Below are 54850 nucleotides of genomic sequence, written 5' to 3' on the forward strand. Positions count from 1 at the left end.
GAGTAGGGAGTAGGGAGTAGGGAGTAGGGAGTAGGGAGTAGGGAGTAGGGAGTAGGGAGTAGGGAGTAGGGAGTAGGGAGTAGGGGATGTCGTTCCCCGCTACCGCCCAATCCCTACTGCCTAAGCCCTGGCCGCTACGCGGCCAGATCGCGCAGCACGTATTGCAAAATGCCGCCATTCTTGAAGTAGTCGAGTTCGTCCAGCGTATCGATGCGGCAGATGATCGGCACGTTCTTCACGGTGCCGTCGCCATAGGTCACCTTGGCGATCATCGTCTGGCGTGGCTTGATGGTGCTTATGCCGTCGATCTCGACCAGCTCGTCACCCTTGAGGTTGAGCGAGGCCCATGAGGTGCCTTCCTCGAAGACGAAGGGGATGACGCCCATGCCGACTAGGTTGGAGCGATGGATGCGCTCGAAGGACTGGGCGATGACGGCACGGACACCGAGGAGATTCGTTCCTTTAGCTGCCCAGTCGCGCGAGGAGCCGTTGCCGTATTCGACGCCGGCGAAGATGACCAGCGGCACGCCTTCCTTTTTGTATCTCATCGCCGCGTCGTAGATCGATTCCTCTTCCTTCGACGGGTAGTGGATGGTGTAGCCGCCCTCGCGGCCGTTCTCGCCCAGCATGTGGTTGCGGATGCGGATGTTGGCGAAGGTGCCGCGCATCATCACCTCATGGTTGCCGCGCCTTGTGCCGTACTGGTTGAAGTCGGCAACGCCGACGCCATGGTCGGTGAGGTATTTGCCGGCCGGGGAAGCGGCCTTGATCGAACCCGCCGGTGAGATGTGATCGGTGGTGATCTTGTCGCCGAACAGGCCGAGCACGCGCGCGCCCTTGATGTCGCCGATCTTGCCGAAACCGGAGGTCATGCCGGCGAAATAGGGCGGGTTCTGCACATAGGTCGAGTTGTCGTCCCAGGCATAGGTCTGGCCTTCCGGCGCCTTGACGTTCTGCCAGTATTCGTCGCCCTTGAAGACGTCGGCATATTTGCGGGCGAATAGCTCACGTGTGACGTTCTTCTCGATGAACTCCTGGATCTCGGCCGAACTCGGCCAGATATCCCTGAGATAGACCGGCTTGCCGTCACGGCCTTCGCCGAGTGGCTCGGTGGTCAGGTCCTTGGTGACGGTGCCGGCCAAAGCATGGGCTACCACCAGCGGCGGCGACGCCAGATAGTTCGCCTGCACGTCAGGTGAAACACGGCCTTCGAAGTTGCGGTTGCCGGAGAGCACTGCGGCGGCGATCAGGCCCTTATCGTTGATGGTCTTGGAGATCGGCGCCGGCAGCGGGCCGGAATTGCCGATGCAGGTGGTGCAGCCGAAACCAACCAGGTTGAAGCCGATCTGGTCGAGCTCCTTCTGCAGGCCGGACTTTTCCAGATATTCGGCGACCACCTGGCTGCCCGGCGCCAGCGAGGTCTTCACCCACGGCTTCTGCTTGAGGCCGAGCCGGTTGGCGTTGCGCGCCAAGAGGCCGGCGCCGATCAGCACGCTCGGGTTGGAGGTGTTGGTGCAGGACGTGATGGCGGCAATCACGACATCGCCATGGCCGAGATCATGGTCGGTGCCTTCGACGGCATAGCGCTTGTGGATTTCGGCAGCCTTCTTGTACTCGGTCTCCATCGCCTTGGCGAAGCCGGCCGGAATGCCTTCGAGCGGAACGCGGCCTTCGGGACGCTTGGGACCTGCCATCGACGGCACGACGCTGTCGAGCTCGAGTTCGAGCAGGTCGGTGAAGACAGGGTCGGCCGAGCCGGCGTCACGCCACATGCCTTGCGCCTTGGAATAGGCTTCGACCAGGGCGATGCGGCTTTCCTCGCGGCCCGACATTGTGAGGTAGCGGATGGTCTCGCCATCGACCGGGAAGAAGCCGCAGGTGGCGCCATATTCGGGCGCCATGTTGCCGATGGTGGCGCGGTCGGCCAGCGTCATGTTGGACAGGCCCGGGCCGAAGAACTCGACGAACTTGCCGACGACGCCCTTCTTGCGCAGCATCTGGGTGACGGTCAGCACCAGGTCAGTGGCGGTGATGCCTTCCCTGAGTTTGCCGGTGAGGCGGAAGCCGATGACTTCGGGCAACAGCATGGAAACCGGCTGGCCGAGCATCGCCGCCTCGGCCTCGATGCCGCCGACGCCCCAGCCGAGCACGCCAAGGCCGTTGATCATGGTGGTGTGCGAATCGGTGCCGACGCAGGTGTCGGGATAAGCGGTGGTTTCGCCGTCTTCCGTGTTGGTCCAGACGACCTGACCGAGATATTCGAGGTTGACCTGATGGCAGATGCCGGTGCCGGGCGGCACGACGCGAAAATTGCGGAACGCCTGCTGGCCCCATTTCAGGAATTTATAGCGCTCTTCGTTGCGCTCATATTCGAGCTCGACATTCCTGGCAAAGGCCAGTGGCGTGCCGAATTCGTCGACTATGACGGAGTGGTCGATGACGAGGTCGACCGGCACCAGCGGATTGATCTTCTGCGGATCCCCGCCGAGCGCCTTGAGGCCGTCGCGCATGGCGGCAAGGTCGACCACCGCCGGGACGCCGGTGAAATCCTGCATCAGGACACGCGCCGGGCGATAGGCGATCTCGACGCCAGCGGTGCCCTTGTCGGTCAGCCAGCCGGCCACAGCCTGGATAGAGTCCTTGGTGACGGAGCGGCCGTCTTCATTGCGCAAAAGGTTTTCCAGCAGCACCTTCATCGAATAAGGCAGCTGGGCAATGCCGGTGAGGCCGTTCTTCTCGGCCTCGACCAGATTGTAATAGACATAGTCCGCGCCACCCACGGTGAGGGTGCGGCGGCAATTGAAACTGTCGAGGGATTTTGACACGTGCGGTCCGTCCTTGTCTGTTCAGCCTGAAAGGGAACGGACGCCGATGGGCATGCAATCACGCGCAAAGGTGCGGGTACGGCCATTTCCGCTGTCCGTTCCCAGCCAACCCGAGCCGTTCAAGGCGGCGCGTGCGCTGGTTCGGCGCAAATTCTGTTCCCGTGCCGACCGCTGGCACGGATGTCCCGCATATAGAGAATTTTCTGGAATAGTTCTAGACAGTTGCGGAGCAAATTTGTGCGATGCGGCAGCTATCGCGCGGTAAAGTTTTCGGGACGGGCAGGCATGCGGCTGATTGCCGAAAATCTGGGCGGCGAACGCGGCGGCGAGACGGTCTTTTCCGGCATCGGTTTTGCGCTCGACAAGGGCCAGGTGCTGGTCGTCACCGGGCCGAACGGCTCGGGCAAATCGACGCTGCTCAGGGTCATCGCCGGGCTGCTACCGAAGGCGCAAGGCGATGTGCGCATCGAGGGCGGCGAAAGGTTTCCGACGATCGCTTCGGCGGTCCACTATCTCGGCCACCTCAATGCACTGAAGACGGCGCTCAGCGTGGCGGAGAATCTGCGCTTCTGGCGCGATTTCAACGGCGATGGGCAGTTGGGTGTCGGAGAGGCGCTGGAGACGGTTGGTCTCGGCGGCATCGGCCATCTGCCTTTCGGATATTTGTCGACCGGGCAAAGGCGGCGGGCGGCGATTGCGAAATTGCTGGTCAGTCATAAGCCGCTGTGGCTGCTGGATGAGCCGACGGCTGGGCTGGATAAGGCCTCGGAGGCGCGGTTTGCGGGGCTGATGACGAGGCATTGCGCAGAAGGCGGAATCATTGTCGCGGCGACGCATTTGCCACTGGGATTGGATGGAGCACAGGCATTGAGGATGGGAGCAACAGGGTGATGTCGGCATTCCCGCCCACCCCCCTCTGCCCTGCCGGGCATCTCCCCCGCAGGGGGGGAGATCAGATGTCATGCCGGCTTTCGCCAATCACCGGCATTGAAAAAGAGGCGTCAGCAACGGAACTGCCAATCTCCCCCCTTGCGGGGGAGATGTCCGGGAGGACAGAGGGGGGTGTGAAGGAACGCCACCTTCGGCAAGATGGCGATCAAACCGCAGGCGCGGCTTGGCAATGCTAGCCCTCTTCCTGCGCGACGTCCGTCTCTCAATCCGTGCCGGGGGCGGGGCGCTCACCGGCGTCATCTTCTTCCTCGCCGTCATCGCCACCATCCCCTTCGGTGTCGGACCGGACCTGAAGCTGCTCGCCCGCATCGGTCCGGCGATCCTTTGGATCGGCGCTCTGCTCGCCTGCCTGCTCGGCCTCGACCGGCTGTTTCAGGCCGATCGCGAAGACGGTTCGCTCGATCTTCTGGTGCTGGGCAATGACCGCCACATGCTGGCGCTGACGGTGCTGGTGAAGTGCCTGGCGCATTGGGCGGGCAGCGTTCTGCCGCTGGTGGTTGCGGCACCTCTGCTGAGCCTGTTCATGAACATGGAGCCGCTCAGCATCGGCGCCACCGCGCTGACGCTGCTGGTCGGCACGCCGGCGATCACTTTCATCGGCGCGGTCGGGGCGGCGGTGGCGGTGGCGCTGCCACGTGGCGGGCTGCTGATCTCGGTGCTGGTGCTGCCGCTGACCATCCCGGTGCTGATCTTCGGGGTGTCGGCGAGCTACGGCGCGGTGGCCGATCCTGATCCGTTCCTGCAGCCCTTCCTCATTCTTGCCGCGCTGACGCTGTTTCTTGCCGTGCTGGGTCCGGTGGCGGCAGCACTGGCGCTGCGGCATGGAACGGATTGATATGACCGCTGCGGCGCGACGATCAATTGCGAAGCCCCAGCCGCAAAGCTAAGAAAGCCGCAAAGCTATGGGAAGGCCATGATCGAGCACGACGAAGTGACGGTGGAAGGGGAGCGAAGCGCATGAGTGCACACGCACTCTATGTCGCGGCCGCCTATGGCATCACGGTGATCGTGCTGGCCGGGCTGATCGGCTGGATCCTGCTCGACCAGCGGACCCGCAAGCGCGAACTGGCAGACCTCGAAGCGGCCGGCGTGCGGCGTCGCTCGGACAAAGCCGGTACTGGGGCCAGCACTGGGGCCAGCAAGCCATGAGCACGGAAAGCGAAACGCCGGCGTCGCCGCGCCGCCGCCTGGTCGTGCTGTTGCCGCTGCTGGTTTTTCTCGGCCTCGCCGGATTGTTCCTGTCGCAGCTTTTGTCGGGACGCGATGAGGCGGCAGTGCCGTCGGCGCTGATCGGCCTGCCGGCGCCGCAGACCAACCTGCCGGCGCTGGAAGGGTCAAACCTGCCCGGGCTGGATTCGAAAGCCTTCGCCGGCAAGGTAACGCTGGTCAACGTCTTTGCATCGTGGTGCGCGCCGTGCCGGGAAGAGCATCCGGTGCTCTTGCAGCTGTCGCAGGACAAGCGCTTCGTCATGGCCGCGCTAAACTACAAGGACCAAGCGCAAAACGCGCGCCGGTTCCTTGGTGATCTCGGCAATCCGTTCCAGGCGATAGGTGTCGACGAGGCCGGCCGCACGGCCATCGACTGGGGCGTCTACGGCGTGCCGGAAACCTTCGTCATCGGCAAGGACGGCAAGATTGCCTACAAGCATGTCGGGCCGCTGACAGGGGAGTCGGCGAGGGATGTTCTGTTGCCGCAGATTGAAAAGGCGCTCGCGGCACCGGGCTGACGTTGGCGCCATGCCCCCTCATCGAGCCGCTACGCGGCCACCTTCTCCCCGTGGGGAGAAGAGGGAAGCATCGGCACAGGCTAGCTCCTCTCCCGGGGGGAGAGGTCGAATTGCCCGAATTGCTCATGCAATTCGGTTTGGCAATCCGGGTGAGGGGGCGGTGCCCCGCTGACGTCTGAAAGCTCAGCCGTAGATCTGCTTGTGGACCTGGTAGAGCATTTCCGAGCGGTCGGCGCGCAGGTCGGCCAGATCGCGGCTCGTCAGGTTTTCGATTTCCGCGACGAGGCGGTTGTAGTGGCGGCGCTTGGCCATCGAGGTGCGCGCGCGGGAGAAGAGGTTGTCAAAAGCCATAGCAAGGGTCCTTTCGTACCGCATATCAGCGGTGAATTGTTCCTCCCTTGGTCGTTCGCACCATGACATAGGAATGGTGCGATGCAAAAAGAAGATGTTGCAATGCACCATTGCACAGGGCGCATAGCGGGTTAATACAGCGCTAACAGCACCATAAACGGCCGGACAGGCTGGCGGGCCATGCCGGCCGGGCACCTTTTGTCTTACAATTGCGCCTGCGCCACCTTGCCATCGCGCCCGCAGGCTGGCTTGATCCGCGCGTCACGTGATGCCCGGAGGAAATGCATGGCGACCGCAGACTATTACGAAATTCTCGATCCGCGTTTCGCGCGGCTGTTCAACGGCAACGCCCAGGTGGAAAAGCTGTTTACCGGATGTCAGTGGGCGGAAGGGCCGGCCTGGTTCGCCGCCGGCCGCTATGTCGTCTGGTCCGACATCCCCAACAACCGGATGCTGCGCTATGACGAGACCGACGGCAATGTGAGCGTCTTCCGTCAGCCCTCCGGCAATTCCAACGGCAACACCGTCGACCGCCAGGGCCGACTGGTGACGTGCGAGCATTCCGGCCGCCGCGTCAGCCGCACCGAGCATGACGGTTCCGTCACCACCATCGCGGCCGAATGGAAAGGCAAGCGGCTGAATTCGCCCAATGACGCGGTCGTGAAATCCGACGGCTCGATCTGGTTCACCGATCCGAGCTACGGCATCGACACCGACTATGAGGGCGACAAGGCCGAAAGCGAGATCGGCGCTTGCAATGTCTACCGGGTCGATCCGGATACGGGCGAGGTCGAGGCCGTGATCACCGACATGGTCCGGCCGAACGGGCTTGCCTTTTCGCTGGATGAAAGCCAGCTCTATGTCGTCGACACCGGCCGCACGCATGGCGCGCAGAACCCCGCGCATATGCGGGTCTTCAACGTCGGCAAGCACGGCAAGAAGGTGTCGGGCGGCAAGGTGTTCGCCGACTGCACGGCCGGCCTGTTCGACGGCTTCCGGCTCGACGAGGCCGGCCGCATCTGGACCAGTGCCGCCGACGGCATCCATTGCTACGATCCCGACGGCACGCTGATCGGCAAGGTCAAGGTGCCGGAAGTGACCGCCAATTGCGTGTTCGGCGGCAACAAGCTGAACTGCCTCTACATCGCCGGCACCACGTCGCTCTACATGGTGCGGCTGATGGTGAACGGGGCGAAGACGTATTGAGGCTGCTGGAAACGCTTCTCTGGCGGCCCTTGATGGCGTTTCTGCGCATGTCCGCGGCGCCTGTTGCGCGGCGGCCGCCGGAACCGCCGCCAAGCGGTTCGCCGGAGCGGATTTCGAAGCCGCCCAGCGGCGGCGGTATCAGACACAATTCAAGGGGAGGACGTCATGCCATTCGTCAACATCCGCATCGTCAAGGAAGTGATCGCCGCTGATCCCGCTGGCAAGAAGGCCGACATCGCCAAAAAGGTCACGGCGGCCATCATGGACGCCACCGGGCTTAGCAATGACGACGTCTGGGTGGTGTTCGAAGAGGTCAACGCGCGCGACTGGTATGTCGGTGTGACCGATGTCGAGACGTTGCGGAAGGGGTAGCACAGCGGCACGTTGGGGTGCGGCCGCACCCTTTCGTTCGTCATCCTAGGGTCTGCGCCGCGTCGCTTCGCTCCTTGCTCCGCCCTAGGATGACGAGGCAACGTCTGCGCGTATAAAACTCGCGAAAACCTGCACCGCTTCGCGCATGGCCCGCAGGTTCTCGTTCTCTCCCAGGATCGCTTCCATCTCCGGCGGTTTCTTGCCGAGCAAGGCAATCTCCAGAACCGCGTCCTCACAAAGCGCAAACGACATCGTCCGCATGATCTCCGCAAGCGCTGCGCGGGCGTAGAGCGAGCGCGCGGAGGCGTGGGCCAGCATGGCGGGCTTGCCGACTGCGGCGTCGCGCGAGACCAGCCAGTCGAGCGCGTTTTTCATGCCGCCGGGCACGCCATGGGCATATTCGGGGCAGGAGACGATGATGCCGTCGGCGCTGGTGACGGCCTCGATCAGCCGCATGGCCTCGGCCGGTGTGCGCTCGCCTTCGTCATCCGGGTTGAAGATCGGCAGCAGGCCGAGCCCGTCATAGACAGTTACGCGGCAATCCGAAGGCGCGTTCGCGGACAGCGCCGCCAGCAGCGCCGAATTGGTCGAGGCGGCGCGCAGGCTGCCGGAGATGGCGAGGAGTTCGATCACGGGGAAACAGGGCTAGGGAAACCGGCAAAGGACCGCAATGGCGAATCGTACCCGAAATCTACCACAGGGTCTTGCTGGAGGCTTCGTCCAGCGAGCGGTCGAAATCGTCGGCAGTTTCGGCATGCGCCATCTGATCGGACAGGATCTGACCGAGCGTCGGCAATGTCGCGCGGTCGTGCCAGCTGTCCGGCTTCCACAATTCGGAGCGCATGAAGGCCTTGGCGCAGTGCATGTAAGCGGCCTTGACGCTCACCACGACGACGCTTTGCGGTTGCTTGCCGTCGACGGTGAGGCGCTCGCGCAAACCGGCATCGACGGTTATGCGGGCGTCGCCATTGATGCGCAGCGTCTCGTTCATGCCGGGGATGAGAAAAAGCAGCCCGACCGAAGGGTTGAGCAGGATGTTTTCCAGCGTGTCCAGCCGGTTGTTGCCGGGCCGGTCGGGAATGGCGATGGTCGTGTCGTCTAGGACAAGGGCGAAGCCCGGCCTGTCGCCTTTCGGCGTCACGTCGGAATTTCCGGCGCCGTCGGAAGAACCAATCAGCACGAAGGGGCTCTTGCCGATGAAGGAGCGGCAGTGGCCGTCGAGCGCCCGGAGTTCCTTGCGCATTGAGGCGTCGGTCGGCCGCGGGGTCTTGTAGATCGTCCTCAGTTCGTCGCGCGTGGTGACGAATTCCATGGCCGTCTCCGTTTATTCGGACGCAATTCCGGACGGAAAACCGCTTCACACTTTTCCTGGAATTGCTCTACTTGCCGGCTTCTTCCACCTTCTCGGCCTTATCCTCGATCGAATGGTGCAGGATCAGCGGCATCTGGCTGAAGGTGAACAACAGGGTGATCGGCATGATGCCCCAGACCTTGAAGGTAACCCAGAAGTCGGTGGAAAAATTCCGCCACACCACTTCATTGGCAAGAGCCAGGAACAGGAAGAACAGGCCCCAGCGGAAAGTCAGCTTGCGCCAGCCTTCGGCATCGAGGCGAAAGGCCGAATCGAAGACATAGCCGAGCAGCGATCGGCCGAAATACAGACCGCCGAGCAGCACGCCGCCGAACAGGGTGTTGACGATGGTCGGCTTCATTTTGATGAACACGTCGTCCTGCAGATAGAGCGTCAGCGCGCCGAAGATGAAGACGACGACGCCCGAGACCATCGGCATGATCGGCAAGGTGCGCAGCAGCAGCCAGGAGGCGATCAGCGCGATCGCGGTCGCCGCCATGAACAGGCCGGTGGCGACGAAGATCGGCCCGCCGAATTCGGCCAGGACAGGAAATTTCTGCACCAGCCAGGCGCCGCGTGCATTGGCGAAGAAGAACACCATCAGCGGCCCGAGTTCCAGCACCAGCTTGAGCAGCGGATTGACGCTTTCTTTCTTCTTTCGCGGGTCGGACGGGTCGCGTTCGAGGATGGGTGGGTTCATGACTTCCTTCTGACGCATGATCTTGTCCAAAAAGCCGTCAGCTCTTCGGGATCATTGCCTGTTACGCTACGCCGGCGATCGCCCTGGCGAATTCGCCGGCCGAGAATGGTTCGAGGTCGTCGACCTGTTCGCCGACGCCGATGAAATAGACCGGCAGTTTGTGCTTTGCCGCGATCGCGACCAGAATACCGCCGCGCGCCGTGCCGTCCAGCTTGGTCATCACCAGGCCGTTGACGCCGGCGACATTGCGGAAGATCTCGACCTGATTGAGCGCATTCTGGCCGGTGGTGGCGTCGACCGTCTGCAGCACGGTATGCGGCGCTTCCGGATCGAGCTTGCCCAGCACGCGCACGATCTTTTCCAGCTCCGCCATCAGTTCGGTCTTGTTTTGCAGCCGGCCGGCGGTGTCGATGATCAGTACGTCGGAGCCGGCCTCCTTGGCGCGTTCGAAAGCGTCGTAGGCAAGGCCGGCGGCATCCGCGCCGATCTTCGAGGCGATGACCGGAGACTTCGTCCTCTCGCCCCAGATCTTCAGCTGCTCGATGGCTGCAGCGCGAAAGGTATCGCCGGCGGCCAGCATCACCGACAGGCCACCATCGGTCAGTTTGGCGGCGAGCTTGCCGATGGTCGTGGTCTTGCCGGTGCCGTTGACGCCGACCACCAGAATGACATGCGGCTTGTGCGACAGGTCGAGCTCCAGCGGCATGGCGACATGGGCCAGCACCTTCTCCACCTCGGCCGCCATGATGGTGCGGACATCCGCGTCGGAGACATCCTTGCCGTAGCGGCTGGCAGCGAGGGCATCGGTGACGCGCAAGGCTGTTTCCATGCCCAGATCGGCACGGATCAGCACGTCCTCCAGATCCTGCAGCGTCTCCTCGTCGAGCTTGCGCTTGGTGAAGACGCCGGCGATGTTGCCGGTGAGTTCTTTCGAGGAGCGGGCAAGCCCGTCGCGCATGCGCTGGAACCAGGAGCGTCGAGGCGCCGGTTCGGGCGCCTTTTGCGGCTCGGCTTTCTGCTCGACCTTTTTGGTGACGGTGACTTTGCCGGGAGCTGGTTTTGACTGTGGCGAAGGTTGCGGGGCCGGCGCGGGCGCTAGCTCGGCAACGATGGTCTTGGCTTCGACCGGCGCGGGTACAGCTTCAACCGACGTGCGCTTTACCTCCCCCTTGATGGGGGAGGTCCCAAGCGAAGCTTGGGGGTGGGGGTGATTTGCGCTGGCGTCAGCGCTGTCACCCCACCCCGCCGCTTCGCGTCGACCCTCCCCATCGAGGGGAGGGTGGGGCGCCTCGTCCTTCTCCCCGTGGCTATACGGGGAGAAGGTGCCGGCAGGCGGATGAGGGGCGGCGCTGACCTCTGAGTTAGGCTCTGCGGGAGGCGCGGACGGTTGCGGCACTTCGATCGGGGCGGCCGGTTCTGCTGGAGTCTCGGCAGGCGTCGGCACTTCGACGGGAGCGGGCTCCAGCTGCGGTTCCGGACGCGATGGTTCGATCTCCGGCTCGGCCGGCGCCGGCGGCACTTCTTGGGGCTGCGGCTCGGGAGCCGGCTCCGGAACGGCTGGCGCAGGAACTTCTTCCGGTGCAGGCGGCTCGGGTATCTCCGGCTCAGGCTGCGGTTCTTCTACCGGCGCGGGCTCCGGCAACGGTTCCGGCTCGGATGGGACGACCGGTTCCGGCGCGGGCGGGATGGTCGGCGCGGGTTCGGGCTTCGGTTCTTCTGGCGCCGACTGCGGCGCAGGCTTTACCTCCCCCTCGATGGGGGAGGTCCCAAGCGAAGCTTGGGGGTGGGGGTGAGTGGCGCCGGCGTCGGCGCTCTCACCCCTCCCCGCCACTTCGTGGCGACCCTCCCCATCGAGGGGAGGGTGGGGCGTCGGCGGCTCGGGCTCCTCGCGCTTCAAGAACTCCGGAACGACCTGCTCGGCCGCCGGCTTCAGCGCCTCAAGCGCATCCCATTTGATCGGCGGCAGGGGAGCGGTTTCGTCGATGCGCTCCTCGACGACTTCCTTCTTGCCGAACGAAAATATGTTCTTGAAAAAACCGGCCATGCTTCAATCGTCTCAGGCGGCGCGGGCAGTGAGGGGCGAGGCTATCAGGCGCGCGCCATCATGGCCGGTGATGTCTGCCTCGACGATCTCGCCCGGCGCGCCTGTGCCTAGCGCGGCAAGCGTGAACCCTTCGGTGCGGCCGAGGCCGTCGCGCTCGACCAGGATCGACTGGCGCGTTCCCGGGAGCGACGACAAATGGCGGCGATAGGCGGCCTCGCCGACGGCGCGCAGCCGGGCCGCCCGCTGTTTGACCAGTTCGCGGCGGACCTGCGGCATGCGCGCGGCGGGCGTGCCTTCGCGCGGCGAAAACGGGAAGACATGCAGGTGCGTCAGCCCACATTCCTCGACGATCTTTATCGAATTCTGAAACATCTCCTCGGTCTCGGTCGGGAAGCCGGCGATGATGTCGGCGCCGAAGACGATTTCGGGGCGCAGCTTGCGCACATCCTCGCAGAAGCGGATCGACTGGTCACGCAAATGCCTGCGCTTCATGCGCTTCAAGATCATGTCGTCGCCCGACTGCAGCGACAGATGCAGATGCGGCATCAGCCTGGGCTCGGTGGCGATGGCGTCCAGCAGATCGTCGTCGGCCTCGATCGAATCGATGGAGGACAGCCGCAGCCGCCTCACATCAGGCACCTGCTTCAGGATGGTCTTCACCAGCTTTCCCAGCTTCGGCGCGCCCGGCAGGTCGGCGCCGAAAGAGGTCATGTCGACGCCGGTCAGCACGATCTCGGCGTAGCCGTTGCCGACGAGACGCTTGACCTGCTCGACAACCGCGCCCATCGGCACCGAGCGTGAGTTGCCGCGGCCATAGGGGATGATGCAGAAGGTGCAGCGATGGTCGCAGCCGTTCTGCACCTGGACGAAAGCACGTGCCCGGCCCTCAATGGCGTCGACCATGTGGCCGGCGGTCTCGCGCACCGAGAAAATGTCGTTGACGCGCGCCTTCTCGCTGTCGTTGACGCCGAAATCCGGCAGCGCGCGGTAGGAGTTGGCCTTCAGCTTCTCTTCGTTGCCAAGCACGAGGTCGACCTCGTCCATGGCGGCAAAATTCTGCGGTTCGGTTTGCGCGGCGCAGCCGGTGACGATGATGCGCGCCGCCGGATTTTCGCGGCGGGCCTTTCTGATCGACTGCCTGGCCTGGCGCACCGCTTCGGCGGTGACGGCGCAGGTGTTGAAGATGATGGCGCCGCCTTTGACCGCGCCGAGACCTGCGCTTTCGGCCTCGCGGCGCATCACTTCGGATTCATAGGTGTTGAGACGGCAGCCAAAGGTGACGACGTCTATGCCTTGGGAGTTGGGGCCCTTGGTATCGGCAAGTGCAGACATCAGGCCGCGCTTTCGGTGTCGCGGGCCCAGGTGCCGGTCGACGGATCGAAATTGCCGGAAAACTCCCATTCGGCAGCGCCGGTCAGGATGACGTGGTCGTCGTCGCGCCATTCCACATGCAGCGAGCCACCGCCGGGCGTCATCAGCGTAACGCTGCGGCCGGTGCGCCGGGTGCGGGCAGCGGCGACGACGGAAGCGCAAGCGGCCGAGCCGCAAGCCCTGGTCAGGCCGGCGCCGCGCTCCCAGGTGCGGATGATCATCGTCTCCGGCGACGTTACCTGGGCGATGGTGATGTTGGCGCGCTCGGGGAAGATCGGATGGTTTTCGAGCAGCGGGCCGAAACGCTCGAGTTCGTAGGACCAGACATCGTTGTCGACCCAGAAGATAGCGTGAGGGTTGCCCATCGAGAGAGCCGAAGGCGAATGCAGCACCGGCGCGTCGATGGGGCCGATCTGCAACTCGATCATGCGGGTGTCGCGGAATTCCTCGGCCAGCGGAATGTCCTGCCAGCCAAAGCGCGGAGTGCCCATGTCGACCGAGATGGTGCCGTCGGCATGTTCGACGGCGTTGAGGATGCCGGCGCGGGTCTCGAAGGTGAAAGTCTTCTGGCCGGTTTCGGCGGCCAGCGCCTGGACGACACAGCGCATGCCGTTGCCGCAGGCCTGCGCGCCCGAGCCGTCGGAATTCAAAATGTCGATGTAAAAGGCGGTGCCCGGCGTGCGCGAATCGTGGATCGCCATGATCTGGTCGAACCTGGTCGCCGCATCGGCGTTCAGCGCGACAGCCGACGCCGCCGTGACCCTATCGGCACGGCCACGCATGTCGGCGACGATGATTTCGTTGCCGATGCCGTTCATCTTGGCGAAGGGGGCAGTGCCTGCCATGATCTGAGGTAATTCCTGTACGTTTCGCCGCTATATGGCGGAAACGGGCGGGAATTACCAGTGTGGGCTGCGTTTAGGTTACCGCGAAAACGCCGAGCACGATCAGCAGGAAGATGACGAGAACGATGCCGATCAGCACGCGCGCGCCGGTGGCGGCGGCACCGGCCAGCGCCGGCATGCCGAGCAGGCTGGCGGCGGCAGCAACGATGAGAAGAATGATGATCCATTTGATCATGGACAATGCCTCGCAAATTGACTGCAGCGGCCTAAGAACGCATCTGCCGCGCTCTGGTTCCCTCTTGCCGCGAGGCTCTCTCCGACTGGGCGCGCTATTCGGCAATCTCGAAGTCGGTCGTGAAAGGCGCCGTCTTTTGCGAGTTCTCGTCGTGCATGAGGAAATCCGCGCGGTATTTGCCGGGGGGAACGCCATCCAGGGAGACGTTTAATTTGAAGAACATCTCTCGGTTATGCGAGCGCGAGGCGAGCTGGACCCGGCCAAGCTTTTCGACGGTTCCCAGCTTCTCGCCCGACTGGGAAAGCACGGTAAGGTCAACGTAAAGCGCGATCTGGTTGTTGCCGAGCCCATCCGAGCCGTAGCCGTAACCGACCGGCTCCATATAAAGCACAATCTCTTCGCCCGGCTTGTAGACATGGTTCGGGCGCTCGGCGTAGGCCCCGAACCCGCTGGCCGACATGATGTGCTTCACATTTTGCACGCCAAGCGGCATCGCTTGCCACAGAGCGTCCTCGGCGCTGCGGAATTTGTCCAGCGCGCCGGCACCATCACCCGCCTGCAGTGCCTTTTCGGCTTCAGCGGCGCGATCGGTGATTTCACCCGCGAAAGCGGCCGGCGTCGAAATTACCAGCGCGATCAAAACTGCCAAGATTGATTTCATCTGTTCCCCCTGTTGCGATAGACCATCGGCTAAAACGGCAGTGCCGTAAACGGCCAAATGCAGACTTCAGCCGCGCTCGATCTCGGGAACGTCCCAAAGCTCGCCCGGACGGAAGGCGCGAAACCGCTCACCCAGGCCTTGCGCCTCAAGCGCTTCAGTCAGTTTTGCGCCGGCATTTGCGCTCGACCGCCGATGCGCCGACCTGCCGCGGGCTCCGGTGCCGCTTTCGCAACCAATGTACCGGTTGGAACCGCGCTAGAGCGAAGACATGCCTTTTGTCCGCCAGCCATTTTGCGACAAATTTACAACAATTCGTGGTGCAAACCCTATTTTAACCATATCGGGTTGAAATTTCGCCACCTTCTCCATCTTGGTGAGGGGTGAGATTGTGCGGACGGCTTCCCCCCAGCCGGATCCGACGGAGGTTGGAATGATTTTTTCGAGAAGCGGGCTGATGGCCGTATCGCTGGCAGCGCTCGTTGCGAGCGGCTGTTCGACCTCGCGTTTTTCATCGATGGATGACCAGCAGCCCGCCCCGCTGCAGCCCGCGCCCGCCGGCACGGTGAGCGGAAGCCAACTGCCGCCCCCGGCAGCGCCGGGCACCACCGACCCATCGCAATTCCCGACCGCGCCGGCAGGCGCGCAGGTCGCCTCGCTGCCGCCGGACGGATCGGCGCCGGCCGGAGCCTCCGACCTTACCGCTGCGAGCGTTGCCGGCGTTTGGAACGCCAGCGTGTCCGGACAGAGCTGCAAGGTGGCGACGCCGCAGACCAAATTCGGCGCCGGCTTCCGCGCCGGGCCGCTGCATTGCCCGCCGCCCATCGACGGCATCAAATCGTGGAACGTCGCCGGCAAGCAGCTGACGCTCTATGACGAGAATGGCGGCACGCTGGCGCGGCTCTATTCCTCGGGCGGTTCGAAATTCGACGGCCAGACTACCAACGGCTTGCCGATATCGCTTACAAGATAGGCTGCCTATCCCTAGACAGCGACGTGACCGATGCATCTGCGTGACGGCCTCCAGACCCATGCGACCGTCAGGCAGCGCTACAACCATCTGGTCGCAACCGGCGCCATCGAGCGCGATGCGGCGCAGGAGCGCATTGCCGCCGCGCTCGACCGGCTGACCGACGAGATCTCGGTCAAGCGGCTGGCGCACAAGTCGAGCGCGCTCGGCTGGCTGTTTGCCCGCAAGCGCGAGACGCGCGAGGTCGTCAAGGGCCTCTACATTCATGGCGGCGTCGGTCGCGGCAAGACCATGCTGATGGATATGTTCTTCGAGTTGTTGCCGGTCAGGCGCAAGCGCCGCGTTCATTTCAACGACTTCATGGCCGATGTGCAGGACCGCATCCAGAAGCACCGGCAGGCGCGCAAGAACGGCGACGTCAAGGAGGACGACCCGATCCCGCCGGTCGCGCTTCAGCTTGCCGAACAGGCCTGGGTGCTGTGCTTCGATGAGTTTTCGGTCACCGACATTGCCGATGCGATGGTCCTGTCGCGGCTGTTTTCGGCGCTGTTCGCCAATGGCGTGGTTCTGGTCGCCACCTCGAATGTCGCGCCGCAGGACCTTTATCGCGACGGGCTGAACCGCCAGCTTTTCCTGCCCTTCATCAGCATTCTCGAGCGCCACGCCCATGTGCTGACGCTCGATGCCGACAAGGACTACCGGCTGGAAAAGCTCGCCCGCACGCCGGTTTATGTCACCCCGGCGGATGCCGAAGCCGACCGTGTGCTCGACGAGGCCTGGCAGGCGATGACGCGTGGAGCGCCGACGGCCGAGACCGCGCTGACGCTCAAGGGGCGGCAGGTGAGAATACCGGCTGCTGCCGGCAATGCGGCGCGGTTTTCCTTCGCCGACCTCTGCGAAAAGCCGCTCGGCGCGCGCGATTTTCTGGCCATTGCCGGCCGCTTCTCGACCGTCTTCATCGATCACGTGCCTGTGCTGGGCGAAGGCAAGCGCAACGAGGCCAAGCGCTTCATCCTCCTGATAGACACGCTCTACGATCATCACACGCGGCTGGTGGTAAGCGCCGACGCCTCGCCGCCTGAGCTCTATACGGCCAGGCGCGGCAACGAGGTGTTCGAATTCGAGCGCACGGCCTCGCGCCTGATCGAAATGCAGAGCCGCGACTGGCTGGAGGACTGGGCGGAACGGCAGAAGGACAACGCGGAAGCGCAGGTCTGAGGGTTCCAAGAGGTCATTATGTAGTGATCCTTCGCCCCCCTTCTGTCCTGCCGGAGATCTCCCCCACACGGGGGGAGATTGGCGGTTTCGGCGCTCCGCTCATTCCTGCGGCCATTGGAGATTGGCGAAAGGTCGCGTGACGTCCGGTCTCCCCTCTCGTGGGGGAGATGCCTGGCAAGGCAGAGGGGGGGCGCTGTCCCGCCGACGCCTAAAGCTCATACACATACATCTCAAACGACTCCGCCGGCCCATGCACCTCCTCGCGCGATTCATAAAGCGAGCGCGCTGGAACATTGTCCGGTTCGGTGCCGACCCAGGCTTCGCCGCATCCCTGCTCGCGGCCGAGCGCGAACATGGCGTCGAGCATCTTTCGCGCGATGCCATGGCGCTGGAAGGCCGGCGAGACGCCGACTTCGTCGATGTAGAGTTCGGTCACCTTGTCGGGATGGCGGTGGATGATGGCAGCGCATTGGCCGACGACGACGCCGTCTGCCAGCGCGACAATCATTAAATGACCCGGCGAGGCGAGGTAAGCGGCAAGCCTGTCGGCCCGCACCGGCTCGTCGAACACGTCTTCGGCGATGCGCTTCACAAGGGCGTCATCGCCTGGACAGAGTCTTCTGATTTCCACGTTCATTGTATAAAATCTCTCAAGTCGGCCTACAAACCTTGACGTTTACGTAAGTCCCAATGTTTCTAACCGATTGAAATCATTCACCCGAAAATAATCGATTGAATATATTTTCCACCGGGGCTACTGGATGCGGCGAAATCTAGCTGAGACCATAGCATTCCGGCCTCTTCCTCGACGCCGTCAACAGATCGCCAGGGATTTTGGGCGTCGTCACAGACAAAGGGAAAATTTCCTCACATGGCACGCAACAAGATAGCGCTCATCGGCTCCGGCATGATCGGCGGCACGCTCGCTCACATGATCGGCCTCAAGGACCTCGGCGACGTGGTGCTGTTCGATATTGCCGAGGGCATCCCGCAAGGCAAGGGCCTCGATATCGCGCAGTCGTCGCCGGTCGACGGTTTTGACTCCCGGCTGACCGGCGTCAATGATTATGCCGGGATCGAGGGCGCCGATGTCTGCATCGTCACTGCCGGCGTGCCGCGCAAGCCGGGTATGAGCCGCGACGATCTGCTGGGCATCAACCTCAAGGTCATGGAACAGGTCGGCGCAGGGCTGAAGAAATACGCGCCCAAGGCTTTCGTCATCTGCATCACCAACCCGCTCGACGCCATGGTCTGGGCGCTGCAGAAGTTTTCCGGCCTGCCCAAGACCCATGTCGTCGGCATGGCCGGCGTGCTCGACAGCGCGCGCTTCCGCTATTTCCTGGCCGAGGAATTCAACGTCTCGGTCGAGGACGTCACCGCCTTCGTGCTCGGCGGCCACGGTGATTCCATGGTGCCGATGATCCGCTACTCCACGGTTTCGGGCATTCCGTTGCCGGACCTCATCAAGATGGGCTGGACCTCGAAGGAAAAGCTCGACCAGATCGTGCAGCGCACCCGCGACGGCGGCGCCGAGATCGTCGGCTTGTTGAAGACCGGCTCGGCCTTCTACGCCCCGGCAGCCTCGGCCATCTCGATGGCCGAATCCTACCTCAAGGACAAGAAGCGCGTGCTGCCTTGCGCTGCGCATCTCTCGGGCCAGTATGGCGTCAAGGGCACCTATGTCGGCGTTCCCGTTGTCATCGGCGCCGGCGGCGTCGAGCGCATCATCGAGATCGACCTCAACAAGGCCGAGCAGAAGATGTTCGACGCTTCGGTGGCGACGGTGCAGGGCCTGACCGAGGCCTGCGTCAAGATCGCCCCGCACCTCGCCTCGAAGTAATCCCCCAAAGCAGCCGATCCGGAGACCGTCCAGATGAACATCCATGAATATCAAGGCAAGGCGCTGCTGAAGTCGTTTGGCGCGCCGGTGGCCGAAGGCGTGCCGGTGTTCAAGGCAAGCGAAGCGGAAGCCGCGGCACAAGCGCTTCCCGGTCCGCTCTATGTGGTGAAGAGCCAAATCCATGCCGGCGGCCGCGGCAAGGGGAAGTTCAAGGAACTGTCGCCCGACGCAAAGGGCGGCGTGCGGCTGGCTAAGTCGGTTGCCGAAGTCGTTGCCAACGCCAATGAGATGCTCGGCCACACGCTGGTGACCAAGCAGACCGGCCCCGCCGGCAAGCAGGTCAACCGCCTCTATATCGAGGACGGCGCCGACATCGATCGCGAGCTTTATCTGTCGATCCTGGTCGACCGCTCGGTCGGCCGCATCGCTTTCGTCGTCTCGACCGAGGGCGGCATGGACATTGAAGGCGTCGCCCACGACACACCGGAAAAGATCATCACCCGCGCCATCGATCCGCTGGCCGGCGTGACGACCATCGACGTCGACATATTGGTGGAAGCGCTGGGCCTCACCGGCGATGCCGCCAAGGATGCCGGCACGCTGTTCCCGATCCTCTACAAGGCCTTTGTCGAGAAGGACATGAGCCTGCTCGAGGTCAACCCGCTGATCGTGATGAAAAACGGCCGCCTGCGCGTGCTGGACGCCAAGGTGTCGTTCGACAACAACGCTCTCTTCCGCCACCCCGAACTGATGGAACTGCGCGACACCACCGAAGAGGACGAGAAGGAGATCGAGGCGTCGAAATACGACCTCGCCTATGTCGCGCTCGACGGCAATATCGGCTGCATGGTCAATGGCGCCGGCCTCGCCATGGCGACTATGGACATCATCAAGCTCTACGGCGCCGAGCCCGCCAACTTCCTCGATGTCGGCGGCGGCGCGTCGAAGGAGAAGGTGACGGCGGCGTTCAAGATCATCACCAAGGATCCGGCCGTCAAAGGCATACTGATCAACATCTTCGGCGGCATCATGAAGTGCGACATCATCGCCGAGGGCGTCATTGCCGCAGTCAAGGAAGTCGGCCTGGAAGTGCCGCTGGTGGTGCGTCTTGAAGGCACCAATGCCGAGCTCGGCAAGAAGATCATCAACGACAGCGGCCTCAACGTCGTGTCGGCCGACGATCTCGACGACGCAGCCAAGAAGATCGTGGCGGCGGTGAAGGGCTGAAGGCGAATGCCTCCGCGCAAGATAAACCTGGTCGAGGCGGCGGATCGAACGATCACCAAGGTCTTCGATCCGCATATTGCCGGCGACGTCAATGACAGCCAGGCCAAGGTCGCCAAGTTCGGCGAGACCTTCGACTGGCATGCGCACGAGCATGAGGACGAGGCTTTTCTCGTGCTGCGGGGCAAGATCGCCATCGATTTTCGCGACGGCCCGGTCGAGCTCGGCGAGGGCGATTTCATTGTCGTGCCGAAGGGCGTCGAGCACCGGCCGCGGTCGCTGACCGCCGAGCCGGTGGTGCTGATGTTCGAGCCGGCAACGACGCTCAACACCGGCAACGCCAAGAGCGACCTCACCGTCTCCGACCTGAAGCGGCTCTGACTCATGAACGCGTTCTCCTTGCTCTCGGCCGATCACCAGCGCCTGCAGGCGCTGGTCGGCGCGTGGCGCGGCGAGGAAGAGGTGGCGGAAACACAATGGGCCGATGGTGGACCGGCGACGTCGGAAGTGCTGGGGGAGGCACAGTTCGGCGGCCTGTTCGTGGTGCAGCGCTATCGCCAGCGCCGCGACGGCACGGTCTCGTTCGGCTCGCACTCAGTGTTCGGATTCGATCAGCAAAACAGCCTCGTCACCATGCACCAGTTCGATTCCATGGGCTTTGTGCCGGCCTCGCCGGCCACAGGCGCATGGAACGGCAGCGAGCTCACTCTTGATCGGTCTTGGCCGCGCGGTTCCGCGCGGGTCACATATATTTTCGACAATGCCGATGCCTACCGCATGCGATTGCATTTCAAACCTGCCGGCAGCGACAGCTGGCAAGACATGGTGAGCGGCGTCTACCGGCGCGTCTCGCCTTCCTCGATCAACGGTTTTTAGAAAAGGGCTCCGATGTCCATTCTCATCGACAAGAACACCAAGGTGCTGGTGCAGGGCCTGACCGGCAAGACCGGCACGTTCCACACCGAACAGGCGCTGGCCTATCACGGCACCAGGATGGTGGGCGGTATCCATCCAAAGAAGGGTGGCGAGACCTGGACCGGCGCCAAGGGCGAAAACCTGCCGATCTTCGCCTCGGTCGCCGAGGGCAAGGAAAAGACCGGCGCCAACGCCTCGGTCGTCTATGTGCCGCCGGCGGGCGCCGCCGAAGCCATCCTCGAAGCCATCGAAGCCGAGATCCCGCTGATCGTCTGCATCACCGAAGGCATTCCGGTGATGGACATGGTCAGGGTCAAGGCGCGGCTCGACCGCTCGACCTCGCGGCTGATCGGCCCGAACTGCCCTGGTGTGCTCACCCCCGACGAATGCAAGATCGGCATCATGCCCGGCAACATCTTCCGCAAAGGCTCGGTCGGCGTTGTTTCGCGCTCGGGAACGCTTACCTATGAGGCAGTGTTCCAGACCACAAATGTCGGCCTCGGCCAGACGACCGCCGTCGGTATCGGCGGCGACCCCGTCAAAGGCACCGAGTTCATCGACGTGCTCGAAATGTTCCTCGCCGACGACGAGACCAAGTCGATCATCATGATCGGCGAGATCGGCGGTTCGGCCGAGGAAGACGCCGCGCAGTTCCTCAAGGACGAGGCCAAGCGCGGCCGCAGGAAACCGATGGCCGGCTTCATCGCCGGGCGCACCGCGCCGGCCGGTCGCACCATGGGCCATGCGGGCGCGGTCATATCCGGCGGCAAGGGCGGCGCGGAAGACAAGATCGCGGCGATGGAATCGGCCGGCATTAAAGTATCGTCATCGCCGGCGCGTCTGGGCACGACGCTGGTCGAGGCGATCAAGGCCAAGTGAGTAGCGAGTAGTGAATAGCGAATAGGGAAAAGAGAGTAACGGCGCGACCCGGGAAAAATCCCTACTCGCTATTCGCTACTCACTATTCGCTTTTGAAAAGGAGACGGAGCCAGGCTCCGCGGACAAAAATGGCAAGACAAGATCAGGCCAACGACCAATTTTCGCTCACCTCTTTCCTGTATGGCGGCAATGCCGACTATATCGACGCGCTGTACGCCTCCTATGAGGATGATCCAGAGTCGGTAAACCCCGAATGGCAGGACTTCTTCGCCGGGCTGAAGGACGACGCCGGCGATGTGCGCAAGAACGCCAAGGGCGCTTCCTGGGCAAAGCCGTCCTGGCCGCTGCAGGCCAATGGCGAACTGGTGTCGGCGCTGGACGGCAATTGGGGCATCGTCGAGAAGCATCTGGAAAAGAAGGTCAAGGACAAGGCGGTCACCAATGGCGTCGTGCTGTCGGATGCCGACGTGCATCAGGCGACGCGCGATTCGGTGCGCGCCATAATGATGATCCGCGCCTTCCGCATGCGCGGCCATCTGCACGCCAATCTCGACCCGCTCGGCATCGCCAAGCCGCTTGAGGACTATAACGAACTGTCGCCGGAAAATTACGGTTTTACCGCAGCCGACTACGACCGGCCGATCTTCCTCGACAATGTGCTCGGCCTCGAATTCGGCACCATCCGGCAGATGCTGGAGATCCTGACCCGCACCTATTGCTCGACGCTCGGTGTCGAGTTCATGCACATTTCCGATCCCGAGGAGAAGGCCTGGATCCAGGCGCGCATCGAGGGTGCCGACAAGGAGATTTCCTTCACCGCTACGGGAAAAAAAGCGATCCTGCAGAAGCTGGTCGAGGCCGAAGGCTTCGAGCAGTTCATCGATGTCAAGTACAAGGGTACCAAGCGCTTCGGCCTCGATGGCAGCGAAGGCCTGATCCCGGCGCTGGAGCAGATCATCAAGCGCGGCGGCCAGCTCGGCATGAAGGAGATCGTGCTCGGCATGGCGCATCGCGGCCGGCTGAACGTGCTGTCCCAGGTGATGGCCAAACCGCATCGCGCCATCTTCCACGAATTCAAGGGCGGCTCGGCCGCTCCTGACGAGGTCGAGGGCTCGGGCGACGTCAAGTACCATCTCGGCGCCTCGTCGGACCGCGAATTCGACGGCAACAAGGTGCATCTGTCGCTGACCGCCAATCCTTCGCATCTGGAAATCGTCGATCCGGTTGTGATGGGCAAGGCGCGCGCCAAGCAGGACTATCTGTTCGGCCGCAGCCGCGAGGAGATCGTGCCGCTGGAAGAGCGCGCCAAGGTGCTGCCGCTGCTTCTGCATGGCGACGCCGCCTTTGCTGGCCAGGGCGTAATCGCCGAAATCCTCGGCCTGTCGGGCCTGCGCGGCCACCGCGTCGCCGGCACGCTGCATTTCATCATCAACAACCAGATCGGCTTCACCACCAATCCGCGCTTCTCGCGCTCGTCGCCCTATCCGTCCGACGTCGCCAAGATGATCGAGGCGCCGATCTTCCACGTCAATGGCGACGACCCGGAAGCGGTGGTGCATGCCACGAAGGTGGCGATCGAATTTCGCATGAAGTTCCACAAGCCGGTGGTGGTGGACATGTTCTGCTATCGCCGCTTCGGCCACAATGAGGGTGACGAGCCGGCTTTCACCCAGCCGATCATGTACGCCAACATCCGCAACCACAAGACGACGGTGCAGATCTATGGCGAGCGGCTGATCGCCGAGGGCCATATCAGCCAGGCCGAACTCGACAAGATGAAGGCCGACTGGCGCGCCCATCTGGAGTCCGAATGGGAAGTCGGCCAGCACTACAAGCCCAACAAGGCCGACTGGCTGGACGGCGCCTGGTCTGGTCTGCGCACCGCCGACAACCAGGACGAACAGCGCCGCGGCAAGACCGCCGTGCCGGTCAAGGTGCTGAAGGACATCGGCAAGAAACTGACCGAGGTGCCGAAAGGTTTCGAGGCGCACAAGACCATCATCCGCTTCCTCGAAAACCGCCGCCAGGCGATCGACTCCGGCGAAGGCATCGACTGGTCGACGGCCGAGGCGCTGGCCTTCGGCGCCATCCTGCTCGACGGCAATCCGATCCGGCTCTCCGGCCAGGATTCAGAACGCGGCACCTTCTCGCAGCGCCATTCCGTGCTCTACGACCAGAAGGACGAGACCCGCTACATCCCGCTCAACAATCTGTCGGCGGCACAGGCCGGCTACGAAGTCATCAACTCGATGCTGTCGGAAGAGGCGGTGCTTGGCTTCGAATATGGCTACAGCCTGGCCGAGCCGAAGGCGCTGACGCTCTGGGAAGCGCAGTTCGGCGATTTCGCCAACGGCGCCCAGGTGGTGTTCGACCAGTTCATCTCGTCGGGCGAGCGCAAGTGGCTCAGAATGTCAGGCCTGGTCTGCCTGCTGCCGCATGGCTATGAGGGCCAGGGTCCAGAGCATTCTTCGGCCCGGCTCGAGCGCTTTCTGCAGCTTTGCGCCGAAGACAATATGCAAGTCGCCAACTGCACCACGCCGGCCAACTACTTCCACATATTGCGCCGGCAGCTGAAGCGCGACTTCCGCAAGCCGCTGATCCTGATGACGCCGAAGTCGCTGCTGCGCCACAAGCGGGCAGTGTCGACGCTGCCGGAGATTTCGGGCGAAAGCTCGTTCCATCGGCTGTTGTGGGACGATGCCCAGCTGTTGCAGAACCAGGCGATCAAGCTCACCAAGGATTCCAAAATCCGCCGCGTCGTGCTGTGCTCGGGCAAAGTCTATTACGACCTGTACGAGGAACGCGAGAAGCGCGGCATCAACGACATCTATCTCTTGCGCGTCGAACAGCTCTACCCGTTCCCGGCCAAGGCGCTGATCACCGAGCTGTCGCGCTTCCGCAATGCGGAGATGGTGTGGTGCCAGGAGGAACCCAAGAATATGGGCGCCTGGTCGTTCATCGATCCGTATCTGGAATGGGTGCTGGCTCATATCGACGCCAAGCATCAGCGGGTGCGCTATACCGGACGTCCGGCGGCGGCATCGCCGGCGACCGGTCTGATGTCGAAGCATTTGGCGCAGCTCGCTGCCCTGCTCGAAGACGCGCTCGGCGAATAGAACAAACCCGGCGAATAGAACAGACAGAGAAGAAACGGACAGGCACAATGGCTACCGAAATCCGCGTTCCCACTCTCGGCGAATCCGTCACCGAGGCGACCATCGGCAAGTGGTTCAAGAGGGTCGGCGATGCCATTGCCGTCGACGAGCCGCTGGTCGAGCTCGAAACCGACAAGGTGACGGTGGAGGTGCCTGCCGCCGCCGCCGGCACGCTGGGCGAGATCACCGCCAAGGAAGGCGAGACCGTTGGCGTCGGCGCGTTGTTGGGTTCGATCTCGGCAGGCGTCGCCACGGCCGCCCCGGCGTCCAAGCAGGAGACCAAGCCGCAAGCGGTGTCGCAGGCTTCGAGCCCGGACGCAGCGCACACGACCAGGCAGGCTGCGGCTGAGACCGCCAAGATAGCCGGCGATGCCGGGCCGGTCGAGCCGCGCACCATGCCGCCGGCGCCAGCTGCCGCAAAGCTGATCGCCGAGAACAATCTGTCGGTCGACCAGGTTTCTGGCTCGGGCAAGCGCGGCCAGGTGCTGAAGGGCGACGTGCTCGACGCGATTTCCAAGGGCGCGCCGTCGCAGCCGGCCGAAATTCCGAAGGCCGCACCGGCTCCGGTCGCTGTGCGTGCGCCGTCTTCGGGCGACGATGCGTCGCGCGAGGAGCGCGTGCGCATGACCAAGCTGCGCCAGACCATTGCGCGCCGGCTGAAGGAAGCGCAGTCGACCGCCGCCATGCTGACCACCTTCAACGAGGTCGACATGTCGGCGGTGATGGCGCTCAGGACCAAGTACAAGGACATCTTCGAGAAGAAGCATGGCGTGAAGCTCGGCTTCATGGGCTTCTTCACCAAGGCGGTTACGCACGCATTGAAGGAAATCCCCTCGGTCAATGCCGAGATCGACGGCACCGACATCATCTTCAAGAACTATGCCCATATCGGCGTTGCCGTCGGCACCGAAAAGGGTCTCGTCGTGCCGGTGGTGCGCAATGCCGACCAAATGTCGATTGCCGAGATCGAGAAGGATATCGGCCGGCTGGGCATCGCCGCGCGGGACGGCAAGCTGTCGGTCGCCGACATGCAGGGTGGTACGTTCACGATTTCCAACGGTGGCGTCTACGGTTCGCTGATGTCGACGCCGATCCTCAATGCGCCGCAGTCGGGCATTCTTGGCATGCACAAGATCCAGGACCGGCCCGTCGTGGTCGGCGGCCAGATCGTGATTCGGCCGATGATGTACCTGGCGCTCAGCTACGATCACCGTATCGTCGACGGCAAGGAAGCCGTGACCTTCCTGGTCCGCGTCAAGGATAGCCTGGAGGATCCCGAACGGCTGGTGCTTGATTTGTGATCGGAGCTGATCCGTCATGAGCGGCTGGCTGGCGCGGTTTGGGTTCAAGCTGGGTCGAGTAGCGGGTAGCGTATTGAGGCGTTCCCGGCCGGCGGCTTCCGCCGCCATCTCTCCGCCGGCGACATCGACTGAATGGGATTCGGCGCCGGCGAGCAGCAATCTCGGTGTCTTCGCTCTCAGCGAAGCCGAAATGGCGGAGCGGAAGATCATCGTCACCGCGATCGGTGAGCTTGAGCTACCGACCGGCGAAATCATCGCTTGCGATCCACTGATTACCGGGCTGGAACGGCCTGTGTTTAGCCGTAAGGTCAGGCCGGGATGCTATCCAGTCACGTTGCTTGAGGCGCAAGGCCGTGTTGCTGCAGCGGTATTGCGGTTTGGCACTGGCTTGCCGGTGCGGTGGGAGTTGGCTGCCTTCGTCCGCGACGTCGGCACATCGTCCTGGAAGTCTGGATTTATTGTCGATGATAATGTTGCTTCGTTCATGGACAAGTCGGTTCTGACGCTGATGTCCGACCAGGAGGAACTCGACAGCTATCTTGCTGACGTTGCATGCTCGTTCGACAAGTTCCGCATGGATAATCCGGTTGATGGAAATCCGCTTAATATAGCCATGTTCGACACTGGCTTCGGTGATGGGAACTATTATTCCTTCTGGGGACTGGATGCGGCCGGCGAGCCGCTGGTCTTGATGACCGATTTCGAGGTGCTCGAAAACGCCGACGGCCGTGAGAGCAGCCAGAGCAATTCATGACAAACATCGCTTCGCCAATGATCGGATTTATGGCCGGGCTGGCTGTTCTCGCAGCGGGTTACGAGGCGCATGCCGCCTGCCCGCTGGCGCTTGCTGTCTATGGCGATGCCGAAAGCGAGGCCGGCATTGATTTCCGGCCGACGACGGATGCGGTCACCGTCACCAACTCGTTCAAGATGGTGCTCGACAAGGGCATCGTGCTCGACGGCATTGTGATGTGGACCTCCGGTGTTTCGCGACCGCAAGGGTCGCTGATGTACAAATGCCCGACCGGCGACGTCACCGGTGACGAGCTTGCCGCCTGCACGGTCTGGCATGGCGTCATCTACAGCGCCGACGATAAGGGCAACATCGCGCTCCTGGCGGCGGAAGGCACGGACGCGCCGCAGAGCCTGATCTTCCCCGATCTGGGTCCATCGTTGCAGATGTCGTCCGCCTTTGGCTCCATCGGTTTTTCGAAACTGCCGTGGGATGTGTTTTTGCTGAAAGGTTGCCAGGAATGAGCGCGGCGAAGAAAGTTCTTCTGGTCACCGGCGGCGGCCGCGGCATTGGTGCGGCCACTTGCCGGCTTGCGGCGAAGGCCGGCTACCGCGTCGCGGTCAACTATGCCGCAAACGAGGCCGCGGCCCAGGCGCTGGTCGCCGAGATCGAGGCCGGTGGCGGTGAAGCGATAGCGGTCAAGGGCGATGTCGGCGTCGAGGCTGACATCGTCGCCGTGTTCGAAGCCGTCGATAGCGCCTATGGCCGGCTCGACGCCCTGGTCAACAATGCCGGAATCGTCGACGTCAAGGCGCGTGTCGACGAGATGAGCCTGGCGCGGCTGGAGCGCATGATGCGCATCAATGTCATCGGCTCGTTTCTGTGCGCCCGCGAAGCGGTGCGGCGCATGTCGAGCAAGCATGGCGGCCAGGGCGGCGCCATCGTCAACATCTCGTCGGCTGCGTCGCTACACGGCTCGCCCGGCGAATATGTCGACTATGCCGCGTCCAAGGCGGCGATCGACACCTTCACGCTCGGACTGGCGCGCGAAGTCGCGACCGAAGGCGTGCGGGTCAATGCGATACGGCCGGGCATCATCGACACCGAGATCCACGCTTCGGGCGGCCAGCCGGACCGGGTCGAGCGGTTCCGCGACATGCTGCCGATGAAACGAGCCGGCACGGCGGATGAAGTCGCGCATGCCGTTCTCTATCTTTTGTCGGATGAAGCGTCCTACACGACGGGCGCAATCCTGAATGTAAGCGGCGGCCGCTGAGCCCCAAGCTAAGGGAAACGAACATGGCTTATGATGTCGTTATCATCGGGTCGGGACCGGGCGGCTATGTCTGTGCCATCAAGGCGGCACAGCTCGGGCTCAAGGTCGCGGTGGTCGAGAAGAACGCCACTTTCGGCGGCACCTGCCTGAACATCGGCTGCATCCCATCCAAGGCGCTGCTTTATGCCTCGGAGATGTTCGCCGAGGCCGGCCATTCCTTCGATGCGCTGGGCGTCGAGATACCGGCGCCGAAACTCAATCTGAACAAGATGATGGCGCACAAGGACGCGACCGTTTCGGCCAACGTCAGTGGCGTCGCCTTCCTGTTCAAGAAAAACAAGATCGATAGTTTCCGTGGCACCGGGAAGGTGGTTGCGGCCGGCAAGGTGTTGGTGACGGCTGAGGACGGCAAGGTCGAGGAGATCGAGACGAAAAATATCGTTATTGCCACGGGCTCCGATGTCGCCGGCATTCCCGGCGTCAAGGTCGACATCGACGAGAAGGTGATCGTATCGTCGACCGGCGCGCTGTCGCTGGAGAAAGTGCCGGGACATCTGGTGGTGGTCGGCGGTGGGGTCATCGGTCTGGAGCTCGGCTCGGTCTGGGCACGGCTCGGCGCCAAGGTCACCGTGGTCGAATTCCTCGACACCATCCTGGGCGGCATGGACGGCGAGGTCTCCAAGCAGTTCCAGCGCCTGCTTTCCAAGCAGGGTTTCGAGTTCAAGCTCGGCGCCAAGGTGACAGGGGTGACCAAGGCCAAAAAGGGCGCCGCCGTTGCGTTCGAACCGGTCAAGGGTGGTGCGGCCGAGACCATCGAGGCCGACGCGGTGCTGATCTCGACCGGACGCCGGGCCTATTCCGACAGCCTCGGGTTGAAAGAAGCCGGCGTCGAGGTCGACGAGCGCGGCCGGGTCAAGACCGACGGGCATCTCAGGACCAACGTGGCCGGCATCTACGCCATTGGCGACGTCATCGCCGGGCCGATGCTGGCGCACAAGGCCGAGGATGAAGGCGTGGCGGTGGCCGAGACCATTGCCGGCCAGGCCGGCCATGTGAATTACGACGTCATTCCGAGCGTCGTCTACACCAGCCCGGAAATCGCTTCGGTCGGCAAGACAGAGGAAGAGCTGAGGAAGGCCGGCATCGACTACAAAACCGGCAAATTCCCGTTCACCGCCAACGGCCGCGCGCGCGCCATGCTGCACACAGACGGCTTCGTGAAAATCCTCGCCGACAAAGCCAGCGACCGCGTGCTCGGCGTCCACATTGTCGGCTTCGGCGCCGGCGAGATGATCCATGAGGCGGCGGTGCTGATGGAGTTCGGCGGCTCCTCGGAAGACCTCGCCCGCACCTGCCACGCGCATCCGACGATGTCGGAAGCGGTCAAGGAAGCGGCGCTGGCGACGTTCTTCAAGCCGATCCATATTTAAGGAAACGCTGGAGGGACAGCACCCCCCCTCTGGCCTGCCGGCCATCTCCCCCTCAACGGGGGAGATTGGACTTCACCGCCGCGTCGCGAGCCTTCAAGTTTCTCACGTTTCTAACCTGGGCTGTTCGTGAGACAGCCGATCTCCCCCTTGAGGAGAGATGTCCGGCAGCACAGAGGGGCGGTGAAGAATCGCGACGCTCGCCGATAGGTGCCCCAAACAAAACGGCCCGCTTTTCAGCGGGCCGTTCTTGGGTTGGAAGCAAGATGCCAGATCAGTTGGCCAGATTACGGGCTCGGCGCCGGAGCAGGCGCGGGCGCCGGGGCTGGCGCAGGAGCCGGTGCGGGCGCAGGGGCTGGTGCGGGAGCCGGTTCGGCGGGCTTCATCGGCTCAGCCGGTGCAGGTGCGGGCGCCGGTGTGCTGGCTGCCGGCGGCTCTGCGGGTGCAGGATGTTCGCCGCTTCTGCCGAAAACATAGTACGCGACAATCGCAAGGATGACGACGACCAGCGCAATCAGCCAGCCGCTGCCACCACCCGACCTGGGCGCTGGATCGTTAGGGTTCGCCATAAAAGTGTCCTCCGTGGATGAAAAGCATCAATCAACACCCCTCAACGCGCAACCGTTGAACGGGTTCATACTAGGCCTTCAAATTGACGAACGCAGGAAAATTCTGATTCGCAACCGCTTGTTGGCCTGTATTTCCCCCGCAAAATCAATCACGAACGAGGTAGAACGAGCTTAGCTGGCCTTTTCCGCCAAAAATAGGGCCAACCGCCTCCGCTTTGCGAATCAGTTGCGCACCGCACAGAGCCGGGCTTACGTGATTCGGTATTCAAGACGGGCGCTGCTCAGTCGACGGCGGTGACGGTATAGCCGGCCTTGCGAAAATCCTCGACCAGGCCTTCGGGGCCGGGAAGATGCATGGCGCCGACGGCCATGAAGGCATTGCCCTTGGCCAGGATCGGTGCGGCATGGTCGGCCATGACCTTGTTGCGGCCGGTGATCATCGTCCGGTCGAATTCGGCGTAACCTGCGTCGTCTTCGTCGGGCGAGATCGAACGCAACAGCGGCCAGAAGGTGCCGGTGTCGCCGCGCTGGTAAAGCACGATCATGGTTTCGTTGATGTCGTTTATCTTGTCGCCGAGCTTCAGGGTCTCGACCAGCCCTTTGATGTGGAACGCAATCGGCAGCGAGGCCATGGCGTGCAGCTGGCTGGCAGCGGTCTCCAACCCTTCCACCGGCTTCCCCAAGGCCTTGGCGTCCTGCGCCAGCTTGACGTCCAGAACCGGTGCGCCGCCTGCCTGACGGGCGACCTCACAGACCGGCAGCGCGACCATGGCCGACAGCAGCCACGGCTTCATCTTGGAGACGCTCGCCGGCGGAATGCCGCGCGCATCGAGCCCTTTGTTCACCACCGCCGCATCCTCCGGCGACAACAGCGACGACAACGTCGTGTTGTCGGTGAACATCATCAGCTCGGGTTCCTTGAGCATGGCCTCCATCATCTTCTGCTTGTCGAGCACGTCGGTGGTCTCGATGATGATGGTGCCGGCAGCGTCATAGGCTTTCCTGGCTGCCGGCGGCAGAGTGGTCACGCGCGGGTCGGTCATGTGCATGGTGCCGAACAGGAAGGACGGCTTTTCGCCTGATTTCTCCAACTTCCACAACAGGCCCTTGCCGTTCAGCGTCGCTGCTGCTTCCGTCTCGATCCTGGCATAGGCGGCGGGGTCTTCCTTCTGCAGGGCCGATAGCAGATCGGCGCCGGCGCAGGCCGGGGCTTCGGCATGCGCCTTGCCCATGGCAAGCAGCAACGCGACGAGAAAAGACAGGAAAAACAGGGCGTTGAGCGCGACGAGCAGCTTCAGCGACACAAGGGCCGCGCGGTCGGCGATGGCAAGGGCGCGTTTCATGGTGCGGTTCTAGGACTGAAAAGCGGCGAAACGGTTAACCGGCGTGGGGAAATTGTCCTCGACTTATACAGTGTCACGCGCGGGGATGGGCAGATTCGTAGATCTCGAGCAGCCTTGCCGTGTCGACGCCGGTATAGACCTGCGTCGTCGACAAGCTGGCGTGGCCGAGCAGTTCCTGGATGGTGCGCAGGTCGCCGCCGCGCCCGAGCAGATGGGTGGCGAAGGAATGGCGCAACGCGTGCGGCGTCGCGGTGTCGGGCAGGTTCAGCGCCGAGCGCAGCCTGGCCATGTCGCGCTGGACGATGGCCGGGTTGAGCGGCCCGCCGCGGGCGCCGCGAAACAGCAGGCCCTTGGGATCGAGATGGTAGGGACACAGTTTTCGGTATTCGGCGATTGCCCTGAGCGCCACCGGCAGCACCGGCACCAGCCGTGTCTTGCCACCCTTGCCGGTGACGCGCAGCACGGTGTCGGCTTCCGATGCCAGGTCGGCGGCGCTGAGGCCCAGCGCTTCGGAAATGCGCAGGCCCGATCCATAAAGCAGCGTCAGCACGGCGGCGTTGCGGGCGGCGATCCAGGGCTCTTCAGCCAGCTGGCCTTCCACCGACACGACATGTTTGGCATCGCTGGCGGTCAGCGGCTTGGGCAGCGATTTCGGCTGGCGCGGCGCGCGCAACGCAGCGGCACCGGCGGCATTGGCGAGACCGCGCCGTTCGAGGAAGCGCAGCAGCGAGCGGATGCCGGCGAGGCCGCGTCCGAGCGTGCGGGCGCCGGCGCCGGCGTTGCGCCGCGCGGCAAGAAAGCCGCGCAGATCGGCCGGGCGCAGAGTGGCGATGTCGGAAAGACCAGGCGAGCCGCCGCAATGCCCTGTGAGGAAATGCAGGAACTGGCGCGTGTCGCGCTCATAGGCTTCGACGGTCGCCGGCGCCAGCCGGCGCTCGCGCGCCAGCATCTTCAGCCAGCTTTCGCGCGCTGCCTGGAGGTCGGGTTTTGCCGGGATGAGAAATTCCTGCATGCCGCCATTGTCAGGCAGCCGGGTTAGGAAGCGGTGAAGAACCTGTCATTGAAATGGCCACGGGCGATCATTGAAATGACGCCGGTAGGGCGTTAGAGCAGGGCAAAGGATATCAGCCATGTCGAAGCCCCAGAACCCCGTGCAAATGGCCGTGATCGGCGCCGCCCACGGCATCAAGGGCGAATTGCGGGTGAAGACTTTCACTGGCGAGCCGATGGCGCTGGCCGATTATGGGCCGCTCTATGCCAAGGACGGCCGCGCCTTCCAGATCATCGACATCAGGCCCGCCAACACCGTCGTGGTGGTGCGCTTCAAGGGCATTGCCGACCGCAACGCCGCCGAGGCGCTGGCCGGAACCGAGCTGTTCGTCGACCGCTCGATGCTGCCCGACGATGGCGAGGAGGACGAATTCTACCACGCCGATCTCGTCGGACTTGAAGTCCGCGACGATAAGGACGCGGTCATCGGCAAGGTGGTGGCGGTGCACAATTTCGGCGGCGGCGACATTCTCGATGTCACGCTTGGCGGGCGCAAAGGCGTGCTGATCCCGTTCACGCAGGCCGCCGTGCCGCAGGTGGTGGTTGCCGAAGGTTTTGTCCGTGTCGATCCGGCGGCGGCCGGGCTGGTCGAGGACGAGGATGGCGAGGCGCCGCGCGAAGAAGACTTCGACGCGAAGGGCCGGCCGCGCGGGCCACGCGACGCCGGGGGCAACCGGTGACGTTCAAGGCTTCGGTGCTGACGCTCTATCCCGAGATGTTTCCGGGCGGGCTAGGCCTGTCGCTGGCCGGACGGGCGCTCGAAGTCGGGACATGGTCGCTGGAAGCTATCCAGATCCGCGACTTCGCCAGCGATCGCCATCACACCGTCGACGACACGCCGGCCGGCGGTGGCGCCGGCATGGTGATGCGCGCCGATGTGCTGGCCAAGGCGATCGACCACACCTCGCCGTCCGGCGATCCGCGGCCAAAATTGCTGATGAGCCCGCGCGGCAAGCCGTTGACTCAGGCGCGGGTGCGCGAGCTGGCCGCCGGGCCGGGCGCCGTCATCGTCTGCGGCCGCTTCGAGGGTGTAGACCAGCGATTGATCGAGGCGCGTGGACTGGAAGAGGTCTCCATCGGCGATTTCATCCTGTCGGGCGGCGAGCCGGCGGCGCTTGTGCTGCTCGACGCCGTTGTGCGGCTGTTGCCCGGCGTCATGGGCAATGCGGTATCAGGCGAGGAAGAAAGTTTCGAGAACGGCCTGCTCGAACATCCGCATTACACGCGGCCACAGGAGTTCGAGGGCAGGCCGATCCCCGACGTGCTGGTCTCCGGCAACCACAAGAAGATCGCCGCCTGGCGGCGTGCGGAGTCCGAGAAGCTGACCAGGGAGCGCCGGCCGGATTTGCTCGCCGCTCAGCCCTTGGCAAAATAGTAGACGGCGAGAAACAGGCCGACGGCGATGACGAAGCCGCGTACTGCGTTTTGCGGCACGCGCTTGGCGATCCAGACGCCGGCATAGCCGCCGAGCGCGCCGCCGGGGATCATGACGATTGCCTGAGGCCAGGCAACAACGCCGCCGGAAACGAAGACCAGTATGGCAACGGCGGCGATGACCACGGCCAGCATGTTCTTCAGCGCGTTCAGCCGGTGATAGTCGCCGGATTGCGTCAGGCCGAGCGTCGCCAGCATCATGACGCCCATGCCGGCGCCGAAGAAGCCGCCATAGATGGCGGTAGCGAACTGCGCCAGCGAACCGGCCAGAGAGCCGACCGTGGCTTCATGCCCAGGCTTCGGCGTTGGTTTCAGCCACGGCCCGGCGGCGAACAAGGCGGTTGCGGCCAGCAGCAGCCACGGCACGAGGGCGCGGAACGACGGATTTGAGAGCGCCAGCAGGATGAGCGCACCAGCCAGCGCGCCCAAAGCCGAGATCAGGCAAAGCAGCAGCGCGCCGCGCCAGAAATGCTTGATGTCGGTCCAGTAAGCCAGCGTCGAGGTGATGTAACCGGGAAACTGCGTTACCGAGGACGTGGCGTTGGCGACGATCGGCGGCAGGCCGGCCAGCGTCATGGCGCCGAAGGTTATGAAGGTGCCGCCGCCGGCAACCGCGTTGACGGCGCCTGACAGAAAACCCGCGAGGAAGAGCAGGACTGCGTCGAAAACAGACATTGTGAGGCCGCCGGACAAGTGTGCTGCTCCCGGATTAGGAAGCTTGAAGGGCCGGCGCAACCCTGCACTGGACGATTGCGTGGTGGCATGCGACCAAAAAAGACAGGGCCAAGGCGTGACAAGTCAGTGAAATAGCTGTATGTGCCCGCCCGTACTGGCGAGAAAAATCTCCCGGACCCGTCAACAATGACGGTGTAGTCGCCCCTGCCCAATGTTTCGAAGACAAGATGTCTCTGGACAAAAGGCATAGCCGAGCGGTCAATGGAACTGCAAGGCGAGTGTCGGACGCTCTGACTGTCGGAAGAACAAGAAGTGGACTATTGAGATGGATATCATCCGTCAGCTCGAGGCCGAACAGGCCGCCAAGATCGAAGCCAAGCGCAAGCTTCCCGAGTTTCAGCCCGGCGACACCGTGCGCGTCCAGGTCCGCGTGACCGAAGGCACCCGCACCCGCGTCCAGGCCTATGAGGGCGTCGTCATCGCCCGCGCCGGCGCCGGCTTCCAGGAAAATTTCACCGTCCGCAAGATCTCCTACGGCGAAGGCGTCGAGCGCGTTTTCCCGGTCTACTCGCCGATGGTCGAAGGCGTCGAGATCGTGCGCCGCGGCAAGGTGCGCCGCGCCAAGCTCTATTATTTGCGCGACCGTCGCGGCAAGTCGGCCCGTATTTCGGAAAACACCGGCGTGCGCGCCCGCAAGCTCAACGATGAGGAACGCGACGCGCTGAACGCCGAGAAGGCCCGCATCGAAGCCGAGAAGGTTGCCGCTGCCCAGGCGCTGGCCGCCGAGACGGCCGCCAAGGAAGCTGCCGAGAAGAAGGCCGTCGACGAAGCCGCCAAGGCCGCCGACGAGGCTGCAAAGGCGGCGGAAGCGACCCCGGCCGAATAAACCTGGTCCAAGGATTTTGAAAAGGCGGCTTCGGCCGCCTTTTTTCGTTTCACCAGACTGTGAACGATTGCCGGCCGAGAGTTTGGCCACGGCTGTTGACTCGAATTATCTTGTACACTAAATAATCGTTTACAAACCAAATGGAGAACTGACATGGCACTCTACACCACACAGGCTCGCGTCACCGGCGGCCGCGCCGGCCACGGCGAGACCAGCGACGGCCTGCTGAAGGTCGACCTCGCTTTGCCGAAGGAGCTCGGCGGACAGGGTGGCGCCACCAATCCCGAGCAGCTGTTCGCGGTCGGCTATGCCGCCTGCTTCGAAAGCGCCATCCGCTTCGTCGCGCGCAAGCAGAAGCTGCCGCTGGACGATGCGGCGGTAAGCGCCACCGTCAGCCTGCTTCCCAATGGTGAAGGCTTCAAACTTGGTGTCGCACTGGCCGCGGAGACCAAAGGCCTTGATCAGGCGGCGGCGGAAGCGCTTGTATCGGCAGCGCATCAGATTTGCCCCTATTCCAATGCGATCAAAGGCAATATCGAGGTGGCGCTTTCGACCGTGGCGCTTCCGGCAAAGGCAGCATGACGACGAAGACCGAAACCAGGGCCAGCGAAGTCCCGGCGGACACCGCCGGGAGGATCGCCGTTCCGCGCCTCGACCAACAGCTCTGCTTCGCGCTCTATTCGGCGAGCGGGCTGATGACCAAGCTCTATCGGCCGCTGCTTGACCCGCTCGGCCTGACCTATCCGCAATATTTGGCGATGCTGGCGCTGTGGCAGCATGCGCCGAGCACGGTCGGCGAACTCGGCGAGGCGCTGGGGCTGGATTCGGCGACATTGACGCCGCTGCTCAAGCGGATGGAAGCGGCTGGTCTCGTCACCCGCCGTCGCGATCCGGCCGACGAGCGCCGCGTGCTGGTCGAACCGACTGCCAAGGGCCAGGCGCTGCGCGCCCGCATCAAGGACGTATCCGCAGGCCTTGCCTGCGCCATGCCGCTGGAAGTCGAGGAGCTGAAGTCGCTGCACCGGACCTTGACCGGATTTGTCGCCAAGCTGCGTGAGGCGACGTCACCATCCTGATCCGTCATCTGACGGGTTCCCGTGTCCAGGAGGGGCCTGGTTTGCCGGCGGCGCAATCACGGAATAAATTCCGACCACGGGGCGTTCTAAAACCGCGTTGGTTGAAGGCATTGGAATCCGCTTTCACCGGACGCTGAGCACCGGACCGGCTTGCAAGCCGTCTGCGGACGGCTAAAGTCGCGCCTGGATTTTCATGCGAGCCCGGCTGCAAGCGGGCTTCTCATCCTGGAGCGTGTCATGACCAAATCGAAGCTGCTGCTGGCCGCCCTCGCGGCCTGTTTCCTCGCGCCCGTCGCTGCATGGGCGGCCGATGCGCTGCCCGATCTCGGCGGCAAGAAGGTCCTGGTGGTGACGGAAAACGCCTATCCGCCGCTGCAGTTCATCGACGCCAAGACCGGCAAGCAGATCGGCTGGGAGTATGACGCGATGGACGAAATCGCCAAGCGGCTGAACTTCAAGGTGGAGTACCAGAACACCTCCTGGGACGCGATGATCCAGGCGGTTTCCGACAACCAGTACAACATTGGCATGACCGGCATCACCATCAAGGACGACCGAAAGGAGAAGGTCGATTTCTCCGACCCCTATATGCGTTCGGAGCAGTTCATGCTGGTGCGCGCCGATGAAAGCCGCTTCACCGACGCCAAGACCTTCGCCGCCTTCAAGGACGGGTTGATCGGCGCGCAGGCCGGAACGACGCCGTTCTACACCGCCGTCTACAGCGTGCTCGACGGCAATGAGCAGAACCCGCGCATCAAGCAGTTCGAGACCTTCGGCGCTTCGGTGCAGGCACTGAAATCCGGCGACGTCGATGTCGTCCTGACCGACGGCACCGCCGGCAAAGGCTATGTCGATGCCTCCGGCGGCAAGCTCAAGCTGATCGGCGGCCCGCTCGGCACCGAGGATTTTGGCTTCATCTTCCCGAAGGGCTCGGATCTGGTGAAGCCGGTCAACGCGGCGATCGCGGCGCTGAAGGCCGACGGCACGATCGAGGCGCTGAACAAGAAGTGGTTTCTCGACTACAAGATGGGGCAGTGATGTCCGACTCCTTACCCTCCCCCTTGTGGGGAGGGTCGATCCGCGAAGCGGAGCGGGGTGGGGGTGCCAGCGCCGGCGCTTTGTCACGACCCCCACCCCGGCTCACCAGCTTTGCGATGCAAAGCTTGTTCGCCGACCCTCCCCACAAGGGGGAGGGTGAAGCGCCCTGATGGCCACGCCCCCCGCTTCGACTCTCAAATCCGATTTCCCCTGGTGGCTTGCCGCCGCGATCGCGCTCGCCGTCGTCGCTGCGCTCTCCATTGCCGCCAGCGATCTCTACGCCCAGGTTTTTGCCACCGTCGCCAAAGGCATCGGCATCACCATTCTTGTCACCGTGGTCGCCTTCGCGCTGGCTTCCGCCACCGGGCTCGGCGTTGCGCTGATGGGGTTGTCGGGGTCGCGTTGGCTCAGGCAGATCGCTCGTTTCTATGTCGAAATCATCCGCGGCGTGCCGATCCTGGTGCTGTTGTTCTGGATCGCCTTCGCCGGCGCGCCGGCCTTCGTGGCTGCGTGGAATGCGCTGACCGCGCCGCTGCAAAACGCCGGCTATCTCGGCGAGCTTTTGGTGCGCGACGTGTCGCTGTTGTGGCGTGCAATCATGGCGCTGACCATCGGTTATTCCGCCTTCATCTCCGAGGTTTTTCGCGCGGGCATCCAGTCGGTCGAGAAAGGCCAGATCGAGGCTGCCAAGGCGCTCGGGCTGACGCGCACGCAGCGCTTCCGGCTGATCGTCTTCCCACAGGCGATCCGCACCATCCTGCCGCCGCTCGGCAATGACTTCGTCGCCATGGTCAAGGATTCCTCGCTGGTCTCGGTGCTCGGCGTCGCCGACATCACGCAGATGGGCAAGATCTACGCCGCCGGCTCGTTCCGCTTCTTCGAGACCTATACGATCGTCGCCTATATCTATCTCATCCTCACCGTCAGCCTGTCGCTGGCGCTGCGGGGGCTGGAGCAACGACTGCGGCGGGCGCAGCAGGAATAGAAGTCCGACGCGGGCACGGCTACGATCGCGGAGGACAGGATTCCGGAGGATGCAGGCGATGACGATCGACAAGGCCAATGCGGCGCTGGGTACCGTCTATTCGGCCGACACGCCGGAAGGGCTGGCCAAGGCCTATGCAGACTGGGCCGCGACCTATGACGGCGAGACCGCTTCGCTCGGCTATCTGCTGCCGTTCCTGATCACCGCCTGGGTGGCGCGCCATGTGAAGGTGGGTGAAGGCCCGCTGCTCGACGCCGGCTGCGGCACCGGCCTGTCGGGCCCGTCATTGAAGGCGCTGGGTTATCACGACATTGCCGGGCTCGACCTCTCCGACGACATGCTGAAGATCGCCGGCAGCCGCAATGCCTATGGCGATCTGAAGCAGGCAATGCTCGGCGGGCCGCTGCCCTGGCCAGACGGGCATTTCCGCGCCTTCTTCTCGACTGGCGTGTTCACCATCAGCCATGCGCCGGCGTCCGGCCTGCACGAGCTTGTCCGCATCACCAGGAAAGGCGGCCACGCTATCTTCACCGTGCGCGACCAGGTGTTCGACAGCGGTGGCTTCCAGGCCGTGTTCGACGGGTTGGAACGGGCCGGGAAATGGCAGCCGGTCGAGCAAAGCCCATGGTTCCGCTGCTATGCGATCGCCGAGGCGGACGCGCTGGTGAAGACTTTCGTATTCGAGGTGGTTTGAGCGCCGCCCTCTTCGCCTTCTCCCACAACAAGGGGAGAAGGGAAAACACGCCGCAATTGCCGAAAAGCCAAAACATTGGTATGAGCCACGCCATGGAAGAGCTTTTTGGCGATCCGGCCTATAAGGGTTTCGTGCTGCAGGACAGAAAACGCCTGCCGTCGCGTTTCTCTTCGCGCATTTCCGGCGCGCTCACCAGCCGACTTAGCTAAGCCGCTTTCGCTGGGCCGAAGGCTTCGGCGCGTCTGCCCTTCCCCTTTTTGCAAATCGACGGATTTACGCACATGAGCGCACCGCGCACCCTCTACGACAAGATTTTCGACGACCATGTCGTCGACCGCCAGGATGATGGCACCTGTCTGCTCTACATCGACCGCCATCTCGTCCATGAAGTGACCAGCCCGCAGGCCTTCGAAGGTCTGCGCATGACCGGCAGAAAAGTCCGGCATCCGGAAAAGACGCTGGCCGTGGTCGATCACAATGTCTCGACCTCGCCCGAGCGCAAGTTCGGCATCAAGAACGAGGAAAGCCGCATCCAGGTCGAGGCCTTGGCCAAGAACGCTAGGGATTTCGGCGTCGAATATTACTCCGAAAACGATATCCGCCAGGGCATCGTCCACATCATCGGGCCGGAGCAGGGCTTCACGCTGCCTGGCATGACGATCGTCTGCGGCGACAGCCACACCTCGACGCATGGCGCCTTCGGCGCATTGGCACATGGCATCGGCACCTCCGAGGTCGAGCATGTGCTGGCGACCCAGACGCTGATCCAGCGCAAGGCCAAGAACATGCTGGTGCGCGTCGACGGCGTGCTGCCGGAAGGCGTCACCGCCAAGGACATTATCCTCGCCATCATCGGCGAGATCGGCACTGCCGGCGGCACCGGCTATGTCATCGAATATGCCGGCGAGGCGATCCGCGCGCTGTCGATGGAAGGCCGCATGACGATCTGCAACATGTCGATCGAGGGCGGCGCGCGCGCCGGCCTGATCGCGGCCGACGAAACCACCTTCGCCTATGTCAAAGACAAGCCGCGCGCGCCGAAGGGCGCGTCGTGGGACGCCGCGCTCGAATACTGGAAGACGCTGCAGTCCGACGAGGGCGCGCATTTCGACAAGGTGATCGTGCTCGACGCGGCCAAGCTGCCGCCGATCGTCTCCTGGGGTTCCTCGCCCGAGGACGTCGTTTCGGTGCAGGGCGTCGTTCCCGATCCGGAAGAGATCACGGACGAGAACAAGCGGACGTCAAAGATCCGCGCGCTCGACTATATGGGGCTGACGCCGGGCACGAAGATCACCGACATCACGCTCGACCGCGTCTTCATCGGCTCCTGCACCAATGGCCGCATCGAGGATCTGCGTGCGGTGGCCAAGGTGGTCGAAGGCAAGACGGTGAGTGCGCATGTCGATGCGATGATCGTGCCGGGCTCCGGTCTGGTCAAGGAACAGGCGGAGGCCGAGGGTCTCGACAAGATCTTCATTGCCGCCGGTTTCGACTGGCGCGAGCCGGGCTGCTCGATGTGCCTGGCCATGAACGACGACCGGCTGAAGCCGCATGAGCGCTGCGCCTCGACCTCGAACCGCAATTTCGAGGGCCGGCAAGGCTTCAAGGGCCGCACCCATCTGGTGTCGCCGGCGATGGCGGCGGCGGCGGCGATCGCCGGCCATTTCGTCGACATCCGCGACTGGAAATAGCGCAGACTGTTTCAAGCCTGATCTGAGCTTATGCAAACCCCGAACGGCAAAACCGTTCGGGGTTTTGTTTAATGCGCGCCGCTCTAAGACCCTTGGGGTATATGCCCTAGCCGGCACGCCGGATGATTTCATGAAATTCCTCCCGGCTGCCGGGTTCGTCGGCCGCGACCACCAGCGCCAGTTCGCGCTCGTCGAAGATCTTGAACCACTCGTCCCATTCGACCAGCTCGTAGCCGCCTGCGTTGACCGGGCGTTCAGGTTGATCCTGGTCCTGATAGGCGTGCTGGCCGAAGACGAGCCTCAGCAACGGCTGCGTTCCGGTTTCGGGCGATACATCGACGATCGCCGGAAATCCGGCGCGCCCTGCGGCCCATGAGCGAATTGCTTCGTGGTCGGTCAGCGTGATCGTGTCGGCCATGAATAACTTCTCCTTGATTGCTGTCACGAAACGCCTGCCTCAGGTCCCGGTTCCGTGCAGCAGCTTCATCAGTGGCGACTTGCATATTCGTCCCGGCTTAACCGCTTGTTGGGGCTTGCGCTCTAAGGTCTTCCCTGACGTCAAGCGGGGAAGTCACCGTCCTTTGGACACCGGCCTGTTCATAGCGCTGCTCAATCCGACGATCGCGCTGGCGCTCGGCGCGGCGTTCCTCGTGCTATGGTTCTATCAGCGCCACCGGCCCTATCTGGCTGTGCTCGGCACGAGCTATTGCGTGTCCGCGCCCGGCTTCCTGCTGCAGTATTTCACGCTGCCCGGCGGCATGGTGCTGACCAAGCTGGTCTCCAACCTCTGCTTCACGCTTGCCGCCTGTTGCCTCGTCGGTGCGATCATCTCACGCTACGGCAGGCGCGTGCCCTATATCGCGATCGGCATTCTGGCGGGTGGCGGGATGGTGGCATTCTGCTGGTTCCTGTTCGTCCAGCCGGACTTGACTTGGCGCATCCTGTCGATCAATTTCGGCTTTGGCGGCCTCAGCCTGCTGGTCGCCGCCGAGCTGCGCGCCGTGCGCAAGAACGGCCCGACGGAAAAAATCCTGTTCGTACTGTCGCTGCTGTCCGGGCTGAACTTTATCGGCCGCACGCTGCTCGTCGTCATCTCGCACGGGCCGTTCACCAGCTATGACGGGTTTTATGGCTCGTCCTACTGGACGACGGCGCTTTTGTCGCACGCGCTGCTGTCGTTGCTGATCGCGCTCTGCCTGTTCTCGGCAGCTGCGCTCGACGTGATGAAGGCGCTGAAGACCGAGACGCACACCGATCCCCTGTCTGGCCTGCTCAACCGCAGGGGTTTCGAGGAGCGCGCCTTGCTGGTGCTGCAACACTGCGCCGCCGCCAAGGTGCCGGTCGCGCTGGTGCTGGCCGATCTCGATCACTTCAAGGCGCTCAACGACAAATACGGACATGCCGCGGGCGACCAGGTGATCGCCGACTTCGCCGCCAAGCTTCGCGCGGCCGCCGGCACGCGTGCGGTTGCCGGCCGCATCGGCGGCGAGGAGTTCGCTGTGCTTCTGTCGCTGAGCGATCTTGCCACGGCGCGGCTGTTTGCCGAAGCCGTGCGCACGCACTATTCGGCCGGCAGTGTCGACGGGTTGCCGCCGGGCACCAGGGTGACCGCGAGCTTCGGCGTCGCGGCGCGCACCGGCGACGAAGGGCTGGAGCCGCTGAGGCGGCGCGCCGACGAAGCGCTCTACAAGGCCAAGAAGAACGGCCGCGACAGCGTGCGGCTTTCCTATGAGCGGGCCGAAACGGTGTTCATCCCGGATACAGGCAGCGTCGGTTAGCGTCTCGCTTAAACGGCCTCTCGGCCGTGCCGGATCATCAGCGGCAAGGGCTGAGGTTGGGCATTTCGCCGTCGGAGAGGCCGTACATATAGGAGCGGCCCTTCACGAACACCGGCGGCTGGTAGCAGCCACGCCTGGAGATGTGATCCGCCTCGTCTTCATAAAGGACTTCCGGTCCCGCTTCCGGCTGCCCGGCGCTGGTGTAGTCGGACAATTTCTTGGCCAGCCTGCCTTGGCCGACAATGATGCGCTTGTAGCCGGCGGCGCTGTCGATGACGAGATTGCCCAGGGAATCGGCATAGACGCGGTCATGATGGCGCGACCAGGCCATTGCCGGGGCGGCGAAGCCGAGACTGGCTGTCGCCAGCACAAGCGCCGCAAGGCGCGCTCTTCCTGAATTCGAAAGCATGGTGTCCTCTCTGCTGTGGACCCGATCGAATCGGAAATTAACCTTTTCTTAACCTTTGTTAAGAGGGCAGGCGCATCCGGCGGCGATCTCTCGCCAAACATGGTTAATATCCGACGGGATGGAAAACCCGGGCGTCATCATTCGGCCATGCTTGCCCGCACCATCGGCCGCGACGCACACAACTACGCTGACGTTGGGTGAGCTTGATCTTGGTGGAACATCGCGGCTAGTTAGCCGCGCAGGAGGACAGCATATGGCGTTACGCCGGACGTTTCGGGTGACGCTGTTGTCGATCCCCTTGCTGACTGCCGCAGCCTGCGTGCCGCAGAACGGCGCGCCGACGGCGGTGAATACCGTACCACCCACTGTCGCGCCCGCGCCGGCTCAGCAGTCCGCCGCACCTGTGGCGCCCCCGGCTTCCGCAACGGCTCCGACAGCACCTGCCGCACCTTCAGCCAAGATCGTCACCGATCTTACCGCGCCGCGGTCTGCTGTCGGCACGGCAACTTACAGATGCGGCAATGGCGGCATGATCACCATCCAGAACCTCGGCACGGCGTTGCGTGTTGTCAGGCCCGATGGCACGACCGAGGAGTTTGCCGCATCACCCGCCAACCAGTCCAGCCGCTACCAGGAAGCCGCGTCGCATGACGCAATCGTGATCGACGCGCGCGAGGCGCTGGTGATGAAGAGGGGCTCGACACCACAGACCTGCAAACGATAGCCTGGCGTCGATTGCAAAGGAAATGCCGCACTGCAGCGAACGGTGCGCCGGCTTTCGACGGTGGCCAAATCGATTGAAGCGAAACAGCAGCCTTTTGTCAGACTAAATGACGTTTTCAAAACGATTTTCCGGCTTTGACGCGGTGCAAAAAGAGCATTAGAAACCGGCTGTCTGAAGTCATATATCGAGGCGGTAAGTGCCGCTTTCCACCGCGGCTCCGGACATCGAACTGGGGCAGCCATGAGCAAATCACCAGCCACCCGAACCGCCAGACGTGAACGGCCGCTCTCGCCGCACCTGACGATTTACCGCCCACCGATCACCATGACGATGTCGATCATTCACCGCATCACTGGCGGGGCGCTGTATTTCGGCACGCTGCTGGTCGCCGCGTGGCTGATGGCGGCGGCGAGTTCGCAAGGCGCTTTCGATTGGATCAACTGGGCCTTCGGCACCTGGCTCGGCCGGCTCATCCTGTTCGGCTACACCTGGGCGCTGATGCACCACATGCTGGGCGGCGTGCGCCATCTCGTCTGGGACACCGGCGCCGGGCTGGAGAAACACACGGCATCGAAGATCGCCTGGGCGACGCTCGCCGGTTCCATCCTGCTCACGCTGCTGATCTGGGTCGCCGGCTACATGGCGCGGGGAACCTTGTGATGAGCGGCAAGAACAACAACGATATGCGCACGCCGCTGGCCAAGGTCCGCGGTCTGGGCTCGGCCCGCGAAGGCACCGGGCATTTCTGGCGACAGCGGCTGACGGCCATTGCCAACATCCCGCTGATACTGTTCTTCGTCGGGTTCCTGATCGCGCTCAATGGCGCCGGCTTCGCCGAGGTGCGGGCGGCGCTCGCCAGTCCGTTCGTGGCGCTGGTGTTGGCGCTGGTGCTCGTTTCCGGTCTCACCCATATGCGTGTCGGCATGCAGGTCATTATCGAGGATTACGTGCATGCCGAAGGCATGAAGCTGGCGCTGATCGCACTCAGCACGTTTTTCACCATCGCGGTCGGCGTCGCCTCGATCTTCGCCCTGCTCAAACTGGCATTCGGAGGCTGATTTGGCCAAGGACGCGAAATCGGCCACCGGCTATACCTTTGTCGACCACAAGTTCGACGTGGTGGTCGTCGGCGCCGGCGGCGCCGGCCTGCGCGCCACGCTCGGCATGGCCGAGCAGGGCCTGCGCACGGCCTGCATCACCAAAGTGTTCCCGACCCGCTCGCACACGGTGGCGGCACAAGGCGGCATTGCCGCGTCGCTGTCCAACATGGGTCCGGACTCCTGGCAGTGGCACATGTACGACACCGTCAAGGGTTCGGACTGGCTGGGCGACGTCGACGCCATGGAATATCTGGTGCGCGAGGCACCGGCGGCGGTCTACGAGCTCGAGCATTACGGCGTGCCGTTCTCGCGCACCGAAGAGGGCAAGATCTACCAGCGGCCGTTCGGCGGACACATGATGAATTATGGCGACGGCCCGCCGGTGCAGCGCACCTGTGCTGCCGCCGACCGCACCGGTCACGCCATCCTGCACACGCTCTACGGCCAGTCGCTGAAGAACAATGCACAGTTCTTCATCGAGTATTTTGCGCTCGACCTGATCATGGAACCGGACGGCACCTGCACCGGCGTCGTCGCCTGGAACCTCGACGACGGCACTATCCATCGCTTCTCCGCCAAGATGGTGGTGCTGGCGACCGGCGGATATGGCCGCGCCTATTTCTCGGCGACGTCGGCGCACACCTGTACAGGCGACGGCGGCGGCATGGCGGCACGGGCCGGCTTCCCGTTGCAGGATATGGAGTTCGTGCAGTTTCATCCGACCGGCATCTACGGCGCCGGCTGCCTGATCACCGAAGGCGCGCGCGGCGAGGGCGGCTATCTCGTCAATTCCGAGGGCGAGCGCTTCATGGAGCGCTACGCGCCGTCGGCCAAGGACCTGGCCTCGCGCGACGTCGTCTCGCGTTGCATGACGCTGGAGATCCGCGAAGGCCGCGGGGTCGGCAAGAACAAGGACCATATCTTCCTGCATCTCGACCATCTCGATCCGGCCGTGCTGCATGAGCGGCTGCCGGGCATTTCGGAATCGGCCAGGATTTTCGCCGGCGTCGACCTGACCAAGGAGCCGATCCCCGTGCTGCCGACGGTGCACTACAATATGGGCGGCGTGCCGACCAATTACTGGGGCGAGGTGCTGAACCCGACTGTCGAGAATCCTGACCGGGTGTCACCCGGGCTGATGGCGGTCGGCGAGGCCGGCTGTGCCTCCGTGCACGGCGCCAACCGGCTGGGCTCGAACTCGCTGATCGATCTGGTGGTGTTCGGCCGCGCCGCCGCAATCCGCGCCGGCCAGGTCATCGACCGCAATTCGGCGATCCCTTCGCCCAACGAAGCCTCGGTCGAAAACATCATGGACCGCTTCGACCGGCTGCGCCACGCCAATGGCTCGACGCCAACCGCCGTTCTGCGTGAGAAAATGCAGAAGGCGATGCAGGAAGACGCCGCCGTGTTCCGCACACAGGAGTCGCTCGAAAACGGCTGCAAGCGCATTTCACAGATATGGACCGAGCTCAAGGACCTGAAAGTCTCCGACCGCTCGATGATCTGGAATTCCGACCTGGTCGAGACGCTGGAGCTGGAAAATCTGATGGCCAACGCCATCACCACGGTCTACGGCGCCGAGGCGCGCAAGGAGAGCCGCGGCGCGCATGCGCGCGAAGATTTTTCGGCCCGAGACGACATTATCTGGCGCAAGCATACGCTGGCCCGGCTAAGCGAGGACGGCCAGGTGAGCCTCAGCTATCGTCCCGTGCACACCGAGCCGCTGGTGGCGGAAAAGGACGGCGGCATCAGTCTTGCCAAGATCGCGCCGAAGGCCAGGGTATACTGACCATGGTGCCGAAGCCCGTCATCCGAAAGGATCTGAGGTAATGGTCGAACTCACGCTTCCCAAGAACTCCAAGGTGCAGCCGGGCAAGACCTGGCCGAAGCCGGAGGGCGCCACCAACCTCAGGGAATACCGCATCTACCGCTGGTCGCCCGACGATGACGAGAACCCGCGCATCGACACCTATTTCGTCGACATGGACGATTGCGGGCCGATGGTGCTCGACGCGCTGCTCTGGATCAAGAACAAGATCGATCCGACGCTTGCCTTGCGCCGCTCATGCCGCGAAGGCATTTGCGGCTCCTGCGCCATGAACATCGATGGCTCCAACACGCTGGCCTGCACCAAGGGCTGCGACGACATTTCCGGCGCCGTCAAGGTCTACCCGCTGCCGCATATGCAGGTGGTCAAGGATCTGGTGCCCGACCTCACCAATTTCTACGCCCAGCACGCCTCGATCCAGCCATGGCTGAAGACAGTGTCGCCAGAGCCGGCCAAGGAATGGCTGCAGAGCCATGAGGATCGCGAAAAGCTCGACGGGCTCTACGAGTGCATCCTGTGCGCCTGCTGCTCGACCTCGTGCCCGAGCTATTGGTGGAACGGCGACCGCTATCTCGGCCCGGCGACGTTGCTGCAGGCCTATCGCTGGCTGATCGACAGCCGCGACGAAGCCACGGGCGAACGGCTCGACGATCTCGAAGACCCGTTCCGGCTCTACCGCTGCCACACCATCATGAACTGCGCCCAGACCTGCCCGAAGGGGCTCAACCCGGCCAAGGCGATTGCCGAGATCAAGAAGATGATGGTGGAGCGGCGGGTTTAGTTGAGGCGAGTTCGCTCGCGGCAATCTCGAACGCGGCGATCCTTCGCGCGCCCCTCTGTCCTGCCGGACATCTCCCCCACGGGTGGGGAGATATCCGGTAGGACAGAGAGGTGGGCGCTGTCTCGCCGGCGCTAGAAAGGATACTCAACCCAATGAGCGAAGAGCTTCCAATCCTTAATCCGATCGAAGTCCGTGTGCTCGGCTGCCTGATCGAGAAGAAGGAGCTGACGCCGGATGTCTATCCGCTGACGCTGAATGCAGCACTTGCAGCCGCCAACCAGAAGACGGCGCGCGAGCCTGTGATGGCGCTCGAGCCGACAGAGGTGCATCGGACGCTGAAGCTGCTCGAGCAGAAGGGGCTGGTGCGTCAGATGTTCGGCTCGCGCGTCGAGCGCTATGAGCATCAGATGGCGCAGCGCTTCTCGCTGACGAGGCCGCAGACTGCGGTGATCGGCCTGCTTTTGCTGCGCGGGCCGCAGACGGCGCATGAGTTGCTGGCGCGAGCTGAGCGCATGGCGCGGTTTTCGTCGATCGAAGACCTGCGCGCTGAACTCGACATGCTGATCGGCCGCCGACCGCCGCTGATCCAGGAAATACCGCGCGGGCCAGGCCAGCGCGAGGACCGCTACGTGCATCTGCTCGCAGGACCGGTGGACGTCGCGGCGTTATCGGTGCAGCGGAGCGCGCCGGCCTTGCCTGCTTCCGACCTGGAAGCGAGATTGGAGGCTCTGGAGCAGGAAGTCGCAGCCCTTCGCGCCCGGCTTGATGCGCTGGGCGCCTAATAGTTATCCGAGACGTTGGTGGGACAGCACCCCCCTCTGGCCTGCCGGCCATCTCCCCCTCAAGTGGGGAGATCAGATGTCACGCCGGCCTTCGCCAATCACGAACGTCGAAAGAAAGTGCCAGCTACCGAGCTTCCAATCTCCCCGGGAGATGCCCGGCAGGGCAGAGGGGGGCGCGAAGAATCGCTACCCCGGGCAAAATCGGCGGATCACCCCAGCTTCGCGTCGAGCGACACTGCGATGGCCCCCAGTGCCTTCGAAACCGGGCACTCCGCCTTGGCCTTCTCGGCCAGTTCCTTGAACTTCGCCGCATCAATGCCCGGCACCTTGCCGATCAGGGTGATGGCGCTGCCGGTGATGCCGGTGCCGGGCACCAGCGTCACCACCGCCTTGGCGTCGAGCTCGGTGGCGGGCGTGCCGTTCTCGGCCAGGAAATGCGACAGCTGCATGGCGTAGCAGCCGGCGTGTGCCGCCGCGATCAACTCTTCGGGATTGGTGCCGGATTTGCCGCTCTCGTCCTCGAAGCGAGCCTTGAACGAATAGGGCGTGCCTTTCAAAGTGCCGCTCTGGCTGTCGAGCGTGCCCGTGCCCTCCTTCAGATTGCCTTTCCAGACGGCGTTTGCGGTACGGTCCATAGAATTCTCCTTGATTACAGCGACAGCGCCGGCCACGCGGCGTTCCCTCCAACTATAGCGCGGCGGCCGGGGAAGACCACCGCGCTGTTTCGGCCGGATGCGACGCCGGCGTGCCCTGCAAATTCTTCTGAAAAAATGTGCGTGCAAAAATGTCGACTTGCATCGGCGCCGGCCGTCCTGCGAGCGTCCACGGATTCTCGTGGCGGATGGAGATCCAAGATGAACAATCTGTTTTCTGCCCATTGGAACGACGCCGACAAAAGCGCGCGTCTACACGAGATCGAGTGCTCGCGACCTTCCGGCTTCGGCCGGCTGCTTGCTGCGGTCGCCGTGATCGGCATTGCGGTCTGCGTGCTCGACCACGCTGCTGCCGGCAAGGATGCCGCCGGCGCCGTGATCACCTATGCTTCGTCACAGCAAGGGAGCTGGAAATGAAATATGTCTGTCTGGTCTACGGCGAGGAAAAGGACCTCCATGCCATGACGCCTGAGCGTTTGGCCAAGCTCGACGCCGATTCGATGGCCTATGACCGGTCATTGGACCAGCAAGGCAAGCTGATCATCGCGCAGGCGCTGCAATCGGTGAAGACGTCGAAGACGGTGCGGCGGCGCCAAGGCAAGCGGCTGATCACTGACGGTCCGTTTGCCGAAACCAAGGAGCAGTTGCTTGGTTTCGTCATGATCGAAGCCGACACTCTCGACAAGGCGCTGGAGATCGCCGGCAAAATTCCGCTGGCTGAAATCGGCACCGTCGAAGTCAGGGCGATCTACGACGTGCCGGGGTCATAGGCGGCGGCGACGTCATGCAGGCCGGCGGATCATATCCGCCGCCTTCTCGGCGATCATCACCACTGGCGAGGCGGTGTTGCCGGAGACGATGCGCGGCATGATCGACGCGTCGATGATCCGCAGCCCCTCGATACCGGTCACGCGCAGGTCCGGGCTGACGACGGCGCGGCCGTCGACACCCATCCTACAGGTGCCGACCGGGTGGAAGATGGTCGTCGCGATCGAGCCGATCTGGTGCAGCAGGTCCTCGTCCGACTGGTGGGCGAGACCAGGCAGGATTTCTTCCGGATGGAAGCCGGCAAGAGCCTTGGCGGTCATGATGCTGCGCGCCTGGCGCACCGAACGCAGCGCGATCTCGCGGTCGCGCGCCGTAGAGAGGTAGTTCAGCCGGATCTCCGGCTGCACGGCCAGCTCGCGCGTCGTAGCGTGCACCGAGCCGACGCTCTCGGGCCGCAGATTGCAGACCGACATGGTGATTGCCGGGAACGGGTGCAGCGGGTCGCCCAGCCGGTCGGTAGACAAGGGCTGGACGTGGTACTCCAGGTCCGGCGTCGCCATCGACGGATCGGATTTCGAGAACATGCCGAACTGGCTCGGCGCCATCGACATCGGTCCCGAGCGGCCAAAGGCATATTGCAGCGCGATCTTCGCCTTGCCGCTCAGGCTGTTGGCTAGCGTGTTGAGCGTCAGCGCCGACGACACTTTGTAGACAGTGCGGATCTGCAGATGGTCCTGAAGGTTCTCGCCGACATCGGGGCTGGCGTGAACCACATCGATGCCGAGCGCGGCGAGGCGATCCGGCTCGCCGACCCCGGAAAGCTCCAGCAGTTTCGGCGTGTTGATCGAGCCGGCGGTCAGCAGCACCTCGCTGGCCTTTGCCTCGATGGCTTGGCCGCCGGCGCGGTAGCGGACGCCGATAGCACGCTTGCCCTCGAACAGCACCGTCTCTACATGCGCGTTGACGACCAGCCTGAGGTTGGGCCGCCGCAGCGCAGGGCGCAGGAATGCTTTGGCCGTGTTCCAGCGCACGCCCTTGCTCTGGTTTACTTCGAAGAAACCCGACCCCTCATTGTCGCCGTCATTGAAATCCTCGCGCGGCATGATGCCGAATTCCTTGGCCGCCTCCTGCACCGTGTTCAGGATCGGCCAGGCCAGGCGTTGCCGCGCCACTTTCCATTCGCCGCCGGAGCCATGCAGCTTGGTCTTGCCGCCATGATGGTCCTCGGATTTGAGGAAGTAGGGCAGCACATCGTCCCAGCCCCAGCCGACATTGCCCATCTGCCGCCAGCCATCGTAGTCCGCCGCCTGGCCGCGCATGTAGATCATGCCGTTGACCGAGGTGCAGCCGCCCAGCACCTTGCCGCGGGGATAGACCAGCGAGCGGCCGTTCAGGCCGGCTTCGGGGGCAGTCTTCATCATCCAGTCGGTGCGCGGATTGCCGATGCAATAGAGATAGCCGACCGGGATATGCACCCAGTGATAATTGTCGCTGCCGCCGGCCTCAAGCAGCAGCACGCGCGTCGCCGGGTTTTCGCTCAGCCGATTGGCCAGCACGCAGCCCGCCGTGCCTGCGCCGACGATGATGTAGTCGTAGTCGCCATCGAGCCGTTGGGTCATTGCGGTGGTTTACTCGGCGGTGTTCTACTCGGTTCTGCCGCCTGTTCGGCCCAGAACGATCGCAGCGTATCGGCAAGGCCGCAATAGGCGCGATAACGCCTGTTGTAATGGTCCTGCATGGCCGGGTTCGGACGGTAGGTGGCGCTTGACCGGGCCATGGCGTCAACGCCGGCCTCGTAGTCGGCGAACAGGCCGGCCGCGACCCCGGCGCCGATTGCCGCGCCAAGCGCGCCGGTCTCGCGCGCTTCGGGGACGGTGATCGGCACGCCAAGCCCGTCGGCGAAGATCTGCGGCCAGTGTTCGCTGCGCGAGCCGCCGCCGGATAGCACGGCTCTGTCGAAGCCGACGCCGGCTTTTTTCAAGACTTCGATGTGGCGCCTATGCTCGAACATCACGCCCTCGAACAGCGCGCGCAGCATATGGCCTTCCTTGTGCCAGCCGGCAAGGCCGTAGAAGCCGGCGCGGTATTCCGCCCCTTGCCCCGACCCGTAGAGAAACGGGTGGAACATCGGATCGTCCCAGGCCGGCGTCACCGCGCCGACAGCCGCATTGCAGTGGCCGAACGGATCGTCATGATGGGCACCGCGCTCGACGAATTCGCGTACATACCATTCGAGATTGGCGGCCGATGTCGCGCTGGATTCGATGTTGACGAAGCGGCCGGGACCGAAGCGCGCCACCATGAAAACATCTGGGTCGACGACCGGCGCGGTGGAGAAGACCTGATTGACCGACCAGGTGCCGGCGATAACAGAGGCTTCGCCGGGGCGCACGACGCCCGCCCCCATGGCGCTGGCGACGACGTCGAAATAGCCTGCGATGACCGGCATGCCTTCCGCCAGTCCGGTCTCTTCAGCCGCTTGCGCGGTGACCGCGCCGGCGATGTCGGCGCTGTCGAGCAACCGAGGCAGCTTGGCCTGCGCATCCTCGATGCCATAGAGCGCGAGAAGCTCGGAATCATAGACGCCTTCGGGCATGCGCACGAGGCCGCAGCCGGACATGTCGGAGACATCGCTGACGCGCTCGCCCGTCAAGCGGAAAGTGATGAAATCCTTGCACAGCATCGCTGTGCCGGCCGCGGCATAAAGGTCGGGCGCATGCTGCTTGACCCAGGCCAGCAAGGTCGGCGTCTGCGCCGGCCATGGCTTTTGCAAGCAGATGGCGTGCAGCGCTTCGGCATTTCGCGCCGCCAAGGCCGCCGCCATGCCGGCGGCGCGGGTGTCGAGCGACTGGATGCCGATCAGCGGTTCGCCGGCACGGTCGACCAGATAAAGGCCGTTGCCATGGCCGGCGCAACCGATGGCGGCGATTCCGCGGGCATCGATGCCGGCCTGCGCGATGCAGGCGCGGATAGCGTCGCGCGCATCGGCCCACATGCCGCCGAGGTCGCGCTCGACATAGCCCGGCTGCGGCGTGTGCGAACGGCCGGCGACCGCATGCATGGCGAGCTGCCGTCCGGTATGATCGAACAGCACCGCCTTGATGATGGTGTTGCCGGCGTCGAGGCCGAGCAGATAGGCGGCTTGATCAGCCATTGTTGTAGATGTCCCAAGCCTCTTCGCCGCCGGCGTCGTTGTGGATCATCGCCATCAACGCACTCACTACCGCCTTCGGATTGGCATGCTGATAGATGTTGCGGCCATAGACCAGCCCCTTGGCGCCTTGCCTGAGCAGGGCTGACGATTTTGCCAGCACCGTCTTGAGATCGTCCTTGCCGCCGCCACGCACCAGCACCGGCACGCGTGCCGCCTCGACGACGCGGTGGAAATCTTCCGCGTGCTCGGTCGGGTCGGCCTTGATGATGTCGGCGCCCATTTCGGCGGCGAAACGCACCAGCGTCACGATCTTTTCCGCATCGCCGTCGACCTGGTAGCCGCCCCTGATATCGTTGGGCAGCATGACCAGCGGCTCGATCATCAACGGCATGCCGTAGCGATGGCAGGCGGCGCGGACCTTGCTGATGTTTTCGACGCATTGGCGAAACAGTTCCGGCTCGTCGGGCAGCATGAACAGATTGACGACGACGCAGGCGGCATCCATTTCCAGCGCGCCGATGATCGGCTCGTCATGGTTCTGCAGCATCGACCACATCACCCGGTGGCGCTGTGCATTGTAAGGGTTGCCCATGTCGATGCGCATGACCAGCGCCGGCTTGCGCTTGTCCGGTCGCGATTGCAGCAGATCGGCCTGGCCATAGGCGAGCTGCAGCGCATCGGGCCCTGCCGCGATCAGCGTGTCGATGACACGTGGCATGTCCTCCAGGCCGATGAGAAACCCCGGTTCATTGCAGACGCCGTGATCGAGCGCCACGTCGAGGCAATTGCCGTTGGTGAACATCCGGTTCATCCGGGCCTTGGCGCTGACTTTCATGTTCTGCTCCTGGGATCGTGCGTTGCTCGAGCATCTCTTGCGAGACGCCATGATAGGTGCCGAGTTCGACAACCAGGCTTTTTACCGCGTCGCCCCGATAGCGGCGGTTCCAGCTGCGTTCGGCAGCCAGTGCATCGGCGATGCGCTCGATCATCGCCATCGAAATGTCGCCGCAAATGGCAAGCGAGGTGCGACGCAGGACAAGGTCTGACAGGCTGGTCACGAACTCATGCCTGATGAGGTAGACGATCTCGGCAGCCGTGGTCTCGGTCCTGTCGTCGAGCCTGATATCGTCGGGACGTCCGAGGCAGAACAGGATGATGTCGCGCGCGCCGCTGCCGTAGTGATCGACGAGATACGCGGCGCGGTCGGTGCTGATCGCGAACTCACCGGCGAGATCGGCTGCCATCGATGCCGGATCTGCGGGGAAACCGAGGCCGCCGCCTATCGGCAGCGCCAGCGTGCCGCGAATGCGCTCGCGGCCAAGCTCGGCCAGCACTTCGTCGGCCGCCTGTTCGGCGAAGGCGCGGAAGGTCGTCCACTTGCCGCCGATCATGCAGAACTGCGGGATGCCGCCGGCTATGCGATGCACGGAATGGCCGCGCGATATCCTGCCGGTGAAGGCATGGTCGCTCTTCGGCAGCGGCCGGATGCCGCTATAGGTGAAGACGACGTCGGCGGCACGGACCGGAATGGACGGGAATACCAACCGCGCCGCCGCCAATATGTAGTCGGTCTCGGCCGGTTCGCAGCGCACGCGCCCGGCTTCGCTGACGCGGATATCCGTCGAGCCGACCAGCACCTTGCCGAGATAGGGAAACATGATGCAGACGCGACCGTCGGCATTCTCGAAGAAAATCATGTGACCGCCGAGCGCACGGTAGAGCGGCTCGTTGTCGAGGATGAGGTGCGAGCCCTTGGTGCCCTCGACCAGGGGCGACGCGGGCTTTTCGGAGGCGTCGAGCCGGGCGATCGCCGAATCGAGCCAGGCGCCAGTTGCGTTGACGATCGCCTTGGCGGTCA

The 54850-nt window shown here is 63.6% G+C and carries 58 protein-coding genes (1 of these 58 cut by a window edge); 37 read left to right on the forward strand and 21 right to left on the reverse strand.

What is annotated here, in order from left to right; translation table 11 throughout:
* Positions 1-134 precede the first annotated feature (134 nt).
* Positions 135-2825 carry an aconitate hydratase AcnA gene (gene acnA, locus NKJ75_RS29035; protein WP_023726027.1) on the reverse strand — a complete coding sequence of 897 codons (2691 nt, stop codon included), beginning with the start codon at positions 2823-2825 and terminating at the stop codon, positions 135-137.
* A gap of 285 nt (positions 2826-3110) precedes the next feature.
* Here acnA and ccmA point away from each other — a divergent pair, with 285 nt between their 5' ends.
* The 4 genes from ccmA to NKJ75_RS29055 all read left to right on the forward strand — a co-directional run bounded on the left by ccmA (position 3111) and on the right by NKJ75_RS29055 (position 5503).
* A complete protein-coding gene (gene ccmA / locus NKJ75_RS29040) occupies positions 3111-3716 on the forward strand; it encodes a heme ABC exporter ATP-binding protein CcmA (RefSeq protein WP_023834703.1) in 606 nt (201 codons plus the stop codon).
* A gap of 229 nt (positions 3717-3945) precedes the next feature.
* Positions 3946-4611, forward strand: a complete 666-nt coding sequence (gene ccmB / locus NKJ75_RS29045; protein ID WP_023828742.1) for a heme exporter protein CcmB — start codon at positions 3946-3948, stop codon at positions 4609-4611.
* Positions 4612-4733: 122 nt separating this feature from the next.
* Positions 4734-4925: a heme exporter protein CcmD gene (gene ccmD, locus NKJ75_RS29050; protein WP_023671735.1), complete on the forward strand. Its 192-nt coding sequence runs from the start codon at positions 4734-4736 to the stop codon at positions 4923-4925.
* Complete coding sequence (locus NKJ75_RS29055; RefSeq protein WP_023683850.1) at positions 4922-5503, forward strand: DsbE family thiol:disulfide interchange protein; 582 nt, start codon at positions 4922-4924, stop codon at positions 5501-5503. The genes ccmD and NKJ75_RS29055 overlap by 4 nt, the downstream gene beginning before the upstream one ends.
* Before the next feature lie 183 nt (positions 5504-5686).
* On the opposite strand, the gene NKJ75_RS29060 is transcribed toward NKJ75_RS29055, so the two are convergent.
* On the reverse strand, positions 5687-5854 hold the full coding sequence (locus NKJ75_RS29060; protein WP_023742107.1) for a hypothetical protein: 168 nt from the start codon (positions 5852-5854) through the stop codon (positions 5687-5689).
* A 285-nt stretch (positions 5855-6139) separates the two neighbouring features.
* Between NKJ75_RS29060 and NKJ75_RS29065 the strand changes: the two genes are divergently transcribed.
* On the forward strand, positions 6140-7060 hold the full coding sequence (locus NKJ75_RS29065; RefSeq protein WP_023671738.1) for an SMP-30/gluconolactonase/LRE family protein: 921 nt from the start codon (positions 6140-6142) through the stop codon (positions 7058-7060).
* Between the two features lie 165 nt (positions 7061-7225).
* Entirely contained in the window at positions 7226-7432 is a 207-nt protein-coding gene (locus NKJ75_RS29070) for a tautomerase family protein (RefSeq protein WP_023683852.1), read from the forward strand.
* An 84-nt stretch (positions 7433-7516) separates the two neighbouring features.
* Here the strand turns inward: NKJ75_RS29070 and NKJ75_RS29075 are convergent, their stop codons facing one another.
* The 8 genes from NKJ75_RS29075 to NKJ75_RS29110 all read right to left on the reverse strand — a co-directional run bounded on the left by NKJ75_RS29075 (position 7517) and on the right by NKJ75_RS29110 (position 14696).
* Positions 7517-8065: an NADPH-dependent FMN reductase gene (locus NKJ75_RS29075; RefSeq protein WP_023821954.1), complete on the reverse strand. Its 549-nt coding sequence runs from the start codon at positions 8063-8065 to the stop codon at positions 7517-7519.
* Between the two features lie 58 nt (positions 8066-8123).
* Positions 8124-8744, reverse strand: a complete 621-nt coding sequence (locus NKJ75_RS29080) for a pyridoxamine 5'-phosphate oxidase family protein (protein WP_352500497.1) — start codon at positions 8742-8744, stop codon at positions 8124-8126.
* Positions 8745-8811: 67 nt separating this feature from the next.
* Positions 8812-9483 (reverse strand): septation protein A, encoded by a 672-nt coding sequence (locus NKJ75_RS29085; protein ID WP_023687683.1) that lies wholly within the window; start codon positions 9481-9483, stop codon positions 8812-8814.
* 61 nt (positions 9484-9544) lie between these two features.
* Positions 9545-11527 carry a signal recognition particle-docking protein FtsY gene (ftsY, locus tag NKJ75_RS29090; protein ID WP_352500498.1) on the reverse strand — a complete coding sequence of 661 codons (1983 nt, stop codon included), beginning with the start codon at positions 11525-11527 and terminating at the stop codon, positions 9545-9547.
* 12 nt (positions 11528-11539) lie between these two features.
* A complete protein-coding gene (gene mtaB, locus NKJ75_RS29095) occupies positions 11540-12859 on the reverse strand; it encodes a tRNA (N(6)-L-threonylcarbamoyladenosine(37)-C(2))-methylthiotransferase MtaB (RefSeq protein WP_031205169.1) in 1320 nt (439 codons plus the stop codon).
* Positions 12859-13743, reverse strand: coding sequence for a diaminopimelate epimerase (gene dapF / locus NKJ75_RS29100; protein ID WP_023687687.1), 885 nt, complete (start codon positions 13741-13743; stop codon positions 12859-12861). The genes mtaB and dapF overlap by 1 nt, the downstream gene beginning before the upstream one ends.
* Positions 13744-13816: 73 nt before the next feature.
* On the reverse strand, positions 13817-13978 hold the full coding sequence (locus NKJ75_RS29105) for a DUF1328 family protein (RefSeq protein ID WP_023683859.1): 162 nt from the start codon (positions 13976-13978) through the stop codon (positions 13817-13819).
* Between the two features lie 94 nt (positions 13979-14072).
* On the reverse strand, positions 14073-14696 hold the full coding sequence (locus tag NKJ75_RS29110; RefSeq protein ID WP_245263098.1) for a hypothetical protein: 624 nt from the start codon (positions 14694-14696) through the stop codon (positions 14073-14075).
* Positions 14697-15069: 373 nt separating this feature from the next.
* On the opposite strand from NKJ75_RS29110, the gene NKJ75_RS29115 reads away from it, so the two are divergent.
* Positions 15070-15609: a protease inhibitor Inh/omp19 family protein gene (locus NKJ75_RS29115; RefSeq protein ID WP_023687689.1), complete on the forward strand. Its 540-nt coding sequence runs from the start codon at positions 15070-15072 to the stop codon at positions 15607-15609.
* A gap of 30 nt (positions 15610-15639) precedes the next feature.
* A complete protein-coding gene (gene zapE, locus NKJ75_RS29120) occupies positions 15640-16824 on the forward strand; it encodes a cell division protein ZapE (RefSeq protein WP_352500499.1) in 1185 nt (394 codons plus the stop codon).
* Between the two features lie 208 nt (positions 16825-17032).
* Here the strand turns inward: zapE and NKJ75_RS29125 are convergent, their stop codons facing one another.
* A complete protein-coding gene (locus tag NKJ75_RS29125; protein ID WP_502903939.1) occupies positions 17033-17416 on the reverse strand; it encodes a GNAT family N-acetyltransferase in 384 nt (127 codons plus the stop codon).
* 279 nt (positions 17417-17695) lie between these two features.
* On the opposite strand from NKJ75_RS29125, the gene mdh reads away from it, so the two are divergent.
* The 11 genes from mdh (at position 17696) to lpdA (ending at position 29577) form a co-directional block, all read left to right on the forward strand.
* Positions 17696-18664 carry a malate dehydrogenase gene (gene mdh, locus NKJ75_RS29130; protein WP_352500501.1) on the forward strand — a complete coding sequence of 323 codons (969 nt, stop codon included), beginning with the start codon at positions 17696-17698 and terminating at the stop codon, positions 18662-18664.
* Positions 18665-18697: 33 nt separating this feature from the next.
* Positions 18698-19891, forward strand: coding sequence for an ADP-forming succinate--CoA ligase subunit beta (gene sucC / locus NKJ75_RS29135; RefSeq protein WP_023726041.1), 1194 nt, complete (start codon positions 18698-18700; stop codon positions 19889-19891).
* A 6-nt stretch (positions 19892-19897) separates the two neighbouring features.
* The gene (locus tag NKJ75_RS29140; protein WP_023706740.1) at positions 19898-20269 is read left to right on the forward strand and encodes a cupin domain-containing protein; all 372 of its coding nucleotides are present in this window, start codon (positions 19898-19900) and stop codon (positions 20267-20269) included.
* Between the two features lie 3 nt (positions 20270-20272).
* On the forward strand, positions 20273-20764 hold the full coding sequence (locus NKJ75_RS29145) for a DUF1579 family protein (RefSeq protein ID WP_352500502.1): 492 nt from the start codon (positions 20273-20275) through the stop codon (positions 20762-20764).
* Between the two features lie 12 nt (positions 20765-20776).
* On the forward strand, positions 20777-21682 hold the full coding sequence (gene sucD / locus NKJ75_RS29150; RefSeq protein WP_352500503.1) for a succinate--CoA ligase subunit alpha: 906 nt from the start codon (positions 20777-20779) through the stop codon (positions 21680-21682).
* A gap of 128 nt (positions 21683-21810) precedes the next feature.
* A complete protein-coding gene (locus NKJ75_RS29155; protein ID WP_023706737.1) occupies positions 21811-24798 on the forward strand; it encodes a 2-oxoglutarate dehydrogenase E1 component in 2988 nt (995 codons plus the stop codon).
* A 47-nt stretch (positions 24799-24845) separates the two neighbouring features.
* Positions 24846-26138 carry a 2-oxoglutarate dehydrogenase complex dihydrolipoyllysine-residue succinyltransferase gene (odhB, locus tag NKJ75_RS29160; RefSeq protein WP_352500504.1) on the forward strand — a complete coding sequence of 431 codons (1293 nt, stop codon included), beginning with the start codon at positions 24846-24848 and terminating at the stop codon, positions 26136-26138.
* 16 nt (positions 26139-26154) lie between these two features.
* Complete coding sequence (locus NKJ75_RS29165) at positions 26155-26892, forward strand: DUF4241 domain-containing protein (RefSeq protein ID WP_031195599.1); 738 nt, start codon at positions 26155-26157, stop codon at positions 26890-26892.
* Positions 26889-27395 carry a hypothetical protein gene (locus NKJ75_RS29170; RefSeq protein ID WP_023828733.1) on the forward strand — a complete coding sequence of 169 codons (507 nt, stop codon included), beginning with the start codon at positions 26889-26891 and terminating at the stop codon, positions 27393-27395. The genes NKJ75_RS29165 and NKJ75_RS29170 overlap by 4 nt, the downstream gene beginning before the upstream one ends.
* The gene (locus NKJ75_RS29175; protein ID WP_023826883.1) at positions 27392-28147 is read left to right on the forward strand and encodes an SDR family oxidoreductase; all 756 of its coding nucleotides are present in this window, start codon (positions 27392-27394) and stop codon (positions 28145-28147) included. The genes NKJ75_RS29170 and NKJ75_RS29175 overlap by 4 nt, the downstream gene beginning before the upstream one ends.
* A 23-nt stretch (positions 28148-28170) precedes the next feature.
* Positions 28171-29577: a dihydrolipoyl dehydrogenase gene (gene lpdA / locus NKJ75_RS29180; protein WP_352500505.1), complete on the forward strand. Its 1407-nt coding sequence runs from the start codon at positions 28171-28173 to the stop codon at positions 29575-29577.
* Between the two features lie 847 nt (positions 29578-30424).
* On the opposite strand, the gene NKJ75_RS29185 is transcribed toward lpdA, so the two are convergent.
* Together NKJ75_RS29185 and NKJ75_RS29190 are read right to left on the reverse strand one after the other, a co-directional pair.
* Positions 30425-31486, reverse strand: a complete 1062-nt coding sequence (locus NKJ75_RS29185) for a TraB/GumN family protein (protein WP_352444984.1) — start codon at positions 31484-31486, stop codon at positions 30425-30427.
* Between the two features lie 73 nt (positions 31487-31559).
* Positions 31560-32498, reverse strand: coding sequence for a tyrosine recombinase XerC (locus tag NKJ75_RS29190; protein ID WP_023747380.1), 939 nt, complete (start codon positions 32496-32498; stop codon positions 31560-31562).
* 118 nt (positions 32499-32616) lie between these two features.
* On the opposite strand from NKJ75_RS29190, the gene rimM reads away from it, so the two are divergent.
* Together rimM and trmD are read left to right on the forward strand one after the other, a co-directional pair.
* Positions 32617-33216 (forward strand): ribosome maturation factor RimM, encoded by a 600-nt coding sequence (gene rimM / locus NKJ75_RS29195; RefSeq protein ID WP_352500506.1) that lies wholly within the window; start codon positions 32617-32619, stop codon positions 33214-33216.
* A complete protein-coding gene (gene trmD / locus NKJ75_RS29200) occupies positions 33213-33911 on the forward strand; it encodes a tRNA (guanosine(37)-N1)-methyltransferase TrmD (protein ID WP_352500507.1) in 699 nt (232 codons plus the stop codon). The genes rimM and trmD overlap by 4 nt, the downstream gene beginning before the upstream one ends.
* Here the strand turns inward: trmD and NKJ75_RS29205 are convergent.
* Positions 33893-34645, reverse strand: coding sequence for a sulfite exporter TauE/SafE family protein (locus NKJ75_RS29205; protein WP_023683874.1), 753 nt, complete (start codon positions 34643-34645; stop codon positions 33893-33895). The two genes, trmD and NKJ75_RS29205, sit on opposite strands and share 19 nt — an antisense overlap.
* A gap of 325 nt (positions 34646-34970) precedes the next feature.
* Here NKJ75_RS29205 and rplS point away from each other — a divergent pair, with 325 nt between their 5' ends.
* The 7 genes from rplS to leuC all read left to right on the forward strand — a co-directional run bounded on the left by rplS (position 34971) and on the right by leuC (position 41015).
* Entirely contained in the window at positions 34971-35531 is a 561-nt protein-coding gene (gene rplS, locus NKJ75_RS29210) for a 50S ribosomal protein L19 (protein WP_023687704.1), read from the forward strand.
* Positions 35532-35684: 153 nt separating this feature from the next.
* Positions 35685-36113, forward strand: a complete 429-nt coding sequence (locus NKJ75_RS29215) for an organic hydroperoxide resistance protein (protein WP_023694503.1) — start codon at positions 35685-35687, stop codon at positions 36111-36113.
* Positions 36110-36607: a MarR family winged helix-turn-helix transcriptional regulator gene (locus NKJ75_RS29220; RefSeq protein WP_023683877.1), complete on the forward strand. Its 498-nt coding sequence runs from the start codon at positions 36110-36112 to the stop codon at positions 36605-36607. The genes NKJ75_RS29215 and NKJ75_RS29220 overlap by 4 nt, the downstream gene beginning before the upstream one ends.
* A 237-nt stretch (positions 36608-36844) precedes the next feature.
* The gene (locus NKJ75_RS29225) at positions 36845-37645 is read left to right on the forward strand and encodes a transporter substrate-binding domain-containing protein (protein WP_352500508.1); all 801 of its coding nucleotides are present in this window, start codon (positions 36845-36847) and stop codon (positions 37643-37645) included.
* A gap of 169 nt (positions 37646-37814) precedes the next feature.
* Positions 37815-38630 (forward strand): amino acid ABC transporter permease, encoded by an 816-nt coding sequence (locus tag NKJ75_RS29230; protein WP_023745410.1) that lies wholly within the window; start codon positions 37815-37817, stop codon positions 38628-38630.
* A 58-nt stretch (positions 38631-38688) separates the two neighbouring features.
* Positions 38689-39324, forward strand: a complete 636-nt coding sequence (locus NKJ75_RS29235; protein ID WP_023745409.1) for a class I SAM-dependent DNA methyltransferase — start codon at positions 38689-38691, stop codon at positions 39322-39324.
* Positions 39325-39605: 281 nt separating this feature from the next.
* Positions 39606-41015 (forward strand): 3-isopropylmalate dehydratase large subunit, encoded by a 1410-nt coding sequence (gene leuC, locus NKJ75_RS29240; RefSeq protein WP_023683880.1) that lies wholly within the window; start codon positions 39606-39608, stop codon positions 41013-41015.
* 106 nt (positions 41016-41121) lie between these two features.
* On the opposite strand, the gene NKJ75_RS29245 is transcribed toward leuC, so the two are convergent.
* The gene (locus NKJ75_RS29245) at positions 41122-41433 is read right to left on the reverse strand and encodes a hypothetical protein (RefSeq protein ID WP_023670517.1); all 312 of its coding nucleotides are present in this window, start codon (positions 41431-41433) and stop codon (positions 41122-41124) included.
* A gap of 163 nt (positions 41434-41596) precedes the next feature.
* On the opposite strand from NKJ75_RS29245, the gene NKJ75_RS29250 reads away from it, so the two are divergent.
* Positions 41597-42793, forward strand: coding sequence for a GGDEF domain-containing protein (locus NKJ75_RS29250; protein WP_023715865.1), 1197 nt, complete (start codon positions 41597-41599; stop codon positions 42791-42793).
* A gap of 37 nt (positions 42794-42830) precedes the next feature.
* Here the strand turns inward: NKJ75_RS29250 and NKJ75_RS29255 are convergent, their stop codons facing one another.
* Positions 42831-43202, reverse strand: coding sequence for a hypothetical protein (locus NKJ75_RS29255; protein WP_023726052.1), 372 nt, complete (start codon positions 43200-43202; stop codon positions 42831-42833).
* Positions 43203-43455: 253 nt separating this feature from the next.
* Here NKJ75_RS29255 and NKJ75_RS29260 point away from each other — a divergent pair, with 253 nt between their 5' ends.
* The 6 genes from NKJ75_RS29260 (at position 43456) to NKJ75_RS29285 (ending at position 48417) form a co-directional block, all read left to right on the forward strand.
* On the forward strand, positions 43456-43926 hold the full coding sequence (locus tag NKJ75_RS29260) for a hypothetical protein (protein ID WP_023687710.1): 471 nt from the start codon (positions 43456-43458) through the stop codon (positions 43924-43926).
* Positions 43927-44166: 240 nt separating this feature from the next.
* On the forward strand, positions 44167-44586 hold the full coding sequence (gene sdhC, locus NKJ75_RS29265; RefSeq protein ID WP_023683884.1) for a succinate dehydrogenase, cytochrome b556 subunit: 420 nt from the start codon (positions 44167-44169) through the stop codon (positions 44584-44586).
* A complete protein-coding gene (gene sdhD / locus NKJ75_RS29270) occupies positions 44586-44984 on the forward strand; it encodes a succinate dehydrogenase, hydrophobic membrane anchor protein (RefSeq protein WP_352500509.1) in 399 nt (132 codons plus the stop codon). The genes sdhC and sdhD overlap by 1 nt, the downstream gene beginning before the upstream one ends.
* A gap of 1 nt (position 44985) precedes the next feature.
* The gene (gene sdhA, locus NKJ75_RS29275) at positions 44986-46815 is read left to right on the forward strand and encodes a succinate dehydrogenase flavoprotein subunit (protein ID WP_023687711.1); all 1830 of its coding nucleotides are present in this window, start codon (positions 44986-44988) and stop codon (positions 46813-46815) included.
* Positions 46816-46855: 40 nt separating this feature from the next.
* Positions 46856-47635, forward strand: a complete 780-nt coding sequence (locus NKJ75_RS29280) for a succinate dehydrogenase iron-sulfur subunit (RefSeq protein WP_023670510.1) — start codon at positions 46856-46858, stop codon at positions 47633-47635.
* 152 nt (positions 47636-47787) lie between these two features.
* Complete coding sequence (locus NKJ75_RS29285; RefSeq protein ID WP_023683887.1) at positions 47788-48417, forward strand: YceH family protein; 630 nt, start codon at positions 47788-47790, stop codon at positions 48415-48417.
* A gap of 209 nt (positions 48418-48626) precedes the next feature.
* Here the strand turns inward: NKJ75_RS29285 and NKJ75_RS29290 are convergent, their stop codons facing one another.
* A complete protein-coding gene (locus NKJ75_RS29290) occupies positions 48627-49052 on the reverse strand; it encodes an OsmC family protein (protein ID WP_023807689.1) in 426 nt (141 codons plus the stop codon).
* A 219-nt stretch (positions 49053-49271) separates the two neighbouring features.
* On the opposite strand from NKJ75_RS29290, the gene NKJ75_RS29295 reads away from it, so the two are divergent.
* Both NKJ75_RS29295 and NKJ75_RS29300 read left to right on the forward strand, forming a co-directional pair.
* Positions 49272-49487, forward strand: a complete 216-nt coding sequence (locus tag NKJ75_RS29295) for a hypothetical protein (protein ID WP_352500510.1) — start codon at positions 49272-49274, stop codon at positions 49485-49487.
* Positions 49484-49840: a YciI family protein gene (locus NKJ75_RS29300; RefSeq protein WP_023698373.1), complete on the forward strand. Its 357-nt coding sequence runs from the start codon at positions 49484-49486 to the stop codon at positions 49838-49840. Before NKJ75_RS29295 ends, NKJ75_RS29300 begins: the two co-directional genes overlap by 4 nt.
* Before the next feature lie 12 nt (positions 49841-49852).
* Here the strand turns inward: NKJ75_RS29300 and NKJ75_RS29305 are convergent, their stop codons facing one another.
* The 4 genes in view from NKJ75_RS29305 to NKJ75_RS29320 are tightly spaced (each overlapping or abutting the next) and all read right to left on the reverse strand, a layout consistent with a single transcriptional unit that may run on beyond the window.
* The gene (locus tag NKJ75_RS29305; protein ID WP_023818316.1) at positions 49853-51457 is read right to left on the reverse strand and encodes a GMC family oxidoreductase; all 1605 of its coding nucleotides are present in this window, start codon (positions 51455-51457) and stop codon (positions 49853-49855) included.
* Positions 51454-52992 carry an FGGY-family carbohydrate kinase gene (locus NKJ75_RS29310; RefSeq protein WP_352500511.1) on the reverse strand — a complete coding sequence of 513 codons (1539 nt, stop codon included), beginning with the start codon at positions 52990-52992 and terminating at the stop codon, positions 51454-51456. Before NKJ75_RS29310 ends, NKJ75_RS29305 begins: the two co-directional genes overlap by 4 nt.
* On the reverse strand, positions 52985-53827 hold the full coding sequence (locus tag NKJ75_RS29315; RefSeq protein ID WP_352500512.1) for a class I fructose-bisphosphate aldolase: 843 nt from the start codon (positions 53825-53827) through the stop codon (positions 52985-52987). Before NKJ75_RS29315 ends, NKJ75_RS29310 begins: the two co-directional genes overlap by 8 nt.
* Positions 53739-54850, reverse strand: the 3' portion of a protein-coding gene (locus tag NKJ75_RS29320; protein WP_352500513.1) for a glycerol-3-phosphate dehydrogenase/oxidase. Its footprint extends 697 nt past the window's final position; the window shows 1112 of its 1809 coding nt (coding positions 698-1809); the start codon falls outside the window, past its right edge; its stop codon occupies positions 53739-53741. Before NKJ75_RS29320 ends, NKJ75_RS29315 begins: the two co-directional genes overlap by 89 nt.

It is taken from the genome of Mesorhizobium sp. M0058 (genome assembly GCF_040323095.1).
Classification (GTDB): domain Bacteria; phylum Pseudomonadota; class Alphaproteobacteria; order Rhizobiales; family Rhizobiaceae; genus Mesorhizobium.

Excerpts from the sequence above, each read along its gene's own strand:
- mtaB (WP_031205169.1), bottom strand. The coding sequence starts at position 12,859 with ATGTCTGCACTTGCCGATACCAAGGGCCCCAACTCCCAAGGCATAGAC.
- NKJ75_RS29155 (WP_023706737.1), top strand. The coding sequence starts at position 21,811 with ATGGCAAGACAAGATCAGGCCAACGACCAATTTTCGCTCACCTCTTTC.
- NKJ75_RS29205 (WP_023683874.1), bottom strand. The coding sequence starts at position 34,645 with ATGTCTGTTTTCGACGCAGTCCTGCTCTTCCTCGCGGGTTTTCTGTCA.
- rimM (WP_352500506.1), top strand. The coding sequence starts at position 32,617 with ATGTCGAAGCCCCAGAACCCCGTGCAAATGGCCGTGATCGGCGCCGCC.
- sdhD (WP_352500509.1), top strand. The coding sequence starts at position 44,586 with ATGAGCGGCAAGAACAACAACGATATGCGCACGCCGCTGGCCAAGGTC.
- dapF (WP_023687687.1), bottom strand. The coding sequence starts at position 13,743 with ATGGCAGGCACTGCCCCCTTCGCCAAGATGAACGGCATCGGCAACGAA.
- NKJ75_RS29290 (WP_023807689.1), bottom strand. The coding sequence starts at position 49,052 with ATGGACCGTACCGCAAACGCCGTCTGGAAAGGCAATCTGAAGGAGGGC.
- sucD (WP_352500503.1), top strand. The coding sequence starts at position 20,777 with ATGTCCATTCTCATCGACAAGAACACCAAGGTGCTGGTGCAGGGCCTG.
- NKJ75_RS29085 (WP_023687683.1), bottom strand. The coding sequence starts at position 9,483 with ATGAACCCACCCATCCTCGAACGCGACCCGTCCGACCCGCGAAAGAAG.
- rplS (WP_023687704.1), top strand. The coding sequence starts at position 34,971 with ATGGATATCATCCGTCAGCTCGAGGCCGAACAGGCCGCCAAGATCGAA.
- NKJ75_RS29115 (WP_023687689.1), top strand. The coding sequence starts at position 15,070 with ATGATTTTTTCGAGAAGCGGGCTGATGGCCGTATCGCTGGCAGCGCTC.
- ccmD (WP_023671735.1), top strand. The coding sequence starts at position 4,734 with ATGAGTGCACACGCACTCTATGTCGCGGCCGCCTATGGCATCACGGTG.
- ccmB (WP_023828742.1), top strand. The coding sequence starts at position 3,946 with ATGCTAGCCCTCTTCCTGCGCGACGTCCGTCTCTCAATCCGTGCCGGG.
- NKJ75_RS29140 (WP_023706740.1), top strand. The coding sequence starts at position 19,898 with ATGCCTCCGCGCAAGATAAACCTGGTCGAGGCGGCGGATCGAACGATC.
- NKJ75_RS29170 (WP_023828733.1), top strand. The coding sequence starts at position 26,889 with ATGACAAACATCGCTTCGCCAATGATCGGATTTATGGCCGGGCTGGCT.
- leuC (WP_023683880.1), top strand. The coding sequence starts at position 39,606 with ATGAGCGCACCGCGCACCCTCTACGACAAGATTTTCGACGACCATGTC.
- mdh (WP_352500501.1), top strand. The coding sequence starts at position 17,696 with ATGGCACGCAACAAGATAGCGCTCATCGGCTCCGGCATGATCGGCGGC.
- NKJ75_RS29215 (WP_023694503.1), top strand. The coding sequence starts at position 35,685 with ATGGCACTCTACACCACACAGGCTCGCGTCACCGGCGGCCGCGCCGGC.
- NKJ75_RS29220 (WP_023683877.1), top strand. The coding sequence starts at position 36,110 with ATGACGACGAAGACCGAAACCAGGGCCAGCGAAGTCCCGGCGGACACC.
- NKJ75_RS29255 (WP_023726052.1), bottom strand. The coding sequence starts at position 43,202 with ATGCTTTCGAATTCAGGAAGAGCGCGCCTTGCGGCGCTTGTGCTGGCG.
- NKJ75_RS29105 (WP_023683859.1), bottom strand. The coding sequence starts at position 13,978 with ATGATCAAATGGATCATCATTCTTCTCATCGTTGCTGCCGCCGCCAGC.
- NKJ75_RS29235 (WP_023745409.1), top strand. The coding sequence starts at position 38,689 with ATGACGATCGACAAGGCCAATGCGGCGCTGGGTACCGTCTATTCGGCC.
- NKJ75_RS29065 (WP_023671738.1), top strand. The coding sequence starts at position 6,140 with ATGGCGACCGCAGACTATTACGAAATTCTCGATCCGCGTTTCGCGCGG.
- lpdA (WP_352500505.1), top strand. The coding sequence starts at position 28,171 with ATGGCTTATGATGTCGTTATCATCGGGTCGGGACCGGGCGGCTATGTC.
- NKJ75_RS29260 (WP_023687710.1), top strand. The coding sequence starts at position 43,456 with ATGGCGTTACGCCGGACGTTTCGGGTGACGCTGTTGTCGATCCCCTTG.
- NKJ75_RS29300 (WP_023698373.1), top strand. The coding sequence starts at position 49,484 with ATGAAATATGTCTGTCTGGTCTACGGCGAGGAAAAGGACCTCCATGCC.
- NKJ75_RS29310 (WP_352500511.1), bottom strand. The coding sequence starts at position 52,992 with ATGGCTGATCAAGCCGCCTATCTGCTCGGCCTCGACGCCGGCAACACC.
- NKJ75_RS29055 (WP_023683850.1), top strand. The coding sequence starts at position 4,922 with ATGAGCACGGAAAGCGAAACGCCGGCGTCGCCGCGCCGCCGCCTGGTC.
- NKJ75_RS29070 (WP_023683852.1), top strand. The coding sequence starts at position 7,226 with ATGCCATTCGTCAACATCCGCATCGTCAAGGAAGTGATCGCCGCTGAT.
- NKJ75_RS29225 (WP_352500508.1), top strand. The coding sequence starts at position 36,845 with ATGACCAAATCGAAGCTGCTGCTGGCCGCCCTCGCGGCCTGTTTCCTC.
- NKJ75_RS29280 (WP_023670510.1), top strand. The coding sequence starts at position 46,856 with ATGGTCGAACTCACGCTTCCCAAGAACTCCAAGGTGCAGCCGGGCAAG.
- NKJ75_RS29060 (WP_023742107.1), bottom strand. The coding sequence starts at position 5,854 with ATGGCTTTTGACAACCTCTTCTCCCGCGCGCGCACCTCGATGGCCAAG.
- NKJ75_RS29165 (WP_031195599.1), top strand. The coding sequence starts at position 26,155 with ATGAGCGGCTGGCTGGCGCGGTTTGGGTTCAAGCTGGGTCGAGTAGCG.
- NKJ75_RS29190 (WP_023747380.1), bottom strand. The coding sequence starts at position 32,498 with ATGCAGGAATTTCTCATCCCGGCAAAACCCGACCTCCAGGCAGCGCGC.
- sdhC (WP_023683884.1), top strand. The coding sequence starts at position 44,167 with ATGAGCAAATCACCAGCCACCCGAACCGCCAGACGTGAACGGCCGCTC.
- ccmA (WP_023834703.1), top strand. The coding sequence starts at position 3,111 with ATGCGGCTGATTGCCGAAAATCTGGGCGGCGAACGCGGCGGCGAGACG.
- NKJ75_RS29295 (WP_352500510.1), top strand. The coding sequence starts at position 49,272 with ATGAACAATCTGTTTTCTGCCCATTGGAACGACGCCGACAAAAGCGCG.
- NKJ75_RS29145 (WP_352500502.1), top strand. The coding sequence starts at position 20,273 with ATGAACGCGTTCTCCTTGCTCTCGGCCGATCACCAGCGCCTGCAGGCG.
- NKJ75_RS29245 (WP_023670517.1), bottom strand. The coding sequence starts at position 41,433 with ATGGCCGACACGATCACGCTGACCGACCACGAAGCAATTCGCTCATGG.
- NKJ75_RS29315 (WP_352500512.1), bottom strand. The coding sequence starts at position 53,827 with ATGAAAGTCAGCGCCAAGGCCCGGATGAACCGGATGTTCACCAACGGC.
- ftsY (WP_352500498.1), bottom strand. The coding sequence starts at position 11,527 with ATGGCCGGTTTTTTCAAGAACATATTTTCGTTCGGCAAGAAGGAAGTC.
- NKJ75_RS29285 (WP_023683887.1), top strand. The coding sequence starts at position 47,788 with ATGAGCGAAGAGCTTCCAATCCTTAATCCGATCGAAGTCCGTGTGCTC.
- NKJ75_RS29080 (WP_352500497.1), bottom strand. The coding sequence starts at position 8,744 with ATGGAATTCGTCACCACGCGCGACGAACTGAGGACGATCTACAAGACC.
- NKJ75_RS29305 (WP_023818316.1), bottom strand. The coding sequence starts at position 51,457 with ATGACCCAACGGCTCGATGGCGACTACGACTACATCATCGTCGGCGCA.
- NKJ75_RS29175 (WP_023826883.1), top strand. The coding sequence starts at position 27,392 with ATGAGCGCGGCGAAGAAAGTTCTTCTGGTCACCGGCGGCGGCCGCGGC.
- sucC (WP_023726041.1), top strand. The coding sequence starts at position 18,698 with ATGAACATCCATGAATATCAAGGCAAGGCGCTGCTGAAGTCGTTTGGC.
- zapE (WP_352500499.1), top strand. The coding sequence starts at position 15,640 with ATGCATCTGCGTGACGGCCTCCAGACCCATGCGACCGTCAGGCAGCGC.
- odhB (WP_352500504.1), top strand. The coding sequence starts at position 24,846 with ATGGCTACCGAAATCCGCGTTCCCACTCTCGGCGAATCCGTCACCGAG.
- NKJ75_RS29185 (WP_352444984.1), bottom strand. The coding sequence starts at position 31,486 with ATGAAACGCGCCCTTGCCATCGCCGACCGCGCGGCCCTTGTGTCGCTG.
- NKJ75_RS29230 (WP_023745410.1), top strand. The coding sequence starts at position 37,815 with ATGGCCACGCCCCCCGCTTCGACTCTCAAATCCGATTTCCCCTGGTGG.